The organism is Bradyrhizobium sp. USDA 3311 (assembly GCF_054062495.1).
The window spans coordinates 8,014,268-8,069,759 of sequence record NZ_JBSSFI010000001.1 but is presented as its reverse complement, the minus strand read 5'-3'; the positions used below and the strand labels follow the sequence as shown (position 1 = coordinate 8,069,759).

General features: G+C 64.7%; 56 protein-coding genes (2 of these 56 cut by a window edge). 33 read left to right on the top strand and 23 right to left on the bottom strand.

Annotated elements, in window-relative coordinates:
• The 3 genes in view from ACVWW6_RS38465 to ACVWW6_RS38455 are tightly spaced (at most 23 nt apart) and all read left to right on the top strand, a layout consistent with a single transcriptional unit that may run on beyond the window.
• On the top strand, positions 1-5 hold the 3' portion of the coding sequence (locus ACVWW6_RS38465) for an amylo-alpha-1,6-glucosidase (protein ID WP_456682592.1). Its footprint begins 2,200 nt before the window's first position; the window shows 5 of its 2,205 coding nt (coding positions 2,201-2,205); its start codon lies beyond the left edge, outside the window; it ends in the stop codon at positions 3-5.
• Positions 6-27: 22 nt separating this feature from the next.
• Positions 28-561 (top strand): PRC-barrel domain-containing protein, encoded by a 534-nt coding sequence (locus ACVWW6_RS38460; RefSeq protein ID WP_028174756.1) that lies wholly within the window; start codon positions 28-30, stop codon positions 559-561.
• A gap of 23 nt (positions 562-584) precedes the next feature.
• A complete protein-coding gene (locus ACVWW6_RS38455; RefSeq protein WP_038965827.1) occupies positions 585-1,880 on the top strand; it encodes an MFS transporter in 1,296 nt (431 codons plus the stop codon).
• Positions 1,881-1,943: 63 nt separating this feature from the next.
• On the opposite strand, the gene ACVWW6_RS38450 is transcribed toward ACVWW6_RS38455, so the two are convergent.
• The 4 genes from ACVWW6_RS38450 to fixL form a co-directional block, all read right to left on the bottom strand.
• Positions 1,944-2,642, bottom strand: coding sequence for a helix-turn-helix domain-containing protein (locus tag ACVWW6_RS38450; RefSeq protein WP_028174758.1), 699 nt, complete (start codon positions 2,640-2,642; stop codon positions 1,944-1,946).
• Positions 2,643-2,745: 103 nt separating this feature from the next.
• Positions 2,746-3,162 carry a response regulator gene (locus tag ACVWW6_RS38445; protein WP_011085543.1) on the bottom strand — a complete coding sequence of 139 codons (417 nt, stop codon included), beginning with the start codon at positions 3,160-3,162 and terminating at the stop codon, positions 2,746-2,748.
• Positions 3,163-3,205: 43 nt separating this feature from the next.
• The gene (gene fixJ / locus ACVWW6_RS38440) at positions 3,206-3,823 is read right to left on the bottom strand and encodes a response regulator FixJ (RefSeq protein WP_011085544.1); all 618 of its coding nucleotides are present in this window, start codon (positions 3,821-3,823) and stop codon (positions 3,206-3,208) included.
• Between the two features lie 3 nt (positions 3,824-3,826).
• Entirely contained in the window at positions 3,827-5,344 is a 1,518-nt protein-coding gene (fixL, locus tag ACVWW6_RS38435; protein ID WP_456682591.1) for a sensor protein FixL, read from the bottom strand.
• 207 nt (positions 5,345-5,551) lie between these two features.
• On the opposite strand from fixL, the gene ACVWW6_RS38430 reads away from it, so the two are divergent.
• The 10 genes from ACVWW6_RS38430 (at position 5,552) to ccoS (ending at position 14,961) form a co-directional block, all read left to right on the top strand.
• The gene (locus ACVWW6_RS38430; protein WP_304551437.1) at positions 5,552-6,385 is read left to right on the top strand and encodes a universal stress protein; all 834 of its coding nucleotides are present in this window, start codon (positions 5,552-5,554) and stop codon (positions 6,383-6,385) included.
• A 38-nt stretch (positions 6,386-6,423) separates the two neighbouring features.
• Entirely contained in the window at positions 6,424-6,849 is a 426-nt protein-coding gene (locus tag ACVWW6_RS38425; RefSeq protein ID WP_011085547.1) for a CBS domain-containing protein, read from the top strand.
• Between the two features lie 209 nt (positions 6,850-7,058).
• On the top strand, positions 7,059-8,708 hold the full coding sequence (gene ccoN / locus ACVWW6_RS38420; RefSeq protein WP_092185853.1) for a cytochrome-c oxidase, cbb3-type subunit I: 1,650 nt from the start codon (positions 7,059-7,061) through the stop codon (positions 8,706-8,708).
• A 12-nt stretch (positions 8,709-8,720) separates the two neighbouring features.
• Positions 8,721-9,455 (top strand): cytochrome-c oxidase, cbb3-type subunit II, encoded by a 735-nt coding sequence (gene ccoO / locus ACVWW6_RS38415; RefSeq protein WP_011085549.1) that lies wholly within the window; start codon positions 8,721-8,723, stop codon positions 9,453-9,455.
• A 13-nt stretch (positions 9,456-9,468) separates the two neighbouring features.
• The gene (locus ACVWW6_RS38410) at positions 9,469-9,633 is read left to right on the top strand and encodes a CcoQ/FixQ family Cbb3-type cytochrome c oxidase assembly chaperone (protein ID WP_015687703.1); all 165 of its coding nucleotides are present in this window, start codon (positions 9,469-9,471) and stop codon (positions 9,631-9,633) included.
• A gap of 6 nt (positions 9,634-9,639) precedes the next feature.
• Positions 9,640-10,512 carry a cytochrome-c oxidase, cbb3-type subunit III gene (ccoP, locus tag ACVWW6_RS38405; protein ID WP_028174762.1) on the top strand — a complete coding sequence of 291 codons (873 nt, stop codon included), beginning with the start codon at positions 9,640-9,642 and terminating at the stop codon, positions 10,510-10,512.
• Between the two features lie 111 nt (positions 10,513-10,623).
• Positions 10,624-12,090, top strand: a complete 1,467-nt coding sequence (gene ccoG, locus ACVWW6_RS38400; protein ID WP_011085552.1) for a cytochrome c oxidase accessory protein CcoG — start codon at positions 10,624-10,626, stop codon at positions 12,088-12,090.
• Between the two features lie 15 nt (positions 12,091-12,105).
• The gene (locus ACVWW6_RS38395; RefSeq protein WP_060910999.1) at positions 12,106-12,591 is read left to right on the top strand and encodes a FixH family protein; all 486 of its coding nucleotides are present in this window, start codon (positions 12,106-12,108) and stop codon (positions 12,589-12,591) included.
• Positions 12,592-12,601: 10 nt separating this feature from the next.
• Positions 12,602-14,794 (top strand): cation-translocating P-type ATPase, encoded by a 2,193-nt coding sequence (locus tag ACVWW6_RS38390; RefSeq protein ID WP_456682590.1) that lies wholly within the window; start codon positions 12,602-12,604, stop codon positions 14,792-14,794.
• Positions 14,794-14,961 (top strand): cbb3-type cytochrome oxidase assembly protein CcoS, encoded by a 168-nt coding sequence (gene ccoS / locus ACVWW6_RS38385; RefSeq protein WP_008138466.1) that lies wholly within the window; start codon positions 14,794-14,796, stop codon positions 14,959-14,961. Before ACVWW6_RS38390 ends, ccoS begins: the two co-directional genes overlap by 1 nt.
• Here ccoS and ACVWW6_RS38380 read toward each other — a convergent pair.
• Both ACVWW6_RS38380 and ACVWW6_RS38375 read right to left on the bottom strand, forming a co-directional pair.
• A complete protein-coding gene (locus tag ACVWW6_RS38380; RefSeq protein WP_456682589.1) occupies positions 14,958-16,160 on the bottom strand; it encodes an MFS transporter in 1,203 nt (400 codons plus the stop codon). The two genes, ccoS and ACVWW6_RS38380, sit on opposite strands and share 4 nt — an antisense overlap.
• Positions 16,161-16,325: 165 nt before the next feature.
• On the bottom strand, positions 16,326-16,808 hold the full coding sequence (locus ACVWW6_RS38375) for a cupin domain-containing protein (RefSeq protein WP_456682588.1): 483 nt from the start codon (positions 16,806-16,808) through the stop codon (positions 16,326-16,328).
• 237 nt (positions 16,809-17,045) lie between these two features.
• Here ACVWW6_RS38375 and ACVWW6_RS38370 point away from each other — a divergent pair, with 237 nt between their 5' ends.
• Together ACVWW6_RS38370 and ACVWW6_RS38365 are read left to right on the top strand one after the other, a co-directional pair.
• Entirely contained in the window at positions 17,046-17,330 is a 285-nt protein-coding gene (locus ACVWW6_RS38370; RefSeq protein WP_028174767.1) for a hypothetical protein, read from the top strand.
• An 82-nt stretch (positions 17,331-17,412) separates the two neighbouring features.
• Positions 17,413-18,129 carry a peroxiredoxin-like family protein gene (locus tag ACVWW6_RS38365; protein ID WP_456682587.1) on the top strand — a complete coding sequence of 239 codons (717 nt, stop codon included), beginning with the start codon at positions 17,413-17,415 and terminating at the stop codon, positions 18,127-18,129.
• A gap of 186 nt (positions 18,130-18,315) precedes the next feature.
• On the opposite strand, the gene ACVWW6_RS38360 is transcribed toward ACVWW6_RS38365, so the two are convergent.
• Entirely contained in the window at positions 18,316-19,203 is an 888-nt protein-coding gene (locus ACVWW6_RS38360) for a LysR family transcriptional regulator (protein WP_456682586.1), read from the bottom strand.
• A gap of 198 nt (positions 19,204-19,401) precedes the next feature.
• Between ACVWW6_RS38360 and ACVWW6_RS38355 the strand changes: the two genes are divergently transcribed.
• Together ACVWW6_RS38355 and ACVWW6_RS38350 are read left to right on the top strand one after the other, a co-directional pair.
• Positions 19,402-20,550, top strand: coding sequence for a patatin-like phospholipase family protein (locus ACVWW6_RS38355; RefSeq protein WP_456682585.1), 1,149 nt, complete (start codon positions 19,402-19,404; stop codon positions 20,548-20,550).
• Positions 20,551-20,642: 92 nt separating this feature from the next.
• Entirely contained in the window at positions 20,643-21,593 is a 951-nt protein-coding gene (locus ACVWW6_RS38350) for an oxygenase MpaB family protein (RefSeq protein WP_456682584.1), read from the top strand.
• Positions 21,594-21,819: 226 nt separating this feature from the next.
• Here the strand turns inward: ACVWW6_RS38350 and glgA are convergent, their stop codons facing one another.
• Entirely contained in the window at positions 21,820-23,235 is a 1,416-nt protein-coding gene (glgA, locus tag ACVWW6_RS38345; RefSeq protein ID WP_038965823.1) for a glycogen synthase GlgA, read from the bottom strand.
• Positions 23,236-23,420: 185 nt separating this feature from the next.
• Between glgA and ACVWW6_RS38340 the strand changes: the two genes are divergently transcribed.
• From ACVWW6_RS38340 to ACVWW6_RS38330, 3 genes are all read left to right on the top strand, one after another.
• Positions 23,421-24,617 carry a CaiB/BaiF CoA transferase family protein gene (locus ACVWW6_RS38340; RefSeq protein WP_060911008.1) on the top strand — a complete coding sequence of 399 codons (1,197 nt, stop codon included), beginning with the start codon at positions 23,421-23,423 and terminating at the stop codon, positions 24,615-24,617.
• Positions 24,618-24,765: 148 nt separating this feature from the next.
• On the top strand, positions 24,766-25,833 hold the full coding sequence (locus ACVWW6_RS38335; RefSeq protein WP_271558294.1) for an alcohol dehydrogenase: 1,068 nt from the start codon (positions 24,766-24,768) through the stop codon (positions 25,831-25,833).
• 112 nt (positions 25,834-25,945) lie between these two features.
• Positions 25,946-27,025, top strand: a complete 1,080-nt coding sequence (locus tag ACVWW6_RS38330) for an isocitrate/isopropylmalate dehydrogenase family protein (RefSeq protein ID WP_028174773.1) — start codon at positions 25,946-25,948, stop codon at positions 27,023-27,025.
• A 41-nt stretch (positions 27,026-27,066) separates the two neighbouring features.
• On the opposite strand, the gene ACVWW6_RS38325 is transcribed toward ACVWW6_RS38330, so the two are convergent.
• From ACVWW6_RS38325 to ACVWW6_RS38305, 5 genes are all read right to left on the bottom strand, one after another.
• Entirely contained in the window at positions 27,067-27,351 is a 285-nt protein-coding gene (locus ACVWW6_RS38325) for a hypothetical protein (protein ID WP_271558298.1), read from the bottom strand.
• A gap of 105 nt (positions 27,352-27,456) precedes the next feature.
• Entirely contained in the window at positions 27,457-28,272 is an 816-nt protein-coding gene (locus ACVWW6_RS38320) for an enoyl-CoA hydratase (protein WP_271611660.1), read from the bottom strand.
• A 127-nt stretch (positions 28,273-28,399) separates the two neighbouring features.
• Entirely contained in the window at positions 28,400-29,749 is a 1,350-nt protein-coding gene (locus tag ACVWW6_RS38315) for a L,D-transpeptidase family protein (protein ID WP_456682583.1), read from the bottom strand.
• A 410-nt stretch (positions 29,750-30,159) separates the two neighbouring features.
• Positions 30,160-30,531 (bottom strand): helix-turn-helix domain-containing protein, encoded by a 372-nt coding sequence (locus ACVWW6_RS38310; protein ID WP_014497036.1) that lies wholly within the window; start codon positions 30,529-30,531, stop codon positions 30,160-30,162.
• A 29-nt stretch (positions 30,532-30,560) separates the two neighbouring features.
• A complete protein-coding gene (locus ACVWW6_RS38305; protein ID WP_011085570.1) occupies positions 30,561-31,607 on the bottom strand; it encodes a LysR family transcriptional regulator in 1,047 nt (348 codons plus the stop codon).
• A 482-nt stretch (positions 31,608-32,089) separates the two neighbouring features.
• Between ACVWW6_RS38305 and ACVWW6_RS38300 the strand changes: the two genes are divergently transcribed.
• Together ACVWW6_RS38300 and ACVWW6_RS38295 are read left to right on the top strand one after the other, a co-directional pair.
• Positions 32,090-32,356 (top strand): hypothetical protein, encoded by a 267-nt coding sequence (locus tag ACVWW6_RS38300; RefSeq protein ID WP_011085572.1) that lies wholly within the window; start codon positions 32,090-32,092, stop codon positions 32,354-32,356.
• A gap of 203 nt (positions 32,357-32,559) precedes the next feature.
• Positions 32,560-33,291 carry a cytochrome c biogenesis CcdA family protein gene (locus tag ACVWW6_RS38295; protein ID WP_011085573.1) on the top strand — a complete coding sequence of 244 codons (732 nt, stop codon included), beginning with the start codon at positions 32,560-32,562 and terminating at the stop codon, positions 33,289-33,291.
• A 25-nt stretch (positions 33,292-33,316) separates the two neighbouring features.
• Here ACVWW6_RS38295 and ACVWW6_RS38290 read toward each other — a convergent pair whose 3' ends face one another.
• From ACVWW6_RS38290 to ACVWW6_RS38260, 7 genes are all read right to left on the bottom strand, one after another.
• The gene (locus tag ACVWW6_RS38290; protein WP_456682582.1) at positions 33,317-33,973 is read right to left on the bottom strand and encodes an HAD family hydrolase; all 657 of its coding nucleotides are present in this window, start codon (positions 33,971-33,973) and stop codon (positions 33,317-33,319) included.
• A gap of 148 nt (positions 33,974-34,121) precedes the next feature.
• A complete protein-coding gene (locus tag ACVWW6_RS38285) occupies positions 34,122-35,039 on the bottom strand; it encodes an MBL fold metallo-hydrolase (protein WP_028174779.1) in 918 nt (305 codons plus the stop codon).
• A gap of 104 nt (positions 35,040-35,143) precedes the next feature.
• On the bottom strand, positions 35,144-36,349 hold the full coding sequence (locus tag ACVWW6_RS38280) for an NAD(P)/FAD-dependent oxidoreductase (RefSeq protein WP_456682581.1): 1,206 nt from the start codon (positions 36,347-36,349) through the stop codon (positions 35,144-35,146).
• 121 nt (positions 36,350-36,470) lie between these two features.
• On the bottom strand, positions 36,471-36,761 hold the full coding sequence (locus ACVWW6_RS38275; protein WP_456682580.1) for a hypothetical protein: 291 nt from the start codon (positions 36,759-36,761) through the stop codon (positions 36,471-36,473).
• 97 nt (positions 36,762-36,858) lie between these two features.
• Positions 36,859-37,797: a helix-turn-helix domain-containing protein gene (locus tag ACVWW6_RS38270; RefSeq protein ID WP_038965829.1), complete on the bottom strand. Its 939-nt coding sequence runs from the start codon at positions 37,795-37,797 to the stop codon at positions 36,859-36,861.
• Between the two features lie 315 nt (positions 37,798-38,112).
• The gene (locus tag ACVWW6_RS38265; RefSeq protein WP_049832541.1) at positions 38,113-39,570 is read right to left on the bottom strand and encodes a sensor histidine kinase; all 1,458 of its coding nucleotides are present in this window, start codon (positions 39,568-39,570) and stop codon (positions 38,113-38,115) included.
• Positions 39,571-39,912: 342 nt separating this feature from the next.
• Positions 39,913-40,257: a DUF1236 domain-containing protein gene (locus ACVWW6_RS38260; RefSeq protein WP_011085580.1), complete on the bottom strand. Its 345-nt coding sequence runs from the start codon at positions 40,255-40,257 to the stop codon at positions 39,913-39,915.
• A 138-nt stretch (positions 40,258-40,395) separates the two neighbouring features.
• On the opposite strand from ACVWW6_RS38260, the gene ACVWW6_RS38255 reads away from it, so the two are divergent.
• From ACVWW6_RS38255 to ACVWW6_RS38240, 4 genes are all read left to right on the top strand, one after another.
• Positions 40,396-40,629, top strand: coding sequence for a hypothetical protein (locus tag ACVWW6_RS38255; RefSeq protein ID WP_011085581.1), 234 nt, complete (start codon positions 40,396-40,398; stop codon positions 40,627-40,629).
• A 378-nt stretch (positions 40,630-41,007) separates the two neighbouring features.
• On the top strand, positions 41,008-42,006 hold the full coding sequence (locus ACVWW6_RS38250; protein ID WP_456682579.1) for a TRAP transporter substrate-binding protein: 999 nt from the start codon (positions 41,008-41,010) through the stop codon (positions 42,004-42,006).
• An 83-nt stretch (positions 42,007-42,089) separates the two neighbouring features.
• Positions 42,090-42,605, top strand: a complete 516-nt coding sequence (locus tag ACVWW6_RS38245) for a TRAP transporter small permease (protein ID WP_456682578.1) — start codon at positions 42,090-42,092, stop codon at positions 42,603-42,605.
• Positions 42,602-43,921 carry a TRAP transporter large permease gene (locus ACVWW6_RS38240; RefSeq protein WP_456682577.1) on the top strand — a complete coding sequence of 440 codons (1,320 nt, stop codon included), beginning with the start codon at positions 42,602-42,604 and terminating at the stop codon, positions 43,919-43,921. The genes ACVWW6_RS38245 and ACVWW6_RS38240 overlap by 4 nt, the downstream gene beginning before the upstream one ends.
• A 52-nt stretch (positions 43,922-43,973) precedes the next feature.
• On the opposite strand, the gene ACVWW6_RS38235 is transcribed toward ACVWW6_RS38240, so the two are convergent.
• Positions 43,974-45,248, bottom strand: a complete 1,275-nt coding sequence (locus tag ACVWW6_RS38235; RefSeq protein WP_456682576.1) for a serine hydrolase domain-containing protein — start codon at positions 45,246-45,248, stop codon at positions 43,974-43,976.
• A gap of 162 nt (positions 45,249-45,410) precedes the next feature.
• Between ACVWW6_RS38235 and ACVWW6_RS38230 the strand changes: the two genes are divergently transcribed.
• Positions 45,411-46,328: an intradiol ring-cleavage dioxygenase gene (locus ACVWW6_RS38230; protein ID WP_011085583.1), complete on the top strand. Its 918-nt coding sequence runs from the start codon at positions 45,411-45,413 to the stop codon at positions 46,326-46,328.
• Between the two features lie 15 nt (positions 46,329-46,343).
• On the opposite strand, the gene ACVWW6_RS38225 is transcribed toward ACVWW6_RS38230, so the two are convergent.
• Positions 46,344-48,083: a protein kinase domain-containing protein gene (locus ACVWW6_RS38225; RefSeq protein ID WP_456683227.1), complete on the bottom strand. Its 1,740-nt coding sequence runs from the start codon at positions 48,081-48,083 to the stop codon at positions 46,344-46,346.
• A gap of 61 nt (positions 48,084-48,144) precedes the next feature.
• Positions 48,145-48,984, bottom strand: a complete 840-nt coding sequence (locus ACVWW6_RS38220) for a formate/nitrite transporter family protein (protein ID WP_028174787.1) — start codon at positions 48,982-48,984, stop codon at positions 48,145-48,147.
• Positions 48,985-49,661: 677 nt separating this feature from the next.
• Here ACVWW6_RS38220 and ACVWW6_RS38215 point away from each other — a divergent pair.
• From ACVWW6_RS38215 to ACVWW6_RS38190, 6 genes are all read left to right on the top strand, one after another.
• Positions 49,662-50,981, top strand: coding sequence for a CmpA/NrtA family ABC transporter substrate-binding protein (locus ACVWW6_RS38215; protein WP_456682575.1), 1,320 nt, complete (start codon positions 49,662-49,664; stop codon positions 50,979-50,981).
• 59 nt (positions 50,982-51,040) lie between these two features.
• On the top strand, positions 51,041-51,937 hold the full coding sequence (gene ntrB / locus ACVWW6_RS38210) for a nitrate ABC transporter permease (protein ID WP_456682574.1): 897 nt from the start codon (positions 51,041-51,043) through the stop codon (positions 51,935-51,937).
• Between the two features lie 12 nt (positions 51,938-51,949).
• On the top strand, positions 51,950-52,744 hold the full coding sequence (locus ACVWW6_RS38205) for an ABC transporter ATP-binding protein (protein WP_011085589.1): 795 nt from the start codon (positions 51,950-51,952) through the stop codon (positions 52,742-52,744).
• A 338-nt stretch (positions 52,745-53,082) separates the two neighbouring features.
• Positions 53,083-54,462, top strand: a complete 1,380-nt coding sequence (locus ACVWW6_RS38200) for an MFS transporter (RefSeq protein WP_011085590.1) — start codon at positions 53,083-53,085, stop codon at positions 54,460-54,462.
• Positions 54,463-54,585: 123 nt separating this feature from the next.
• A complete protein-coding gene (locus ACVWW6_RS38195; RefSeq protein WP_011085591.1) occupies positions 54,586-55,014 on the top strand; it encodes a globin family protein in 429 nt (142 codons plus the stop codon).
• A 10-nt stretch (positions 55,015-55,024) separates the two neighbouring features.
• A protein-coding gene (locus tag ACVWW6_RS38190) for an NAD(P)/FAD-dependent oxidoreductase (protein ID WP_456682573.1) crosses the window boundary here: on the top strand, positions 55,025-55,492 show its beginning. The gene runs 750 nt beyond the window's last position; the window shows 468 of its 1,218 coding nt (coding positions 1-468); its start codon is at positions 55,025-55,027; its stop codon lies beyond the right edge, outside the window.

Genomic DNA, 55,492 nt, shown 5'->3' with positions numbered 1-55,492 from the left:
GCTGACGGCGCGCCGCGAGGAGGGTTCATGCGTACCGCCGGATGGTTGGCCTTGAGCGTCGCGATCGTCGCGGGATGGACGGTCGCGGTATCGCGCGCCGCGGAGGAACAGCCCGTGGCGCCAAGTACACCGCGAAGCGAAGCGAACGCGCCGGCGACGGCCCAGCCGCCGGCCTCGGCGGTGCAAGTCACGCCGAAGGATGCCGCGCCGCCGCCGTCGGTGACCATCATCGGCGCGAGCGATGCGCACGGCGTGCTCGGCCGCGACGTGCTCAGCGCCGCGAACGAGGACATGGGCCGCATCGTCGACGTCATCGTCGATCGGAGCGGGCACGTGCGTGCCGCCGTGATCGATTTCGGCGGCTTCCTCGGCGTCGGCAGCCGCAAGATCGTGGTGGACTGGAACGCGATGCGGTTCGGCAAGATCGCCAACAAGAAGGACAGCATCACGCTGGAATTGACCAAGGCGCAGGTTGCGGCCGCGCCGGAATACAAGGAAGACACGCCGATGGTGGTGCTCGGCGCATCCGGGAGCCTGCAACCGCTGCAAGCGATTCAGTGAGGCGCGGGGAGGGATGGCCGCCGGTGCTGTTGTCGAGAAAGCCGAACCAAGCAGCCGAGGATCGCGCTCGCGGCGTTGAACAGGACAACGTTGCAGCGCCGTCGGCCGCAGGTCTTCCGGCACCGTCGCGCCGGAGCCTGCGCGGCCTCGACTGGTTCATCTTCTTCCTCGCCGACGTGCAGACCGGCTTCGGCCCCTTCATCGCGGTTTATCTGACGACGGAAAAATGGACGCAGGGCCAGATCGGCCTCGTGCTGTCGATCGGCGGCATCGTCGCCCTGATCGGGCAGATGCCGGGCGGGGCGATCATCGACGCGGCAAAATCCGAGCGGCTGGTCGCCGCCCTTGCCATCGCGACCATCGGCGGCTGCGCGCTCGCCTATGCCGCCATGCCGATCTTCCCCGTGGTCGTGACCGCCGCGACGCTGCATGCGGCGGCGAGCTGCGTGCTGGGCCCGGCGATCGCCGCGATCAGCCTCGGCCTCGTCGGTCCGCTCGCGATCGGCGAGCGGCTCGGCCGCAACGCGCGGTTTGCCTCCCTCGGCAATGGCGTTGCCGCCGCCGTGATGGGCACGGCCGGCTATCTGCTGTCGAGCCGCTCGGTCTTCCTGGTCACGTTCCTGCTCGCGATCCCCACCCTGATCGCGCTGTCGCGCATCCGCGAGGAGGAGGTCGATATCGCGCGCTGCCACGGCGAGATGCCGCGCGAGGCGCAGGATCGCGGCGACACCAATGTCTGGCATCTGATCCGGCAGCGGCCGCTGATCGTCTTCGCGCTCAGTGTGCTGTTGTTGCAGCTCGCAAACGCCGCGATGATGCCGCTGATGGCGAGCGCGGTGACGGCGCGGTCGAGCCAGTGGGCGACGGTGCTGGTCGCCTTTTGCATCGTCGTCCCGCAGGCGATCGTGGCGCTATTGTCGCCAACCGTCGGGCGCAAGGCGCAAGCGTGGGGCCGCAGGCCGCTGCTGCTGATCGGATTCGGCGCGCTGGTGATCCGCGGCCTGCTGTTCGCGACCGTGCGCGATCCATATCTGCTGGTCGCGGTGCAGGTGTTCGACGGCATCACCGCGGCGGTGTTCGCGGTGATGATTCCGCTGATCGTCGCCGACGTCGCCTTCGGCAGCGGTCACTTCAATCTGGCGCAGGGCATCGTCGGCACTGCGACCGGGATCGGTGCGTCGCTGAGCACGGCGCTCGGCGGCTATGTCAGCGACAAGTTCGGCAACGCCACCGCCTTCATCGGCCTGTCCGGCGTTGCCGCGACAGGGCTCCTTTTGATCCTCCTCGTGATGCCGGAGACCCGGCGCACCACGCTCTGAACCGCAAAAGAAATGGACGGCCGAAACGGGTTCGGCCGGCCAAGTGGGTGGGGAGGAAGACGATCAGGCGTCGAGATTGTGCAGGCGCTGGCGGTTGCGCAGCACGATCTGGCGGGCGCCGGAGAAGCCGAGAATGCCCTGGGTGTGAAGCTGCGACAGCGCGCGCGACACGGTTTCGAGGGTGAGGCCGAGATAGTCGCCGATATCGCGGCGGCACATCGGCAGCGCCATCATGCCGGCAACGGCGAGACGGCGGTCCATTTCGAGCAGGAAGGTCGCGACGCGCTCCATCGCGGTCTTGCGGCCGAGCAGCAGCATGTGATCCTCGGCGTGGCGAAGTTCGCCGGCGGTCATCGCCCAGAGCTTGCGGGCAACCTGCACGTCGATGCCGGCGGCCTTCTCGAGGCTCGAGCGTTTCACGAGGCGCACGCTGGTGTCGATGATGGCTTCGGCGGCAAGACGGTGGCTGGGGCCGGATTCGAGGCCGAACACGTCGCCGGGAAGATGGAAGGCGCCGATCTGGCGGCGGCCGTCGGAGAGAAGCTTGTAGCTGCGCACGGCCCCGGTGACGACCTGGTAGACATATTCGGCCGGCTCGTCCTCGCCATAGATCTCCTCGTCCTTGCGGTAGGAGAATTCGGTGGCGACGAGGCCAACATGGCCCGTGATCGCACCGAACTGGTCGGACACCTGATGGGGCGGGGCAATCTTGCCACCGATTTGGGTGTTGATCACCTGGGTCTTGAGTGTCTGGGTCAGCATCTGCGCCATCTCCGTTGTGATGACGCATTGGTACGCGGTATCGGGAGGTTCGAAAATTTCGAGCGATATCTTAAGGGGGGTGCCTTACGTAGAACCCCGTAGGTCACGCCCGAGGCCGGTCCTGGATGGCGCGGCGGATACGCTTGAGCAGGTTTTCGTCGAGAAGCGGCTTCAAAACCACGTCTTTTACGCCGGCCGCGGCGGCCCGGGTCGAGATGTTTTCGTCCGGATAGCCGGTGATCAGGATCACGGGCGTTTCGCCGTCCGATTTACGCAGGCGGCTGGCGAGCTCGATTCCATTGATGTCGGGCATCTTGTAGTCGATCACGTAGCAGTCGGCCCCGGGCGCGCCGCCGGCATTGAGCAGCGCCGTGCCGCTCCTGAAGGTCCGCACGGCAAAGCCGTCGGTTTCCAGCAGGAACCGCAGGGATCCCAGGACTGCGGCGTCATCATCGACCACAAAGACGGTGGGTTTTGTGGAGGACGGCAGCCGCTCGTGATGTGAACTGACCTCGATCATGCTGCATGGCTAGCACAGCATCCGGCAAGGGCCTTGACTTGGCTCAATCGTTGAGCATGCCGGCGCGCATCGCGAGGCGAACCAGCTCCGAAAGGCTGTTGGCCTGCATCTTGGTCATGACGTTGGCCCGATACACCTCGATGGTGCGCGGGCTGATGTCGTACTCGCGGGCGATCAGCTTGTTGGAAAGGCCGGCGATCAGCCCTTCCATGACCTGGCGCTCCCTGGGGCTCAACGAGGCGACGCGGGCGGCGATATCCTGCGCGACGGCCTCGCTCTTGGCGGCCGGCTCGGCCTGGCGGATCGCCGATTCGATCATGGCGGTGAGGCGGTCGTCCTCGAAAGGCTTTTCCAGAAAGTCGACCGCCCCTAACTTCATCGCCTCGACCGCGAGCGGCACGTCGCCGTGACCGGTCATGATGAGGATCGGAAAGGGGCTTTGCTGCGCCTTCATCCGCTTCAACAGCTCGATGCCGTCAAGGCCCGGCATGCGCACGTCGGAGACGACGCAGCCGAAGGAGAGACCCGGCAGGGCGTCGAGAAAGGCTTGCGCGTCGTCAAACAGCGTGACGCCGAAGCCGGCAGAATCCAGCAGGAAATTCAGCGAATCCCGCATCGCCGCGTCGTCGTCGATGACGTAGATATGTCCCTTGGTCGTCATGCATCAATTCTCGTCGGCTGCCGGGAGGGTGAAGCGGAAGGTCGCCCCGCCCGATGCGTTGCTCTCGGCCCACATGCGCCCGCCGTGAGCTTCGATGATCGAGCGGCTGATGGACAGTCCCACGCCCATGCCGGTGTCCTTGGTGGTGAAGAAAGTCTGAAACAGGTTCGGAATGACGTCGTCCTGGAAACCGCTGCCGGTGTCGGACACTTCGACCTCGATCATGTCGTCGGCGGCGGGGGTGTTGGTGACGACGAGCTCGCGTCGCTGCGACTGAGCCATCGCTTCCAGCGCGTTGCGGAACAGGTTGACCAGGACCTGCTGGATCTGCACCCGGTCGGCGAGAACGAGATCGGCGCCCGGATCGAGACTGAAGCGGAGCTGCACGTTCTGCTCGCGCGCGCCGGCAAGCCCGAGCGCGCCGGCCTCCTCGATCAGCTTGGAGAGACTCTCGACCCGCTTCTCCGATTCGCCGCGGGCAACGAAGTCGCGCAGGCGCCGGATGATCTGGCCGGCGCGCAGCGCCTGCTCGGCGGCGCGGTCCAGGGCGCTTTCGACCTTCGGTGTGATCGGATCACTGCTGCCGGCAAGCAGCCGCCGCGAGCCCTTCATGTAGTTGCTGATCGCCGCCAGCGGCTGGTTGAGCTCGTGCGCGAGCGCGGACGCCATTTCGCCCATGGCGCTCAGCCTGGAGACGTGGACGAGCTCGGATTGCAGTTCCTGGAGACGCGCCTGGGTCTGCTGGTGCTCGGTGAGATCGCGGACGAAACCGGTAAAATAGGGCTCGCCGCCGGACTGCATCTCGCCGATCGACAGGTGCATCGGGAAGGTGGTGCCGTCGCGGCGCTTGCCGGTCACGATGCGCCCGATGCCGATGATGTGGGGATCGCTCGTGGTGCGGTAACGCGAAATGTAGCTGTCATGCCGGGAGCGGTCGGGCTCCGGCATCAGGATGTTGACGTTCTGGCCGATCGCCTCGAGCTCGGACCAGCCGAACAGGCGCTCGGCGGCGGTGCTGAACAGCTGGATGATGCCGTGGCCGTCGATGACGATCATGGCGTCGGGAATTGTGTGGAGGATCGAGCGGAGGTGGTTCTCGCGGGTACGGAGCGCACCCTCGACCTGCTTCTCCTCGTCGATATCGAGAAAGATGCCGCTGAGATGGCGGGCGGTGCCGGCTTCGTCCCGAATGAGTCCGGCCCGGGCGCGAATCCACTGTCCTGCGTTGGAGGTGCCGGCGACCCTGAAGGACACGTCGAAGCCGCCACCGCGTTCGGAGACGCGCTTGATCGCGCTCTCCACGCGCTCGCGGTCGTCGGGCTCGAGGCGTGACAGGAAGAGGTCGTAGCTCGCCGGCTGGTCCTGCCCGATTCCGAGCAGGGTCCGCGCGGTATCCGACCAGTCCAGCGCCCAGGTCTTGAGGTCGAGATCCCAGGTGCCGACGCCGAATCCCTCGATCCTGACCCGGAAATGCTCGCCCCGGCCGTCATCCGGCGGATGCGTTACGCGGGTCGGCGCCAAGGTGTCACTCCCATTCTCGTGCCACGGGCCCAGGTGCCGCAACCACGGCGGTAATTTCGCTCAAGCCCGGGCCGGAGGCAAGTTCGGATGTTTGATTCCATTGGCGTAATGCCGGTGGTCCCGGGTGGGCGACGGTTTGATCTATCTCATCCTGCCTCGCGCCGGCACAGCTAGATTTCATAGCAGTTCATTGCCCGGAGAATTCTAATGACATACGCGACCGTGATGGTCAGCTTGGCGCTCGACCAGTCCAACGAGGCGCGTCTTCAGGTCGCGGGCGAGCTCGCCGAGCGATTCGAGGCCGCCATCGTCGGGGTTGCCGCGGCGCAGTTCGCCCCGCCGCTCTATTTCACCGACGGCGCCGCCGCCCAGGGACTGATCGACGAGGGCGAAGCGTCCGTCAGGCGACGGCTGGCGGCTCTGGAGGCGCAATTCCGCGCGGCCACCAGGAATCGCGGCGGGCATGCCGAGTGGCGCAGCGCCATGGATTTTCCGGCGCGATTCGCCCTGGCGCAGGCGCGCTGCGCCGACATCGTCGTCAGCGGCGGGCAGAGCCCGGCCTTCTCCGACGCTTTCGCGCTCGCAAGCCCCAAGGATCTGGTGATGCAGGCCGGCCGCCCGCTTCTCGTCGTCCCCGATGGGGCCAACTGGCTCGACCTGCGCAGCGTGCTGGTGGCCTGGAAGGATACGCCGGAGGCACGGCGGGCGGTGGCGGACGCGCTGCCGATGCTGCGCAAGGCGAGGGACGTCACCATCGCAGCAATTCCGGAGCGCGACGACGACCGCTCGGCCGTGTTGGCCGGCGTCACCGACGTTGCCGCCTGGCTCGCCCGCCACGGCGTCACCGCGACCGCGCGCGTCTCGGAGGCTGCGGGAGACGAACCCGCCGCCGCGCAACTGGAGCAGGTCGCCGGCGACGTCGGAGCCGGCCTGATCGTGGCGGGCGCCTATGGACATTCGCGGTTTCGCGAGCTGATCCTGGGAGGCGTCACCCAGTATCTGGTCACTCAATCCGCCCGTAGCGTGTTGCTGTCGCACTGACGGCCGTTCGGCCAAAAGCTATTCGAGGAGGACGCGCCGTGTACAGATTTCTTGAGCAGACCGTCGACGGCTACATGACGCGCAACGTCAAGACGGTGCAACGTGACATCGACATGCTCGAGCTCAGCGAGATGTTCGAGCGCGACGATTTCAATTCCTATCCGGTCGAGGACGACGGACAGGTGGTCGGCATCGTCACCAAGTTCGACATCCTGAAATGCTTCGCCTTCACGCCGAGCCAGATGCTGCCGCGCTATCATGACCTGATGAGCCGCAAGATCGGCGACGTCATGACGCCGGAGTTCATCTATGTCAGCCCCGACACGCGGCTGACGCGCGTGCTCCAGATCATGGTGGAGCACCGCATCAGGAGCATCATCGTGCTCGACGGCGCGCAGAAGCTCGTCGGCATCATCGCCCGCGAGGACGTCATCGCGGCGCTCAAGGCGACCGCGCGCGACTGACGGGGCCTCCAGTTCCCGCGATTTCAAACTCTGTGATTTCACGGAAGCGATCGGTCGCCGCGCGCGCGGCGCCGGCCGCAGGCGATTGATATGGCTCTCTGATCCGCGAAAGCCTCACATTAACAGAAATCCACCTATCTTGATTTCAATCAATTCCCCGCGAGGGTGAATGTGGTTTCTGGCGCTGTGTTCTTTCAGAGAGAATCCGCATGAGCCAGCCCTCCATCTCCAAATCCATGACCATCGGTGAAAGCGGCCTGGCTGTCGTGTTCGCAGCCACCGCCTTCCTCTGCGTGATCGCCGCGGCCAAGGCGCTCGACGCGCCCTTCGCCTTCCACGCCGCGCTCAGCGCGGCGGCGAGCGTGGCTGCGGTGTTCTGCATCGTCAACCGCTACTTCGAGCGCCCCGCGGCGCTGCCGCCGGCGGAGATCAACGGCCGTCCCAACTACAACATGGGGCCGATCAAGTTCTCCTCCTTCATGGCGATGTTCTGGGGCATTGCCGGCTTCCTCGTCGGCCTCATCATCGCCTCGCAGCTGGCCTGGCCTGCGCTGAACTTCGATCTGCCCTGGATCAGTTTCGGCCGCCTGCGTCCGCTGCACACCTCTGCCGTGATCTTCGCCTTCGGCGGCAACGTGCTGATCGCGACATCCTTCTACGTCGTGCAGAAGTCCTGCCGCGTGCGCCTTGCCGGCGATCTCGCGCCCTGGTTCGTCGTGGTCGGCTACAACTTCTTCATCCTGGTCGCGGGCACCGGCTATCTGCTCGGCGTCACCCAGTCGAAGGAATATGCCGAGCCGGAATGGTACGCCGACCTGTGGCTGACCATCGTCTGGGTCGTCTATCTGCTCGTCTTCCTCGCCACCATCATCAAGCGCAAGGAACCGCACATCTTCGTCGCGAACTGGTTCTATCTCGCCTTCATCGTGACGATCGCGGTACTGCATCTCGGCAACAACCCCGCGCTTCCCGTCTCGGTGTTCGGCTCGAAGTCCTACGTCGCCTGGGGCGGCATTCAGGATGCGATGTTCCAGTGGTGGTACGGCCATAACGCGGTCGGCTTCTTCCTGACCGCCGGCTTCCTCGCCATCATGTACTACTTCATCCCGAAGCGCGCCGAGCGGCCGATCTATTCCTACCGCCTGTCGATCATCCACTTCTGGGCGCTGATCTTCCTCTACATCTGGGCAGGTCCGCACCATCTGCACTACACGGCGCTGCCCGACTGGACGCAGACGCTCGGCATGACCTTCTCGATCATGCTGTGGATGCCCTCCTGGGGCGGCATGATCAACGGCCTGATGACGCTGTCGGGCGCCTGGGACAAGCTGCGCACCGACCCCGTGCTGCGCATGCTCGTGGTCTCCGTCGCCTTCTACGGCATGTCGACCTTCGAAGGCCCGATGATGTCGATCAAGGTGGTCAACTCGCTCAGCCACTACACCGACTGGACCATCGGCCACGTCCACTCCGGCGCGCTCGGCTGGGTCGGCTTCGTCTCCTTCGGCGCGCTGTACTGCCTGGTGCCGTGGGCCTGGAATCGCAAGGGCCTCTACAGCCTGAAGCTCGTCAACTGGCACTTCTGGGTCGCGACCCTCGGCATCGTTCTCTACATCTCGGCGATGTGGGTGTCCGGCATCCTCCAGGGCCTGATGTGGCGCGCCTACACCTCGCTCGGCTTCCTCGAATATTCCTTCATCGAGACCGTCGAGGCGATGCATCCCTTCTACATCATCCGTGCTGCCGGCGGCGGGCTGTTCCTGATCGGCGCGCTGATCATGGCCTACAATCTCTGGATGACCGTTCGCGTCGGCGAGGCGGAAGTCCAGATGCCCGTCGCTCTTCAGCCGGCGGAATGAGGAGCTAAAGCAATGTCGTTCTGGACACGCCACCAAGTCTTCGAAAAGAACTCGATCATCCTGATCGTCGGCATCCTCTTGGTGATCGCGATCGGCGGCCTCGTCGAGATCACTCCGTTGTTCTACCTCAAGAGCACGATCGAGAAGGTCGACGGAGTGAGGCCCTATACGCCGCTGGAGCTCGCCGGCCGCAACGTCTACGTCCGCGAAGGCTGCTATCTCTGCCATTCGCAGATGATCCGGCCGCTGCGCGACGAGGTCGAGCGCTACGGCCACTTCTCGCTGGCCGCCGAGAGCATGTTCGACCATCCGTTCCAGTGGGGCTCCAAGCGCACCGGTCCGGACCTCGCCCGCGTCGGCGCCAAGTACTCCGACGACTGGCACGTCACCCATCTGACCAACCCGCGCGCGATCGTGCCGCAGTCGGTGATGCCGGGATATCCGTTCCTCAGCGCAACCGAAGTCGATCCGGACACCATCGCCGACCACATGCGTACGCTGAGGACCGTCGGCGTGCCCTACACGGACGACCAGATCGCCAACGCGAGCGCCGATCTGAAGGCCCAGGCCGATCCGGACAATGCCGGCGCCGACGCCTTCAACAAGCGCTACGCCAAGGCCGTGGTGCGCAACTTCGACGGCAAGACCGGAACGCCGACCGAGATGGACGCGCTGATCGCGTATCTGCAGATGCTCGGCACGCTGGTCGACTTCAAGATCTACAACGAGAAAGCCAATCTTCGCTGAGAAGGCATCAACGATGAAAGCCATCCTGACCCTCGACAATCTCGCGTCCGGTCTCGTGACCACGATCTGGACGCCGGTGTTCGTCGCGATCTTTCTCGCGATCATCGCCTACGCATTTTGGCCCCGTAACAAGGCTGCGTTCGACGAAGCAGCACACCTGCCGTTGCGGGAGGAGTGAGAGACCATGACCGATCATAGCGAATTCGATTCTGTCTCCGGCAAGACGACGACCGGACATGAGTGGGACGGCATCAAGGAGCTCAACACGCCGCTGCCGCGCTGGTGGGTGATCTGCTTCTACCTCACCATCGTCTGGGCGATCGGCTACTGGATCGTGTATCCGGCCTGGCCGCTGATCTCCAGCAATACCACGGGCCTGTTCGGCTACTCCTCGCGCGCCGACGTCGCGGTCGAGCTCGCCAATCTCGAGAAGATCAGGGGCGACAAGATGGCGGCGCTCGGCGCGGCCTCGCTCGCCGACATCGAGAAGGACCCGGCCCTGCTGGCGCTTGCGCGCGCCAAGGGCAAGACCGTGTTCGGCGACAATTGCGCGCCGTGCCACGGCTCCGGCGGCGCCGGCGCCAAGGGCTTCCCGAACCTGAACGACGACGACTGGCTGTGGGGCGGCACGCTCGACCAGATCATGCAGACCATCCAGTTCGGCGCGCGTTCCGGCCACGCCAAGACGCACGAGGGCCAGATGCTCGCCTTCGGCAAGGACGGCGTGCTGAAGGGTGACGAGATCGTCACGGTCGCCAATTACGTGCGGTCGCTGTCGGGGCTGCCGACCCGCAAGGGTTACGACGCCGCCAAGGGCGAGAAGATCTTCGTCGAGAATTGCGTCGCCTGCCACGGCGACGGCGGCAAGGGCAACCAGGAAATGGGCGCACCGAACCTGACCGACAAGATCTGGCTCTATGGCTCGGACGAGGCTGCCCTGATCGAGACCATCAGCCAGGGCCGCGCCGGCGTCATGCCGGCCTGGGAAGGGCGGCTGGATCCCTCCACCATCAAGGCGATGGCGGTCTACGTCCACTCGCTGGGCGGTGGAAAATAGCAGATCCGCGGCAAACGGGGGCGAACAAAAGTGCCCCCGTTTGAGCTGGATCAACTGACGCGGCGACGTCGGGTCTAGGTTTAATCGCACCTCCTCGAAAAGTTTCAGGCGATGAACAAGACCGTGAACCCGAAAGACCTCACATCGGAAGATGACGTCGGGCCGCTCTACGCAGCCCGTAAGAAGGTCTATCCCCAGAGCGTCTCCGGCACGTTCCGCCGGATCAAATGGGGCCTGATGGCGTTCTGCCTCGGCGTTTACTACTTCCTGCCGTTCGTGCGCTGGAATCGCGGCCTTGGCGCGCCCAGCCAGGCGGTGCTGATCGATCTTCCCAACAGCCGCTTCTATTTCTTCTTCATCGAGCTGTGGCCGCAGGAGGTCTACTACTTCACCGGCCTGCTGATCGTCGCCGCGGTGGCGCTGTTTTTGATGAACTCCATCGGCGGCCGGATCTGGTGCGGCTATCTCTGTCCGCAGACCGTCTGGACCGACCTGTTCTACGCCGTCGAACGCCTGATCGAAGGCGACCGCCGCGAGCGGATGAAGAAGGACAAATCGTCCGATCCGATGAAGCTCGAGCGCATCTCCGAGATCGTGCTCAAGCATTCGATCTGGCTGCTGATCGCCTGGTGGACCGGCGGCGCCTGGGTGCTCTATTTCAACGACGCGCCGACCCTGGTGAAGGAACTCGTGACCTTCCAGGGGCCGATGATCGCCTATATCTGGATCGGCATCCTCACCGCGACGACCTATCTGCTGGCCGGCTACATGCGCGAGCAGGTCTGCACCTATATGTGCCCGTGGCCGCGGATCCAGGCAGCGCTCACCGACGAATGGGCGCTCAACGTCACCTACCGCTACGACCGCGGCGAGAAGCGCACCTCGGTGAAGAAGGCGGCCGAGCTGCGCGCGCTCGGCCAGCAGGTCGGCGATTGCGTCGATTGCTACCAGTGCGTCGCGGTGTGCCCGACCGGCATCGACATCCGCAACGGACCGCAGATGGAATGCATCCAGTGCGGCCTCTGCATCGACGCCTGCGACAACGTGATGACCAAGATCGGCCGGCCGAAGCGGCTGATCGGCTATGACAACGACATCAACATCCATCGCCGCCAGGAAGGCAAGGCGCCGATCTATCGGATCGTCCGGGCGCGCACCGTGGTCTACAGCGCGATCATCGCGGCCATCGGCGGCTTCATGATCTATACGCTGGCGACGCGCAGCCTGCTCGACGTCAACGTGCTGCACGACCGCAATCCGGTCGCGGTCAAGCTCAGCGACGGCTCGATCCGCAACGCCTACACGGTTCGGCTGCTCAACAAGAGCGGCTACGACCGCGTCATCGCGATCGACGCGAACGGTCCGGCCAATTTGACGGTTCACGTCATCGGCGTCGATTCGGTGACGCCGGACCGGCCGATGATCGTGATCCCCCGCGACTCCACCAGCGAGCTGCGCCTGCTGGTCACCGCGCCGGCGGAGACCAATCCCGAGAAGTCGATCCCGGTTCGCTTCCACGTCACCGATATCGGGCTCGGCGAGGTCGCGTCCGCCACCGATAATTTCGTCGCGCCCTAGGATCAGGAGACAGCCATGGCCTCCAAGCCGCTGACCGGAACAAAAGTCTTCCTGATGCTGGTCGCCTTCTTCGGCGTCGTGATCGGCGTCAACGTGACCATGATGAAGCTCGCGATCGCGACGCTGCCCGGCACCGACGTCGACAGCCCCTATGCCGCGGGTCTCACCTATGATCGCGAGATCTCGGCGGCGCAGGACCAGGCCGCGCGCAAATGGAAGGTCAACGCCCATATCGAGCGCGGGACCGATGGCGGCGCCGTGCTTCAGGTCGAGGCACGCGATGCCAGCGGCCAGCCGGTGTCCGGATTGAAGTTCGGCGGCCGGCTCGAGCGACCGACCGACAAGCGCGCCGATCTTTCGGTCGAGCTCTCGGAGGCAGGCATCGGCATCTATCGCGGCAGTGCCGCCTCCGTCGCGCCGGGCCAGTGGGACCTGGTGATCGAGGGCGAGGCGCGGGGGACGCGCGTATTCCTGTCGCGCAACCGCGTGATCCTGAACTGAGGACGTCGTCATGCACGTCACGCGGGATTTCTCGCACTACGTCCGGACCGCGGGCGAGGGTATCAAGCACATCGATCTCGCGGTCGAGGGGGTTCACTGCGCCGGCTGCATGGCCAAGATCGAGCGCGGATTGTCCGCCATCCCCGACGTCACGCTGGCGCGCGTGAATCTCACCGACCGCCGCGTCGCGCTGGAATGGAAAGCGGGCACGCTCGACCCGGGCCGTTTCATCGACCGGCTCGAAGAGCTCGGCTACAAGGCCTATCCGTTCGAGACCGAGAGCGCCGAAGTGGCCGAGGTCGCCGAATCGCGCTTCCTGCTGCGCTGCCTCGGCGTTGCGGCGTTCGCCACCATGAACGTGATGATGCTGTCGATCCCGGTATGGTCGGGCAACGTCTCGGACATGCTGCCCGAGCAGCGCGACTTCTTCCACTGGCTGTCGGCGCTGATCGCGCTGCCGGCGGCGGCCTATGCCGGCCAGCCGTTCTTCCGCTCGGCTTGGCGCGCGCTGTCGGCCAAGACGACCAACATGGACGTCCCGATCTCGATCGGCGTGATCCTCGCGCTCGGCATGTCCGTGGTCGAAACCATCCACCATGCCGAGCACGCCTATTTCGACGCGGCGATCATGCTGCTGACATTCCTGCTGGTCGGCCGCTTCCTTGACCAGAACATGCGGCGGCGGACGCGCGCGGTCGCCGGCAATCTCGCCGCGCTGAAGGCGGAGACGGCGGCCAAGTTCGTCGGGCCCGACGAGATTTCACAGGTGCCCGTCGCTGCGATCAGTCCTGGCGACATCGTGCTGCTGCGGCCCGGCGAGCGCTGTGCGGTCGACGGCACAGTGATCGAGGGGCGTTCCGAGATCGACCAGAGCCTGATCACCGGCGAGACGCTCTATGTCACGGCCGAGCAGGGCACGCCGGTCTATGCCGGCTCCATGAATATCTCCGGCACGTTGCGGGTGCGCGTTTCTGCGGCCTCCGAAGCGACGCTGCTCGCCGAGATCGCGCGGCTGCTCGACAACGCGCTCCAGGCACGCTCGCGCTACATGCGGCTCGCCGACCGCGCCTCGCGGCTCTACGCGCCGGTGGTGCATGCGACCGCGCTCATCACCATTTTGGGCTGGGTCATCGCGGGTGCGTCCTGGCATGATGCGATCGTGACCGGCGTTGCCGTGCTGATCATCACCTGTCCCTGCGCGCTTGGGCTCGCGATTCCGACGGTGCAGACGGTGGCCTCGGGCGCGATGTTCAAGTCCGGCGTGCTGCTCAACTCGGGCGATGCGATCGAGCGGCTGGCGGAAGCCGACCACGTCATCTTCGACAAGACCGGCACGCTGACGCTGCCCGACCTCGAAGTGATGAACGCGGCTGACATTCCCGCCGATATCTTCGAACTCGCCGGCCGCCTCGCGCTGTCGAGCCATCATCCGGTTGCCGCCGCGGTGGCGCAGGCCGCCGGCGCCAGGTCGCCGATCGTCGGCGCGGTCGAGGAGGCCGGGCAGGGCGTGCGCGCAGTCGTCGACGGCGCCGAGATCCGCCTTGGCCGTCCGTCCTTCTGCGGCGCCGAGGCGCTGGTCGGCGACGGGACGAGGCTCGATCCCGAAGCCTCCATCGTGGCTTTCAGCAAGGGAGCCGAAAAATTCATCCTTTGGGTGCGTCAGGGCCTGCGTCCGGACGCTCAGGCCGTGATCGCGGCGCTGAAGGCGCGCAACATCGGCATCGAGATCCTCTCCGGCGACCGCGAGCCGGCGGTGAAGGCCGCGGCCCATGCGCTCGCCATTCCGGAATGGCGTGCCGGCGTCACGCCGGCCGACAAGATCGCGCGGATCGAGGAATTGAAGCGGCGCGGAGCAAGAGTGCTGATGGTCGGCGACGGCGTGAACGACGCGCCCTCGCTGGCGGCCGCCCACGTCTCGATGTCGCCGATCTCGGCGGCGCATCTCAGCCAGGCCACCGCCGATCTCGTCTTCCTCGGCCGGCCGCTGGCTCCTGTCGTCGCCGCGATCGATTCCGCGCGCAAGGCGCTGCACCTGATGCGGCAGAACCTCTGGCTTGCCATCGGCTATAACGTCCTCGCGGTGCCGGTTGCGATCAGCGGCGTCGTGACGCCCCTGATTGCCGCTGCCGCCATGAGCGGATCGTCGATCCTGGTCATGCTGAATTCGCTGCGCGCCCGCAGCGACTCGCGGGAGATCGTGTGATGGAAATCCTGGTCATCCTGGTTCCGCTGGCGTTGATGCTCGGAGGCGCCGGTCTCGTCGCCTTCCTCTGGTCGCTCAGGAGCGGCCAGTACGACGATCTCGACGGAGCGGCGTGGCGCGCGATCGCCGACGACGAGCCGCCGCAGGAAGCGCCGGTCAAGCGCTAGCGCTTCAGGGCGAATGTGAGCATGGCCGCGGCCGCGAGGGCCACGCCGACACCGGCGACGCAGGCGTGCCAGCCGAAACTGTCGAACAGTCGCCCGAGCACGGCCGTGCCGATCAGCCCGCCGCAGAAGTAGCAGGCAAGATAGGTTCCGCTGGCGACGCCGCGGTTGTCGGTGGCGGCCTGTCCGACGAAGCCGGTCGCGGCGGCCTGCGCGAAGAATGTTCCGACACCGACCAGAACCATGCCGATGAGCACTTCGCCCAGATGCGGTGCCAGCATCAGCGGCAGGCCCAGTCCGGCGACGGCGAGCGAGCCCCATATTGTCGGCCGCGTCCCGAGCCGCGAGGCCACCCTGCCGGCGAGCAACGTCGTGACGACCGACGGCAGGAAGACGAAATAGACGAGACCCAGATCCATCATGCCGAGCGACAGCGGCGGCCGGACCAGCACGAAATTGACGAATGTGAAGGTGCCGATGAAGGCGAACAGGATGCAGAAGCCGATGCCGTAGGTGGCGCGCAGCCGCGGATTGCGCCAATGCGCGATCATGGCGACAAGCGGCGGGCCCGCCGGCGTCATGGCATGCATCGGCTGCACGCGCCTGATGGTGAAATAGACCAGCGCCGCGCCGGCGAAGTTGAGCGCCGCGAAGAAATAGAAATTCCAGGCGAGACCGAGGCCGTCGGCGACCGCCGCCGAGATCAGCCGGCCGACGAGGTTGCTGGCGACATTGCCGGTGATGTAGGCGGCAAACGCGCCGCCGGCGTCCATCGCGCTGCATTGCTCGCCGAGATAGGCGAGGGTGAGCGCGAAGGCAGATGCCATGCACAGGCCCTGCGCGATCCGCAAGGCGGTGAAGACGCCAAGATTTGGCGCGATCGCCAGCAGGCTCGTAGGCACCGCCAGCAGCGTGAGGCTGAGCAGGATGCCGGTCCGCCGGTTGATATGCGGGCTGAAGAAGCCGACGACGAGGCTAGCAATCGCCATGCCGAAGGTGCTGGCGTTGACGGCAAAGCCCATCGCCGCCGGCGTGACGCCGTAATGGCGCGCCAGCGAGGGCAGGATCGCCTGCGTCGCGAAGAGATCGACGACGGTCAGGAAGGCGGTGAGGCCGATGACGAGCGAACGAAGCGCAAGGCCCGGGGAATGCGCGTTCATCGTCATCGCGGCCGGTTTGATCGACGCGGAAAGATCGGTCATGGCACGGCTCTCCGTTGATCTGTCATTCCGGGCTGGTGCGGACGGGACCGCAAAGTGCGGCTCGGTGCACCAGACCCGGAATCTCGAGGTTCCCAGGTGCGCAAATTGCGCACCGTAGTTCGATGCTACGCATCGCCCCGGAACGGCGGCCTGTTCAAGCGCGCGTCACATGTGGTGGTCATTAGGGTCCCTGCGGACGTCGCCGACATAGAGAATGACGGTTTCCTTGCCGAGGTTCTTCCACCAGTGCGAGGTGCCTGATACCTCGGGGCGGATGTCGCCGGCCTTGTGCACGATCGGATCGACGCAGTTGGACGCGTACTCGACGATCTCGCCCTGCTGCACGAAGATCAGGGCAGGACGGTCGTCGTGGCTGTGCCAGGGCACGATGCCGCCGGGCTCGATGGTGAGCTTGCGGAAGCGCAGCTCGCGGCCCTCGATATGCGCCGGCTGCTTGCCGAGGTCGATGGCGCCGAGCGTGACGTCGGTGACGCCGACCGGCTTATAGTCGACCATCTGGCGCGCGTTCGGCTTGATCTTGTCGACAGGACATTCGCCCGCGAGCGCCGGCTGCGCCGCAAATGTCAGTGCACCGAGAACGGCTGCGCCCGACCAGACCAGGCGCGACAACATGTGCTGCTTGAACATGGGAACTCTCCTCTGTTGGCCGCAACCTCGCTGGTCGCCGGCTATGGCAGGAGCTTCGTCGAGATCGCGTCGAGGTTGAAATACCGGCTTGCTTTCGATGTGATAGCCTTGCGCTATGTTGATGCGCGGCGGCTATCGAACCGATTGGGCATCGGCATTTCCGCTTCCGGAGTATCCGGCGTCCGATGGCAGGGCGCCCGATTGGCGGGCGTTCACGTCAATCCGGAGGAGCATCTCATGACGAAAGTGTCCAAGACTCTGATTTTTACCGCCGCCTTCGCGGTGATCGCCACCTCGGCCTTCTCGGAAGCGGCCTGGGATTTGAAGGCGGGCATGGCCTATGTCTATGGCGGGCCCGGCAAGATGTCGGCGATGGCCATGGCCCCGGCCGAGAAGAACCACGACGTGATGATGAAGCACGCCAAGAAGGTGCCCGACAACACCGTCTTCTTCATGGACAACGGCACGCTGTACTCCGCGTCCGGCCGGCTCGACCCCACCGGCAATTTCTACGTGAACTGAACCGGCCCTCGCGTAACGGCCGCCCCTTGCGGGCGGCCGAACCAGGAACCCAATATTCGCCCTTCGAACGCCGGAGCGGAAGATGACCTCTCTCTCACCAGCTGACGCCGAGCAGCTCAAGCTTGCCTTCCACCGCTGCCGCGAGATGGAGGGAACCCTGAACGAGCAGCTCCTCGCGTATGCCGACGCAAGCCGCCAGGTGTTTCCGGCCTATGGCGAGGCGGTCGATCGCCTGGTGGCGCGATTGAACGGGAACGGCGGCGGCGAGACCGCGCCGCGTCCGGGCGATCCGATGCCGCTATTCATGCTGCCGGACGAGACGGGGCGTCTCGTGACGTTGCCCGCGCTGCTGGCGCAAGGCCCCGTCGCGGTGATGTTCTTCCGCGGCCACTGGTGCCCCTATTGCCGGCTCAATGTGCGCGCCGTGGTGCAGGCGCAGGACCGTGTCAAGGCGATGGGCGCGCAGGTCGTTGCGATCATGCCGGAGACGCAGGAATACACGCGGCAGATCAAGGCCGATTCCGGTGCGCCATTTCCGATCCTGACCGATCTCGACAACGGCTATGCGCTGTCGCTCAATCTCGCGATCTGGCTCGGCGCCGAGATCCAGCGCCTGTTGTCCTATCAGGACATGGCGAAATTCCACGGCAATGACGGCTGGATGCTGCCGATCCCGGCGGTGTTCGTGGTCGGTCGCGACGGCATCGTCAGGGCCCGCTTCGTCGATCCCGATTTCCGCAAGCGCATGGAGATCGACGATCTGCTCGAGGCGCTGGAGAGCGCGGGCCGGGAGAACTGAGGCTCGCGTTTTCTTCCCCGCTCCCCTTGTGGGAGAGGGTGGCTCGCCGCATAGCGGCGAGACGGGCGAGGGGTCTCTCTCCTCCAACGCTGAGCTGAGTTTAAGGAGACATACCCCTCATCCGGCGCTTCGCGCCACCTTCTCCCACAAGGGGAGAAGGAAGAAGAGCAGCGATCGTTCTCGCGGCTACCCCGCAATCGCCCGCCAGTCCGCACAGCGCAGCATGCGCATCACGGCGTTGGCCACCGCCGTGCGCTGGCGGCCGGCGACGCCATAGAGGCTGACGGTGCGGCGGGCATCGAGGCCGGCAACCGCAGCGCGTTTCAGGCTCTCCGGCACGGGCGAGGTGTGGGGCATCATGGCGATGCCGATATCGGCCTCCACCAGCTCGATCAGATCGCGTTCGCTCGAAATCTCGTGGCCGTGATCGACATCGATGCCGTGCTCGCGCAGGCTCGCTGCGATGCGCTTGGAATGCTCGCAATAGCTGCGGCCGAGCAATTGTTCCGCGCGCAGGTCGTCCGGCTCGATCGTGTCGTGCTCGGCAAGCCGGTGCTCCCTGCTGACGATGAGATCGAACGCCTCGGTGAACAGCGGCCAGACGTCGAGCCGTTCCCAGGCCTCGTCGATCTCGGCGGCGATGCCGAGCTCGGCCTCGCCCTTCTTCAGGAATTCTGCGACCTCGCGGCTCGTCCCGCGCAGGAAGCGGAATTCGAGCCGGTTGAACTGCCGCCTGATCTCGTTGAGGTGCGGGATGAGCAGCGCCAGGTCGACCGAATGCGTCAGCGCAACGCGGAGCGCGCCGACCTCACCACTCTTGAACGAGGAGGCGAGCGAGCGCGCACCGGCGGCGGCGTCATAGCACTGCTTCAGCAGCGGATGCATGCGCTGGCCGAGCTCGGTCAGTTGCGCCGCCGGCCGTTCGCGGCGAAACAGGTCGCCGCCCAGCTCGGCCTCGAGCTGCTTGATCGCGCGCGTCAGCGAGGGCTGCGTGACGTTGCACTCCTCGGCGGCGCGCGTGAAATTCAAAAGCTGCGCCACCGCGAGGAAATAGCGGACCTGGTGCATTTCCATGGATCGGCTCCCGGCAGGATCGGCCGGAAATCTAACCGATCGGGACAGGGAATGATATCCTGGCCGCCATAGCGCGTGCGTATGGTTTCGGAAGCCAAGCGGCATTTCCAAAAGACCCGGCAATCGCGAAAAATGGCAAGACGTAACAATAGCCTTACGCCTGACGAATGATAACCATAGGCCCGACAGGAGCGAGACATGAACGGCATGCGGGACAACGGGCAACGAAAGAGCATGGACCTGCCGGGTCAGGTCGTCCTCGTGCTGCAGGGCGGCGGCGCGCTCGGCTCCTACCAGGCCGGCGTCTACCAGGCGCTGCACGAGGCCGGCATCGAGCCGGACTGGATCATCGGCACCTCGATCGGCGCCATCAATGCGAGCCTCATCGCGGGCAATGCGCCGGAGCATCGGCTGGCGCGCCTGAAGGAATTCTGGAAGCGGATGGAGCAGAATCCGGTCTGGAACTGGCGCACTGCGTTTCCCGACTTCAACGAGAAGCTCGCCTATTGGTCGACCGTGACCCACGGCATTCCCGGCTTCTTCCGGCCCAACCCGCTGGCGCATGCCGGGGATACCTACCCGCTGGGCGCCGATCACGCCGGTTTCTATTCGACCGCGCCGCTGGAGAAGACGCTGAGCGAGCTGGTCGATTTCGACCTCGCCAATCGCTGCGCGCCGCGCCTGACGGTCGGAGCGGCCCATGTCGGCACCAGCGAAATGCGCTATTTCGACAGCCGCGACGGCGAGCTGACGGTGAAACATGTCATGGCCTCCGGCGCATTGCCGCCGGCCTTCCCGGCGGTGCGCATCGATGGCGAACTCTATTGGGACGGGGGCATTCTCTCGAACACACCGACGGAAGCGGTGTTCGACGACAATCCGCGCAGGGATTCGCTGATCTTCTCCGTGCATCTGTGGAATCCGGTCGGCGCCGAGCCAACCACGATGGCGGAGGTGCTGAACCGGCACAAGGATGTGATGTATTCCAGCCGGATCGCGAGCCAGATCGTCCGCCAGCAGCAGGCCCATCGCCTGCGCCACGTCATCAACCAGCTCGCCGCGCGTCTGCCCGAGAACGAGCGCAGCGATCCCGCGGTGAGGGAGCTGATGAGCTACGGCTGTCCGACCCGCATGCATGTCGTGCGGCTGCTGGCGCCGCAGCTCGACCGCGAGACCCATACCAAGGACATCGACTTCAGCCCGTCGGGCATTACGCGGCGCTGGCATGCCGGCTATGCCCACACGAGGTCCGTGCTCGCACGAAAGCCGTGGACCGGCGAATTCGATCCGCTCGCCGGCGTGGTGCTGCACGAGCATATGGACGAGATGCCGATTGCGGCGGAGTAGGGGCCTTGTCCGTGATCTGTTTTGGGCCGTGACGATATCACGAGGGCGCTGTCTGGGCTATTATCGCGGCGTCTTCGTCGCGAGGATCGCAATTGGTCGTTGAGAAAGATCTGGAGGCGGCGCTCGATCAGGTCCGCGTCGATGCGGCGGGGCCGGTCCCCGGCGTGTTCGGTCCGTCCTCGGTCACCTGGCGGATCGACCGGGAGGCCGTCATCTTTCTCGGCGCCGGCCGTGCGCTGCTGCTGCAATTGGCTCACCCCTGGGTCGCTGCCGCCATCGCCGAGCACTCCCGGACGTTGGCCGATCCGATCGGCCGCTTTCACCGCACCTTCGACATCGTCTTCGCCATGGTGTTCGGCTCGCTCGACCGTGCCTTGCTGTCGTCGCGGCAACTGCACCGGCGTCACAGCATGATCGTCGGAGAGATGCCCGGGACGGTGGGCCCATTCGCTGCCGGCTCGCGCTACTGCGCCAACGACATCCCGTCATTGCGCTGGGTTCATGCGACGCTGGTCGAGACGGGGCTGATGGCGCATGATCTGGTTCTGCCGCAGCTCTCCGTGGAGGAGCGCGAGCGCTACTGGACCGAGGGCCGGCTGTTCGGCGCCTTGTTTGGATTGACCGGGGATGATTTGCCGGCGGACTGGTCCGGCTTTGCCGCCTACACCGCGGCGATGGTGCAGTCGGAGACATTGACCGTCAGCCCGGCCGCGCGCGAGATCGCGACACAAATCTTCACCGGCGCCCGTCCTTGGTTGCGCCCGCCGCGCTGGTATCGCGCGCTTACGGCAAGCCTGCTGCCGGAGCGATTGCGTGCAGGCTTCGGGTTCGAACTGGACGAGCGCGATATCAGATCCGCCGACAACGCGATGAAATGGATCAGGCGCGTCTATCCGAAATTGCCGGACAGGCTGCGCTATGTCGGTCCCTACCAGGAAGCGCAGGCGCGGCTGCGAGGAGAGTTGCAGCCGGACTGGATAACCCGTTGCCTCAACCGCGCCTGGATCGGACGGCCGCAGATGGACGTGCGCGGCAAGGGGTGAAGGCCTCGGTCCTCACCCCGTCATCCTGAGGTGCGAGTGGCGCGATGCGAGAGCATCGCGCCGGGAGCCTCGAAGGATGCACGGCCCCACTGCAGCCGGGCCGTCGCCCTTCGAGGCTCGCCGAAGAGGCGAGGACCTCCAGCGACAACGGCTCCGCCGTTGCGCGGGGGGGACGGGGGGAGATAGGCGCTCGCAATGACGGAGTATGTGGAAGCGCCGTCGCGCCTCACACCGCTGCCAGCTTCCGGTACAGCGCGCTATAGCTGTCGGCCGAGATGCTCCAGGAGAACGACCGTCCCATGGCGCTGCGGCGCATGGAGTCGAGCTGGTCCTGCGCCATGAAGGCTTCGAAGGCCCGGCGGACGCCGCCGAGGAAGGATTCGTGCGAGGGTCTCGAGAACAGGAAGCCGGTCTCGCCGTCGGTGATGGTCTCGGCCAAGCCGCCGGTCTGGTGCCCGATCGGCAGCGAGCCGAAGCGCTGGGCGTACATCTGGCTGAGGCCGCACGGCTCGAAGCGCGACGGCATCAGGGTGAAGTCGCTGCCGGCGAAGATGCGCCGCGCCTGAGCGTCGTTGAAGCCGATCGCAACGCCGATCGCATCGGGGCGGCGGCGATGTGCGTCGATCAGCGCCTGCTCGAGCGCCGGCTCGCCGGAGCCGGTGACCACGATCTGGCCGCCGGCATCGATGATCTCGTCGGCCGCGGACAGCACGAGGTCGATGCCCTTCTGGTGCACGAGCCGCGCGACGATGCCGAACATCGGGCCGCGCGACACCGCCAGCCCGAACTGCTTGCGCACATAGTCCGCATTGGCCTTCTTGCCGACCCAGTCGCCGGCGCCGAATTGCTGGGCGAGCTGGGCGCAGGAGCGCGGGTCCCAGCTCTCGTCGATGCCGTTGAGGATGCCGGTGAGCTCGGCGGCGTCCGAGCGCAGCCGGAGCAGACCCTCCAGGCCGCAGCCGAACTCGGCCGTGGTGATCTCGCGCGCATAGGTGCCGCTGACGGTGGTGAGATGCGAGGCGTAGACGAGGCCAGCCTTGAGGAAGGAGACCTGGTCGTAGAATTCGAGGCCGTCGATGTGGAAGGCGCTTTCCGGTGCGCCGATCCGCCGCAGCGAGTCCTTCGGGAAGAGGCCCTGATAGGCGAGGTTGTGAATGGTCAGGATCGACGGCAGCTTGGCACCGCGCCAGGCGAGATAGGCGGGCACGAGCGAGGCCTGCCAGTCGTTGGCATGGATCAGGTCTGCTGCCCAATTCTTGTCCAGCTTGCCCATGGCCAGCTCAGCGGCTGCCGAGGCAAAGCGCGCGAAGCGGATGTCGTTGTCCGGCCAGTCGCGTCCAGACTCGTCGCCATAGGGATTGCCGGGCCGGTCGTAGAGTTGCGAGCATAACAGCACATAGACCGGCAGGCCGTCCTTGGTCGCGGCCCGGCCGAGCGAGCAGGCCGGCAGATCCGCAAACGACGGGCAGCGGCCAACGATCTGAATATGCGTGAGTTGCTCGATGATGTCGCGATAGCCGGGCAACATGATCCGGATATCGGCGAAGGGGCGAAGGGCTCTGGGCAGGGCAGCGGAAACGGCTCCAAGTCCGCCGACGCGGACGAAGTCGTCCATTTCTGTCGTAACGAACAAGACCCTCAAGAACAGTTGCCCCTTGCCGATCCGGTTTGCTGCTATGCAAGAACGGGTCCAGTTGCCCCGCAATTCCCAAGCACGCCTGCGAAACGCCTCCGCTCGGTAAAGACTTTCCTACTCAGCCGCCGCCCTCTAGGGTCGGCGCAGAGAACATTCATTGTTCCTAGGATACGCCGGGAGACGCGGCACGCATGCAGCTAGCAGATAAGCATGAGAGCACGACGACAAAGGCCTTCGCCGGACTCAGGGTGCTGGATTTTTCGACCACCATCGCCGGTCCCCATTGCACGCGGATGCTCGCCGATATGGGCGCCGAGGTCATCAAGATCGAGACCGACGGCGGCGAGACAATGCGGACCCGGCCGCCGCTGCGCAAGGGGTGCAGCACCGTATTCGGCCAGCTCAATGTCGGCAAGAAGAGCGTCGTGCTCGACCTCAAGTCCGAGGACGGCAGGGAGGCGATCCTCCGGCTGGCCGCGACCGCCGACATCCTGGTCGAGAACTTCCGGCCCGGCGTGATGCACCGGCTGCGGCTCGACTACGACAGAATGCGCCCGGTCAATCCCAGGCTGATTTATTGCTCGATCTCGGGCTACGGCCAGAGCGGCCCCTCGGCCGAGCTGCCGGCCTATGCGCCGGTGATCCACGCGGCCTCCGGCTATGACATGGCGCATCTCGCCTACCAGCCCGGCCGTAACCGCCCCGACTATTGCGGCATCTACCATGCCGACGTCGTCACCGGCACCTACGGTTTTGGGGCGATTGCGTCGGCGCTCTATCAGCGCACGGTGACCGGGCTTGGCCAGCACATCGACGTCTCCATGCTGGAGTCGATGCTGACGCTGACTCTGATCGAGTTGCAGAGCTCGCAGTTCGCGGTGAAGCCGCCACCGCGCCCGATGTTCGGGCCGACCGAGACGGCCAATGGCTACGTCATGATCACGGTCGCGAGCGAAAAGACGTTTCAGTGCTTGATGGGCGTGATCGGCCGCCCCGACTGGATCTCCGATCCGCGCTTCTCTGCCTACGCTGCGCGCCGCGAGAACTGGGCCGACTTGATGGACGGCGTCGAGGCCTGGTCGCGGCAGCTCTCGACGGAGGCATGCCTCGTCGCACTTGGCGCGGCCGGCGTGCCGGCCTCGGCCTATCGCACCGTCTCCGAGGCGCTGGCCGATCCGCAGCTCGCGCACCGGCAGGCGCTCTCGTCGGTGGAGGATGGCGGCGGATCGTTCCAGGTTCTCAATCTGCCGTTCCGGATGTCCGGCGCCGACACGACGCCGGCCAGGGCGATGGCCGCGCTCGGCGAGCACACGGATGCGTTGCGCGACGAGATTGGCCTCGCCGATGACGCGTCAATTCCGTCAGGCAAAACGGCCGCGCAAGGGTGACGGAAGGCTCGGTGCGGCGAGCAATGCGGCCTTGCGCGCGGCCGGCTTGCCACCGTCGGCCGGCGTAAACTAGACAGGTGCGCGTTTGTCTCGCCTCGCCGGCCGTGGCATGGTGGCGCGACAACAAGAAGCATGCGGGAGGACGCCGATGAAGAGTTTCAAGGTCGCCGATTTCAAGGCGCCGCTGCAGGAGTTCGACGAGCCCACGCCGCAGCCGTCGGGCACGCAGGTGCTGATCAAGGTGAAGGCCGCCGGCGTCTGCCACAGCGACCTCCATATCTGGGAAGGCGGTTACGATCTCGGCCATGGCCGCAAGCCGCTGTCGCTGAAGGACCGCGGCATCAATCTGCCGCTGACCATGGGCCACGAGACGGTCGGTGAAATCCTGGCTTTCGGTCCTGACGTGAAGCCGACCGACCAGGGTGATCTCAGGCTCGGCGATGTCGGCCTGGTCTATCCCTGGATCGGCTGCGGCAAGTGCGCGACCTGCCTTGGCGGCGACGAGAACATGTGCCTGACGCCGCGCTCGCTCGGCGTCTATTGCGACGGCGGCTATTCCGATCACATGCTGGTGCCGCATCCGCGCTATCTGCTGAACCTCAAAGGGCTCGATCCCGCGACCACCGCGCCCTATGCCTGCTCGGGCGTCACCACCTACAGTGCGCTGAAGAAGGTCGAGCAGCATTTCGACACGCCGATCGTGATGTTCGGCGCCGGCGGCCTCGGCCTGATGGCGCTGTCGCTGTTGAAAGCGATGGGCGGCAAGGGCGCGATCATGGTCGACATCGACGCCAGGAAGCGCGAGGCGGCGGAGAAGGCCGGCGCGCTTGCGACCGTCGATCCCAAGGCGCCGGACGCGCTGGAGCAGCTTGCCAAGAAAGCGGGCGGGCCGATCCGCGCCGTCATCGACCTCGTCGGCAATGCCGCGACGACACAGCTCGGCTTCGACTGCCTGACCAAGGGCGGCAAGCTCGTCATCGTCGGCCTGTTCGGCGGCGGTGCGACCTGGGCGCTGCCGCTGATTCCGATCAAGGCGGTGACCATCCAGGGCAGCTATGTCGGCAATCTGCGCGAGACGCAGGAACTGCTCGACCTCGTGCGAACGAAGAACGTGCCGCCGATCCCGGTGACGCGTCAGCCGCTCGCCAAGGCCAACGACGCGCTGGTGCAATTGCAGCAGGGCGCCGTGGTCGGGCGCACGGTGCTGACGCCGTAGTTTCTCTTTACGTCATTCCGGGGCGATGCAAAGCATCGAACCCGGAATCTCGAGATTCCGGGTTCGGTCCTGCGGACCGCCCGGAATGACGCCCGAAAATGCAGGAACCCCCATGTCCGCAAACAACGCCTTCCACATCGCCGTGCTCGCCGGTGACGGCATCGGCCCTGAAGTCATGGCTCCGGCGATCGAGGTGCTGCGCAAGATCGAACAGAAATCGGATTTGCGCTTCCGCTTCACCGAGGCGCCGGCCGGTGCCAACAATTATCTCGCCACCGGCAAGTCGATGCCCGAGAGCACGATCAAGCTGTGCGAGGAGGCGGATGCGATCCTGCTCGGGGCCTGCGGCCTGCCGTCGGTGCGCTACCCCGACAACACCGAGATCGCGCCGCAGATCGAGCTGCGCTTCATCTTCGATCTCTATGCCGGCGTGCGGCCGGCGCGGCTCATTCCGGGCGTGCCGAGCCCGATCGTCGGCGCCGACACGCGCGGTATCGACCTCGTCGTGATCCGCGAATCCACCGAGGGCCTGTTCGCCTCGATGGGCAAGGGCGTCGTCACCCATGAGGATGCGCGCGAGACCATGGTGATCACGCGCCGGACCTCCGAGCGCCTGTTCGAGTTCTCGTTTCGCCTCGCCGCACGCCGCAAGGCGCGCGGCAAGCCGGGGATGCTGACCTGCGTCGACAAGGCGAACGTGTTCAAGGCCTTTGCCTTCTTCCGCGGCATCTTCGACGAGATTGCCAAGAAGCATCCGGAGGTGAGGACCGACCGGCTCTATGTCGATGCCTGCTCGGCGATGCTGGTGAAGCGTCCCTGGGATTTCGACGTGATGGTGATGGAGAACATGTTCGGCGACATCGTCTCCGACATCACCGCGAGCCTGATCGGCGGTCTCGGCATGGCGCCGTCGGCCGACATCGGCGACAAATACGCCGTGTTCCAGCCTTGCCACGGCACCGCGCCCGATATCATGGGGCAGGGCAAGGCCAATCCGACCGGCATGATCCTGTCGGCCGCGATGATGCTGGACTGGATCGCGGACAAGCACGGCGTCGAGAGCGCGGCAGAAGCCGGCGAGACGATCGAACGTGCGGTGGACCAGGTCTATGCCGGCGGCATCAAGCCGATGGAGTTCGGCGGCAGCAACGGCACGGCCGACATCACGAAGGCGGTCCTGGGGGCGCTGTAGTCAGATGCCAAGAGAAAGGAGCCTCGCGGCCCCTTCGTCGTTCACCAGCGGTGCCAGTGGCGGTGACCCCAGCCCCATGGGCGCGGGCCGCCATAGTACCGGCGCGGGCCACCGTAATAGCCATAGGCGCCGTAATAGTTCGGACGCCACCAGCAGCGGCCCCACTGATTACAGACCATTCGGACCTGATCGACGTCAGCGGCCGGACCGCTTGCGACGCGATCGGCTTGGGGAATGCCGTTCGGCATCGCCGCGAGCGCTTGTCCTGACGCCAGTGCAGCGCTGCCGAGCGCGGCCAGACCAAGCACAGCAAACTTGAGTTTCATCGCAATCTCCCTCGTTGGTGGCGGAAGAACTTGCGACGGATCAGTTGGTTGCTATCGCGGTGCAGGAGGCAGAGGAATTTAATCTTCCTGAATGCCGGTTCAGCTTCACCGCCCCGAAAATTGCGGCTTGCGCTTCTCCATGAAGGCCTGCCGGCCCTCGCGAAAATCGGCGGAGTCCATGCAGGCATGGCCGATCGCCTTGATCGCCTCCATGTCGCGACCGCTTTCGTCCTTCAGCACCTGTGCGATGGTGATCTTGGCGGCCTTGATCGCGAGCGGGGCGTTCTGCGAGATCGTCGCGGCGATCGCCATGGTCTCGCCCCAGAGCTGATCGTCCGGGACCACGCGCTCGACGAGGCCAATGCGCAGCGCTTCCGCGGAATCGATCCGCATGCCCGTGTACATCAGCAGCCGCGCCCAGGACGGGCCGACCAACGACACCAGGTGCCGCAATCCGTCGTAGCCATAGGCGATGCCGAGCCTTGCCGCGGGAATGCCGAACTGGCTGCCATGCGCAGCGATGCGGATGTCGGCGAGCATCGCGACCTGCATGCCGCCGCCGAGACAAAAGCCCTGGATGCAGGCGATCGTCGGCTTGGGATAGTCGGCGAGCAGCGCGCGCTGGGCGGCGCTGCGCCTGGCGTATTCCTCGGACGCCGCCGCGTTGTGGCGCGTCTTCTCGAACTGGCTGATGTCGGCGCCGGATACGAACGCCTTGCCGCCGGCGCCGCGCAGGATCACGACGCGCACCGCGTCGTCGTCGCGCAAGGCCGTCAGTGCCTCGCCAAATCCTTCCCACATCTCCAGCGACATCGCATTGCGCTTGTCGGGATTGTTGAAGGTGATCACGCCGACGCCATCAGTGGCGTGCTTGAGGATCTTGCCGTCGGCGTAGGAAGTTTCATTGGAAATGTCGGGCATCGCGCGCTCGCTTGTCGTAGGCCGGGCGCAATGTGCTGCCGGGCCGAGGTCCGGGTCAACCGCGGCGAGGCGAGGGGCTCTGCATCCGCCTGTGCCGCGATTGCATGGCGCGGCTACCGCGCCGATCCTAGCGCGTCATGTGCGCGGTCAGCGGATGGCTGCCGGCATTGCTGAAGAAGGCCGCCTCTTCCGCGGTCGCCTCCAGCAACTGCTCGTCCTGGTTATAGACGTCGTTGCGGAACTGGACGGTCTGGTCCTTGGTCATCCACGCCGTGAGATAGATCCAGGCCACCGGGACCTTCTTCGCCATGGCGACGTCGAGGTGCTGGCCGGTCGCGATTTCAGCGTCGATCGCGGCGCGGCTCCACTTCGGCTGGTCCTTGAGCAGCCAGGCGGCGAGATCGCGCACGTTGTCGACGCGCGAGCAGCCGTGGGAATCGAAACGGTAGTCGTCGCTGAACAGATTGCGCTGGTTGGTGTCGTGCATGTAAACCGAGTAGGCGTTCGGCATGTCGATCTTCACCGCGCCGAGCGCGTTGAAGGTGCCGTTCTGCTGGCGCACGGTGAAGTTCGGCGTATGCGTGCCGGACCAGTCGACCGAATGCGGATCGATCGGATTGTCGTGGGCGTCGAGCACCTCCATGTGCATACGCGACAGGTAGGTCGGGTCCTTGCGCATATGCGCGGAGATTTCGGTCTTGGCGATCGATGACGGCACCGTCCAGGTCGGATTGAGAACGACGCTGGTGATCTGGGCCGTCAGTGTCGGCGAGGGCTTTTCGGTCTTGCCGACGATGACGCGATAGCGCCGCACCACGACGTCGTTCTCGACCGCTTCGGCAAAGGCCGCGGGGATGTTGACCACGACATAGCGCTGGCCGAAGCCGAAATTCATGTTCTCGAGCCGCTGGAGCGAAGCCTCCAGCTGCCGGATGCGCTTCTGCACGGAAACGTTCATCGCCGCGAGCGTGCGCGGCGTCACCATGCCGGTCGGCGCCAGCCCGTGGCGGGCCTGGAAACGCTTCACCGCGTCCGCGATATCCTGGTCGAAGGCGCCGCTTGCCTTGTCGGCGGAAAGGTCGCCGGAGACGATCAGCCGCTTGCGCAGCAGGTCGTCATTGGCGCCCTGGACGCCGAGTGCGAATTTGGCGTCCGCCGGGATCGTCGGCCAGCCGCCGCGCACCGCGAGATCGGAATAGCTGAGCGCCGCGTCCTTGATGCGCTGGGCTGAGCCCTCGTCATAGGTCGGCTCGTGCGTCATCGCGAGCGCCGCGGCCGAGCGGCTTTCCGGCGTCGAGGCCGAGGTCGACGCGGCGGTTTTCGGCGCGGCCGCGTGGGCCGGATTGGCGGCGGCCGGCACGGTGCCGCCCGACGCCGCCGGGCTGGAGCCGGCCTGGCCCGTGGTCTCGGTCTGCGCGAGCGCGGAAGCGCTGGCGAAGAGGCCCATGGCAATCATCACGGCATGGCGCTTCGACATCTGTCTTGTTCTTCCCCTGAGGACGAGGCCCGGACGAGCGCTCGCATTGGCAATTTCCCGGTCGCCGCGCCGCGGGCGCCGATTGGTAAGATCGGCGGGAAGCTAGGGCATCAATATTGAGGTCCCATTAAGCACGGCAGTCGAAAACTCCGCGCGTCCAGTGCGGAGTCTCTCGATTGGGTCGCGGCAGGGTGGAGATGGGTTCGCGAAAACCGCGGGCGGGGGCAGGGAAAAGATGAAGAAAAAGATCAAGAAAAAGACCAAAAAAAAGGGCGGTCAGGCCGCCCCGAATGCCGCGCGCGGACGGCGCGCAGGCCAAATCTGATCCAGCAGGTCTCGTTCAATCCGGCCGCGCCCCCGTGACGCGGTGGATTGAACGTCGGCCTTGAAGGCCAGACCGCCGAGATGGATCAGGCTTCGTTCGCCGCGATCGATTCCATCAGCGAGACGAGCTGACGCTGCACCGTCTGGTCCTTGATCTTGCTGTAAGCGCGCAGCAGGCGGAGGCTGAAGGCCGAATCGAGGAACAGCAGGCTCTCGACTTCGCGCGCCTTGTTGTCGCCGTCGTAGAAGAAGGTCACGGGCACGTCGAGGGCGGTGGCGATCTGCTGAAGCCGAGCCGCGCCGACGCGATTGACGCCCTTCTCGTATTTCTGAACCTGCTGGAAGCTGACGCCGAGCTTCTCGCCGAGCTCGGCCTGCGAGATCTTCATCTCGACGCGCCGCAGACGGATCCGTTTGCCAAGCTCGATGTCGGGCTTGCCGGCACTGCGTTGCTTCATTCTCTTCGCCGCTGTTTTCATGTTCGTTCTCACCGTTCTTCGGTTGAAAATCCCCCGAAGAGCTGGGTCAGGGGTTCGCCCATATACGAGTCCTTGAATTCATGCGGGTGCACGAACTCTTCCTTAAACCACGGGAAGCGAGCCGGATTGAAAGCCTCGATCAGCCAGTCAATCATGTGCCGTACCCGCGGAATTCGGCCGCTACCGGGATGGTAGGACAACCAGATATCCAGCGGTCGGTTCAGCTCGACCTCCAGTGGAATCAACTTCCCGCCAAGCGCGACGGCGTAGCTCGGGAATACGCCGATTCCGGCGCCATTCGCGACAGCCCAGTAGTTGGCGCTTGAGACGTTGGTCTTCATGACCAGAAGGTCACGTTCAGGAACGCCCGGGAAGAAGCTCTCGAAAGTTTCCTTGGCGGCGAGCTGGTCGGCGAATTGCAGCACCAGGCGGTGCTTGATCAATTCCATTGCCGAGCGCGGAGCGCCATGTTTCTCGATGTATTTCTCGGACGCCCAGAACATCAGATGCATGCGGCCGAGCCGCACCAGCTTGACGTCGAGCGCGGAAGGACGCGACAGGTGGATGGCGACGTCAGCCTCGTGGCGGGAGACGTCTGCGGATCGCATCGCGCAATGCAGGTCGACCAGAATCTTCGGATAGGCCTGCTGGAATTCGACCAGGCGCGGGGCGAGCCAGAACGTCCCGAGGCCCTCGGTCACGGCGACGCGGACCTCGCCGGACAGGACATTGGCCGTCGAATCGCTGGTGCGCAGCACGTCGAATGCAGCCGCCTCCATTCGTTCGACGGCGGAGACCACCATCGTGCCCTCGTCAGTCAGGTGGGTGCCGTGCACGTCGCGGGTGAAAAGGGTAGTGCCGGTCTGACGCTCGAAATCGTCGATGCGTCGGCGGACGGCGTTGATCGACAGCGACAGACGTTCGGCCGCCGAGCGGAAACTTCCGGATCGGACGACTTCCAGGAAAATCCGGGCGGCATCCCAATCCGAGAGGCCGCTGAGATTTGCTTTTTGGCGTTCCTCTAATGGAACGCCCCTTTCCGCCAAGGAGTGCATACAAGTCCCTTCGGGTTGTTAAACTGGCAGAATCTGGCGCAAACCACAACCACGACGGGTTGGGGAATGGCGAGTTTTGAACGCCATCCTTACTACCTCGAAGGTGGTATCTGAGTGCGGCCAAGGGCTGGGAATCGGGCAAACTTTCGCCCGAATGAGGGGTGTCGCGTGAGTTCCGTTGCGAGCCGTGAAATGGCTGCGGGATTGTCGGCGCTGTCCGCAATGGATCTGCTTGCGAGAGAGGCGTTCCCGCCTTCCAGGACGGATCGATCACAGCGCATCGTGCGTTCTACCCTTTGTCGTTTCGATGATGGCCAATTAAGCAGCGGGGCGATGTTCGCCGGAACCGCAGTTTCAACGCAGAAACACACTGAAATCATGTTCAGAGGCGCAGCGGCCTCGTGCTATCGTTGGCTCTCCATGGGGGCCAGAGGGGTCGTCACCAACACGTCTCGCAGGCCGAATTAACGGAAAGAACGCCGGTGTCGCATTCAGACGAACAGTTGCAGTCGGTGCTGGAAACGCTCGAGGAGTGCCGCAGGGTTCTCAACGAGATCAATAGCCGTGAGTCGGCCGAGCTGCTGTCCATTGTCATCCTGGACGTGCGGATGAAACTCAAAGGAATTGACAGTGCCGATCTCAAGGCATTGTGCGACGAAATGCTGCGGAGCGCTGCAAGCGAACCGCCACCCCCCTCCAAGCAGACGCAGGACCAGCCCCGGCGTCCGCTGCTCCGCGTGGTGAAGTAGCCGCGCCGCCGGATCTCGCTTTTTGGCGAGGTTTGTGCGCGTCCCGATGCCGCATCTGTGATTGCGGACGGCATCGGGAGGAGCCCTGGTTTTGTGCGCCTCTGTTGCGCATTTTCCGGCATCGGCTACACCAGAGCCGGTGCTCCGGGCCGCGCGCATTCCCCGCGCGCCGCGCCGGCGCCTGAGATGGCTCCGACTGCATCATGCAAAATGTTTCGATCCCGGCGGCGCTGATTGCCGGCCTCGTCAGCTTCCTCTCCCCATGCGTCCTGCCGCTGGTCCCGCCCTACCTGATCTATCTCACGGGCGCGACGATCGAGCATGTCGAGAGCGACGAGCCGTCATCGGCCTCCAAGCGCGCGATCATGATGTCGGCGCTTCTGTTCGTGCTCGGCTTCTCCACCGTGTTCGTGGCGCTCGGCGCCAGCGCCTCGCTGGTCGGCGGGCTGATCCGGGCCTGGTCGGCGGAGCTGTCGATCCTCGCCGGCGTCGTCATCATCGTGATGGGTCTGCACTTCCTCGGCCTGACGCGCATCGGCCTGTTGATGCGCGAGGGCCGGCTGCCGATCCCGAAACCCGTCGGCCTGTGGGGCGCCTACATCATGGGCCTCGCCTTCGCCTTCGGCTGGACGCCCTGCATCGGCCCGATCCTCGCCGCGATCCTCTCGATCGCCGCGGCCGAAGCCACGGTGACCAAGGGCGCAGGGCTCCTCGCGGTCTATTCCGCGGGCCTCGGCATTCCCTTCCTGATCGCCGCGCTGATGATCGAGCAGTTCTCCGCGCTGTTCGCGCGCATGAAGGGCCATCTCGTCAATGTCGAGCGCGCCATGGGCGTGTTGATGGTGATCACCGGCATCGGCTTTCTCACCGGCGCGGTCTCGAATGTGAGCATCTGGCTGCTGGAGACGTTTCCGGCGTTGCAGACGTTCGGGTAGGGCGTGTCGAATGGGAGTGCTGCAATCATTCCATGCTCAGCAAAGCCGGAAGGTCGCTCATGCGATGAAAGAGGTCGTCGCAGACAGCTGCTAACTCTTGCTCAATTTCCGGATCACCTCCGGTAAAGCCGAGGACCCTCATTCCTGCGGCCTTTGCTGCGTAAATCCCGGACAATGAGTCCTCAACAACGATGCAACGTGAGGGGTGAGCGCCCAACGTCTGCGCAGCATGCAGAAACAGGCCGGGGTCCGGCTTCCACGAACCAACCTCGTACGCACTGAATATGCGTCCTTCGAAGTGCCCCAGCAAGCTCGTCAATCCGAGTGCATGCGTGAGTTTCGACATGGGTCCGTTAGACGCCACGCAAACCGGAGCGGTGATTGCAGCCAACGCTGCATGGATTCCCTCGACAGGCCTCAGTTCGGCATCAAAAGCCAGCGCGGTTGCTTGCCGAACGTCGGCGACGAAAGTGTCTCGGACACTGCGGCCTAACCGGCGCTCGATTTCGCGCACGCAGTCCGTCATCTTCACCCCTCGGAACGAACGTATCGCGTCTTCCATGCCGATCGACACGCCTTCCTCAGATGCTGTCCGGACCAGCACGGTCAGGGCAATGATCTCACTATCGACCAGGACACCGTCCGAATCGAAGATAATGAGTTCGGGACTTGCACAGGTCATCCTTGCGATGCTCCAAGCACATAGTTCATCGGTACTTCTCGCTATATCCGGGTCGGTGGACGGGGGCCATACCGGGCTGATTGAATTCAGGGCGCGTACTCACGAACGTCATGAGCACGCGCCCCGTTCGGCCTAACTCAACAGGCGGTCAGTAGTCCCAGAAGGCCGGCACAAAACGGAAGGCGTCGCCGTCGATCGCCACCCGGCCGATGGACGGGAACGGCAGGTGAGTGGCCACCAGCATCTCGCCGGTCTCGGCAAGCTCTCGCAAGAGACGGACACGAACGCGCGCGGCCTCCTCGGGATCGTGCTCGAAGCCGTTGTGCCAGTCGGGCTGTTCGAACCCGACCGCAAACACGGCGTCGCCGGCGAATGTCAGCGCATCGCCGCCGGACGCTACGCGCACCACGCTGTGTCCGGGGGTGTGACCGCCGGTGCGACGGGCGATGACGCCGGGCGCAATCTCGTGGGTCTCATCGAACTGCCGCAACTGACTGCCGTACTCGCTCACGAACCGCTTGGCGGTCGCGCGAAGCGCGTCCGGGAATCCCTGCGGCATGGCGGTCTGCGAGAAATCGGGCGACTCCCAGAATTTGACCTCGGCGGCGGCCACGTGGATCCGCAGGTCCTTGCGCAATCGCTTTTTCACCCCGTCGACGAGCAGCCCGCCGATGTGGTCCATGTGCAGATGGGTCAGCACCAGATCGGTCACGGACGACAGATCGATGCCGGCAGCCTCCAGTCGCTTGATCAACTGTCCGGCCCGCGGCAGGTGCAAGTTTGGGTCGGACCCCAGTCCAGCGTCGATCAGGATGGTCTTGCCGCCGCTGCGTACCATGACCGCATTCAGCGCCCAGTCGAAGGCATCCTGTGGCAGGAACATGTCGTGCAGCCAGGCCGCACGTTCGGCCGGGGCGGCGTTGTGCGCCAACATCGTGGTTGGCAGCGGCAGCACGCCGTCGCTGACCACCAGCACGTCGATCTCGCCGACCTTCAGCGCGTAGCGCGACGGAACGAGCTCTTCAGGTCCGGATGACACGGGGTACGAGGTGTTGTGCAGATTCATGTCTGTCTCCTGTTTCATGGGATGGTGGTTGGTCCTGGTTCTGGCTGGTCTTGGTTGAGCGGACCGCGTAGCCAGGAGAGCGCGGCCGTCATCGCCTCGTGTGGTCAGAGACTGGTCACGCGCTCCGGATCGGCCGACGCGAGCGCCGCGGCGCGCTCGGCCTTCGGCGGATAGATCCAGACGGTGTTGATCTCCTGCTTGGTCTTCTTGGCGACGTCGCCGACCAGCTCGACCTTGCGCTCCCAGCCGCGCGTGAACACCGCGCCGGCTTCGCCGAGATCGAGGCAGGTGACGTAGGCCTTCTGGTGATACGGCCTGGTCGGAACGCCCAGCAGCTCGGCGGCGGCGTTGTTGCCGGCAAAGGCTCCCATGCGCGTGGCGTGCTGGCACGACATCAGCGCGTAATTGCCCTCGTCGTCGCATGCGGCGCGCGCAGCATCGCCGGTGGCGAAGACGCCGGCGACGACAGGCACGCGCAGATCGCGGTCCACCAGCAGGCGGCCGAAACTGTCGCGCTCGGCTGGAATCTGCGCGGTCAATGGCGCGGCGCGGATGCCGGCCGCCCAGACCACCGTCTCGGTTTCGATATGTTCGCCGGTCGATAGCGTCACGCCGGATTTGTCGAGCGAGACGACGCCGGCCCCGAGCCGCATCTCGACGCCGAGCTTGCGCAACGCATCCTCGATGAGCGGGCGGGGGTTTTCGCCCATGTCGGGCGCGATCGCGCTGTTGCGCTCGACGATGATGACGCGCGTCCTGGAGTCCTTGCCGAAGATGTTGCGCAGGCGCGCGGGCAGCTCGGTTGCCGCCTCGATGCCGGTGAAGCCGCCGCCGGCAACGACGACCGTGTCGCGTCCGTTCACGGCCGGCCGGTCGGCCAGACCGTGCAGATGCTTGTCGAGTGCGATCGCGTCATCGAGCGAGTCGACGCTGAAGCCGTGCTCGGCAAGGCCGGGAATGTTGGGGCGGAACAGCCGGCTGCCGGTGGCGATCACGAGGCGGTCGTAGGACAGTGTCGTGCGCGTGCCCCTGGGAGTGGCGATCTGCACCATCCGCGCCTTGGTGTCGATCGTCTCGGCGCTGCCCTGGATGTAGTCGACGTCGATCGCCCTGAGGACATCGAGCAGTGGTGCCGTCAGGGTTTCCGGCTTGGGCTCGTAGAGCCGCGGGCGGACCACCAGCGTCGGCTCCGGTGCGATCAGCGCGATTTCCAGATCGTCAGGCGAAACGCCCTGGATGTCGCGCAGGCGGGCCGAGGAGAGGGCGGCGTACATGCCGGCGAAGCCGGCGCCAATGATGAGCAGTCGCATGTGGTTGACTCCTGGGTTTGGTTCGTTCGGGACGCGCGCGCATCGTCGCTGCCGCCTTGTGTGGGCAGAGCCTGTGCGATCGGCGATGACGCGACGAGGTGAAACGGAGGCCGCGGGATCGTTACGGCGCGGCGCAGTTCGGCAGTGAGGACAGTAGCCCAGGGCCATCACATGCCGCAGGGCAGCTTCTCGGGCCCGATGTCCAGCCGCGCAGAGCTGCCGGCACCATCGGTTTTCTGGGCCAACCCTGATTGATCAGGATTGACGTCGCGGGATTGGCGTTTTGCGTCGCTTGTAAGGTCGCTTCTTCGGCTGTCGGCTGGGTGAAGCGTACGGTCAGCGAGAGCCCATACAGCAGCGCCGACGTGATGGCTTTCCGTCGCGGTGCGATTGCAAGGTGTTTCCAGTCCATCGTTGGTCTCCGTCCGCGTCGTGCGATGCCAAGATGTTTAGCGAACCAGATATCCGACTGCCCCAGAGCGATTGCCGTCCCTGTCGAGAGATTGCTGCTAACGCATGCGCCTGCGCCAATCGCTCGGCGTTTCACCCGTCAGCTTCTTGAAGGCCGCGGCGAAGGCGGTCTGCGAGGAATAGCCAAGCGCTGCGGCAACCGAGACGACCGATTCGTCGCTCTCCCGCAGCATGTTCATGGCCTGCTCGAGCCTGTGCTGGCGCAGCCAGGCATGCGGCGAGAGCCCGGTGCTCTCCTTGAAGGCACGGCAGAAGTGAAAGCGCGAGAGGCCGGCATCGGAAGCCAGCGCATCGAGCGAGATGTCCGCATCGCTGTCCGAGCGCAACCGTTCGATCGCACGGAGCAGGACCTTCGGCGACAGCCCGCCCATGGTCTGTTGAAAATTGGTTGGCGAACCGGTGTGGGCAACCAGCAGGCGGGTGGCCAGAAGATCCGTCAGTTGATGACGGAACAACGTATCCAGGGCTCCGTTGCCCCCCAGCGCATCCGCTGCACTCAAGAGCAGTCTGGACGTGATGGGATCGGGATGCGCCGTCCGCTCCAGCAGGTCGGCCGGTTTTGCGGTCCCGGCTTCGTCGGCAACGCGCTTCAGTGTTGCATTCGGAAGATAGAGCTGGACCACATCGACAGGCTTCGGAATATCCCATCGGGAGCTCGATCCTTCCGGAATGATGATCACCACTCCAGGACGAAACGTGCCGATCGCAACCGATTTTCCCGACCGCCGCTCCATACGCTGCATCATGCCGTTGTACGCCATGATCACATGGTGGCTCATGGGCTCGACGACGTCGTGCAATGGATCATGTTTCCAGTGGGCGATGCCGGCGCCGGAGGAATCCAATGCCATGCGAGCCGGTTCGGTCCTGAGCACCCGCGCCATCTCTGCGTCGGCGGCCCGCCGTTCGGAGGTCGAGCCATCGTCCGGCTGTGCGCCGGGTGCGGACGGCACGCCGTTGTGCGAGGGATTGCGCATGAGTGTGCTGCTCTCGATCATTGCGTGGCTCCTCCTGATCGCATCGAGCTTCGGATCAGGTGCCCGTATTTGTACGGGTCGGCGCACGTTCTAGGCGGCGCAAACTCCCAGCGTCTTTCCTGAAGCGGCCATGCTTTGTCCGATCCTGCTCCGGGCAGGCGCGCGTTTTCGAAAATGCACGACGGGCGGCGCTGAGTTGCCTGGGTCTTGAACGGAGGTTTTGTGAAAGACGTTTTATGACAAAAGGTGCGAGGCCTTCACATGGCTATCGCTCTAACCCGCAAATCCGGCATTGGGGATGACCATCCCGTTGATTCACCGCGCCTCGTCCAGCGCGCAGGTCACCGTGCAGACGACGCCGCGCGGCAGGAAATCGACGGTTGCCTCGCCGCCGAGCTGGTCGCGGGCGCTGCGCTCGATCAGGCGCGAGCCGAAGCCGCGCCGCACCGGCGCCGTCACCGGCGGTCCGCCGATCTCGCTCCAGATCAGCCGCAGGCGCGGCTTCGGTGTGTCCGCGATGACTTCCCAGTCCAGCGTCACCCGGCCGGTCTCATTGGACAGCGCGCCATATTTCGCGGCGTTGGTGGCGATCTCGTGCACGATCATCGACAGCACCACGGCAAGTCGCGGCGACAGCGGCACCGCGGGGCCGTCCATCCGGATGCGCTCGGGCGCATTGAGCAGGAACGGCTGGAGCGCGCGCGTGATCACCTCCTTCAGTTCCGAGCCGGCCCATTTCTCCTGGCTGAGCAGATTGTGCGCCTCGGCGAGCGCGCCGAGGCGGCCCTCGAACTTGGCCCGCTCCTCGCGGCTCGCGCTGCGGAAGGTCTGCACCGCGATCGCCTGCATCAGGGCCAGCGTGTTCTTGACGCGGTGGTTGAGCTCCTCGATCAGCAGATCGTGCAGCATCTCGCCGCGTGCGATCGTCGTCGCCATGCGGACCGCAAAGGTGAGGCCGGTGAGCAGCAGGATGCCGCCGATCAGGCTGGTGACGGCGATGTTGCGCCAGAGCGGGGCGATCAGTGAACTCTCGGCGACGCCGGCAGCCACGGTCCAGCCGGTCAGCCCCGAACGGGTGTAGGCGGCGGCGAGCGCGACGCCGTCGAGCGACACGGTCGGAAGCGCCGCCTCGTCGCTGCGGAACATCTCGGCGTAGAGCGACGGCGAAGCCCGTTTGCCGAATGTCTCGCTGGGGTTCGGCGCGCGCGCGAACACGGTGCCCTTGGCATCGAGCAGGCTTACCGTCCATTGCCGGTCCGGGCGCTGCTTCTCCACCAGATCCTGAAAGATGCTGATCGGCGGGCTGAAGCAGAGGTCGTAGATCACCTCGCCGTTGCGAAACACCGGCACTTCGACGGTGAGAACCTGCCGCCCGTTGAGCGCGCCGGTGAACAGGTCGGAATATTGCGGCGCTCTGGTCGCAAACACCTTCTCGACGATCTCCAGATTGCCGCGCGGCGGCAGGCTCGCGGTGTCCTCCGTCGCCGAGGAGAACAGCAGCCGGCCCTTGCGGTCGGAGATCAGCACCAGGCCGCCCTTGCCATACTGGTCGAGGAAGCCGAGCGCGATGCGGCGAAAGTTCGGGAAGTCGTCGTTGCGCAGCGAGTTCGTCAGTGCGAGCACCTGCAAGCCGCCGGTCATCCGCTGCACCTCGGAATCCAGCACCAGGCGCATGCTGCGCACGTTCTCCAGCACGCGGCGCGTCGCGTCGCTGCGGTCCTGCTTGTAGTTGTAGACGGCAATGCCAACGGCGAAGACGATCAGCGGCAACATCGTCCCCGTGACCAGGAGAGCGAGCCGGACCGGAAGGGTGAACCTGGACAAACGTGGGCGTCCCGATTCCAGCGCGACGGCGCCGGATTATGATTTTATCAGACCATACGGTCAGGACGTGCGCCGCGCCATGATTTTTGCATTCAGCGAGCAGACCAGACGGAATCTTTGCAGCGCGGTCGCAGGTGTCTGCCGGTCAGCTCATGCCGATTGCGGCCAGCAACAGGCAGATGGCGTAGATGGCCGCCAGGCTGACACCGGCGATCCGGGCCTCTCGATGCGATGTCATCGTCAACTCCGGGAGGAGGCCGTCCTTGATGCGGCCCCCTCCATCACGTCTTGTCAGTCGATTTCCTGGACGACCGTCCGGGAGCCCGGATCCACCAACATCACGCGCTCGCCGGAATAGACGTAGCGGTACTTGGTGAGCGCGGGCCCCCAGTCGGCAGGAACCGCCTCGAGCTCGACATCGCTCGGCACCGTCGCGCCGACGATGATCTTCTCCTTCGTCGTCACGGGGCGAACGCGATGTTCGGTGATGTAGGATTTGATCCTAGTTCGGTATTCCGGCTCGATCTGAACGGCGGCCGCGTGCCCGGTTCCGGTGGTCGTCACCACGGTGGACTGCGCGAACGCGCCAGTCGAGATCATCACCGCCGCGGCGGAAAGCAGAAACAGCTTCTTCATCTTGTTCTCCTCGTTGGAATAAGTGCGGCGTCAACATCCCACTGCGGACGGCGTTCCTCTTGCTTAGGAACAAATTGCCATTTGTTCCCGTTCAAGAATCGGCCGGGCGGAAACGTCCGGCGATTGGAGGAGGATAAAATGAAGCTGAAGATCGCAACCGCAGCATTGATGGTTGCTGCATTGTCCCTGCCGGCGTTCGCGGCCGACGAGTTCTACGTCGTCCAGGACGTCAAGACGAAGAAGTGCACCGTTGTCGACAAGAAGCCCACGGACACGTCGATGACCGTCGTCAGTCCGTCGGGCACGATCTACAAGTCGCGCACCGAAGCCGAGAGCGGCATGAAGACCGTCAAGGTCTGCACGTCAAACTGAGGAGGACGACAAAGGCCCGTGTTTGTCTTGTGGGCCGTGCCGGCTGTCTTGGTGATCGGTGGCGGCATCTACCTGATCGGTCACATGCACTAGGCTGGAAGGCGAGCGGACCTCTGCGTGCAGCGCACAGGTCCGCAAGTCTTCCGTCTTTTACGCGAGTGGGTGGCCACCCATACGGCCTGCCGCGCGCCAGCAGGGAGCACGAGTTGCAGTGCAACAGGTCGCGCAGAAGTGGCCCTGCGACGAAGAGTACCTCCAGCGCATCCGAATCGGCTTCCGTCCCGCCGCAGTTTTTCATACCCTCTCCGAACGCCGGCCGTAGACCGGCTGCGCTCACGCCCCGGTTACAGGAGCGGAGCATCAAAGGGAGCGGAGACGATGAAGCGAAGATCATTTCTCGCTGGTATCGGTGCGACCACTGCGGCAGCTACGATTGGCATGCCGTCGATCCTCAGGGCGCAAGCGCCGATCACGCTGAACGGCGCGGTCCAGTTCAACGACGACCACGCCTTCAACCGGGCGCTGATCCGGTTCGAGGAGCTGGTCAAGAAGTACTATGGCAAGCCGGTCAACTTCACCCTGCACAGGAACTCCTCGCTCGGCCTCGAGAAACAGTATTTCGAGTACATGTCGCAGGGCAAAGCGGTCGATTACGGCATCGTCTCGCCGGCTCACATGTCGACCTTCGCCAAGGCGGCTCCGTTCATCGATGCGCCCTTCGTGTTCAAGGGCATCGAGCACATGAACAAGGTCGTCGAAGCCAATATCCTGGCGCCGATCGCCGACGAAGTCGCGGCGAAAGCCGAGGTCGTTCTGATCGGTTATTCCGGCGGTGGCATCCGCAACATCTTCGCTAACAAGCCGCTCAAGAATCTCGCCGATCTCAAGGGCCTCAAGGTTCGCGTGCAGGGCGCGCCGATCTGGTCGAAGACCTTTGCGGCAGTCGGCATGAGCCCGACGGTGATCGCCTATAACGAAATCTACAACGCGATCCAGAACGGTGTGATATCGGCCGGCGAAAACGAAGCCGCCGGTGTCGAGGCGATGAAGTTCTACGAAGTGGCGCCGCATCTCAACCTGACCCAGCACGCCGTGTCGATCCGGCCGATCTGCTTCTCGGTGAAGACGCTGAAGACGTTGCCGAAGGATTTGCAGGACGCGATCATGAAGGCCGGCAAGGAGGCCGGCGACTACGGCCGTCAGCTCGAGTCGAGCGAAGAGGTCGTCAAGCTCGACACGCTCGAGAAGGCGGGCAAGCTCAAGCGCGTTCCCTTCGAGGAGCGGGACGCCATGAAGAAACTCGCCGACCCCGTGATGGCCACCTACGCCAAGGAAATCGGCGCAGAGGGCATTTTCGAGAAGATCAACGTCGCCTGAGGTCGTTGCGTCCGCCGACAACATTCCGGGCAGGCCCCGCTTCCTGCCCGGACGCGGTGGATGAGCTGCCGTACGGAGCCCCAATGTCTGAAATGCCCGTCCCGTCCACACCATCGCTGTGGCGTCGCGTAACGGCGGCGTATGCGAAATTGCTGGAATTCCTGCTCGCCGCCTGCGTCGGCATCCTGATCATGCCGGTTACGCTGCAAATCATCTCACGCTACACGCCCCTCATTCCGTCCTATATCTGGACCGAGGAAATGGCGCGATTCCTGTTTATCTGGACGATCATGATCGGGGCCATGGTCGGTATCCGGGAAGCGCAGCATTTCGAGGTCGACGTGTGGCCTGATCTGTCGCGGCGATCGGAGGCTGCGGTGCGGGTCGTCGCGCGGCTCGGCGTGCTGGCGCTGGCGCTTGTGTTCGTAACGGCCGGCATCGAGTTCACCCGCTTTGCCTGGAACAGAACCTCGGAACTGGCCGATCTGCCGCTTTGGCTGATTCACGTCGCCTGGCCCGTTGCCGGCGTCACGTGGATCGTCTTTGCGGGTGAACAGATCATCGATGAAATGCGCGTTCTGCTTGGGGCCCGGCGATGAGCGGCAATGTACTCTCTGCCGGACAGGCTGCGATGGTGCTGTTTGGGGTTTTCATCGGCCTGCTCGTCGTGCGCGTGCCGGTCGCTTTCGCGCTCGGTCTTGCCTGCGTGCCGATCCTGCTGATCGAGCCGCATCTGTCGCTGATGACGCTCGGGCAGGAGACCTTCAATGCCTACAATTCATTCATCCTGCTCGCGGTTCCGTTCTTCCTGCTGACGGCGAATCTGATGAGCATCGGCGGCATCACCGACCGGCTGGTGGCGCTGTCGCGCTCGATGGTCGGGCACTGGCCGGGATCGCTGGCGCAGATCAACGTGGTGCTGTCGGTGTTCTTTGCGGGCATCTCGGGCTCCTCCACCGCCGATGCGGCGAGCCAGTCCAAGATCTTCATCGATGCGCAGACCAAGGAGGGCTACGATCTGTCGTTTTCCATCGCCATTACGGCGGTGTCGGCGGTTCTGGCGGTCATCATCCCGCCGTCGATCCTCATGATCGTGTGGGGCGGGCTGATCTCGACCTCGATTGCGGCGATGTATCTGGCCGGCATCGTGCCGGGCCTGCTGATCGCGGGCGCGCAGATGGCGACGGTGCACATCTATGCGGTGCGCCGTGGCTACCCGACCTATCCGAAGTCGACCTGGGTCGAGATGCGATGCGCCATTTGGCAGTCGCTGCCGGCCCTGATGACCCCGTCCATCATCGTTGGCGGCATTCTGCTCGGATGGTTCACCGCGACCGAGTCCGCCTGCGTCGCGGTGCTGTATTCTGTCGCGCTCTCGGCGTTCTTCTACCGCGAGACAGGTCCACGCGAGTTGTACAAGGCCTTGCTCGACACCGGGCGTCTTGCCGGCGTAGCGCTGTTCTGCGTCGGCACCGCAAGCGCGTTTGGCTGGCTGCTCGCCTACTACAAGATTCCGCAAGCGCTGCTGGCCAACGTCTCGACATGGGGCATGGGCACCGTCACGGCCGGCTTCTTCATCGCCTTCTGCTTTCTGGTGGTGGGCTGCTTCCTCGACGCCATCCCGGCCATCATCATCGTCGGCACCGTGCTGGAGCCGCTCGCCAAGTCCGTAGACCTCCACCCGGTCCAGTTCGCGATCATTTCCATCGTATCGCTCGCCTTCGGCCTGGTGACGCCACCCTATGGCTTATGTCTGATGATCGCCTGTTCGATCGCCGGCGTGCGGCTGCGTTTTGCACTGAAGGACACGGTGATCATGCTGATTCCGATGCTGCTCGTGCTGGCGGCGGTCATCGTTTGGCCCAGCGTGTCGCTGTTCCTGCCGCGCCTGATCGTGCCGGAGATGCTCAAATGAGCGTCTGATATTGAGATTCCGCGGCCGACGGCCGCGGAATCGATTCGATCGGCTACAGATTGCTCTCGGTGATCGCGGCATACACCATGCTGCGCAGCTCGCGCCGGAGCGGGTAGGCGCTCGACGGCAGCACCTGCGTCATGAAGATGGTGATCAATTCCTCGGCCGGGTCGATCCAGAACGAGGTCGTCGCCGCGCCGCCCCAATTGTATTCGCCGGGGCTGCCGGCGATCAGCGTCTCGGCCGGGCGCATCGTCACGGCAAAGCCGAGGCCGAAGCCGATGCCGTTATAGGTGGCTTCGGAGAACAGCGAGCGCGATACCTCGGGGAGGAAGCGGCCGCCCGGAATGTGGTTGGTTGCCATCAGTGCCAGCGTCTTCGGCCCGATCAGCCTGACGCCGCCGAGCTCGCCGCCGTTGAGCAGCGCGCGGCAGAAGGTGAGATAGTCCGCGGCCGTCGAGCACAGGCCGCCGCCGCCGGATATGAAGGAGGGCGGGGACAGGAACGAGCTCGTCGCCGGATCGTCCTGGAGCGTCAGGCCCTCGCGGCGCTGGCCGGCATGGAAGGTCATGCCGCCGCCCGGGTCCGCCGAATAGCAGGCAGCGAAGCGATGGGCCTTCGAGGCCGGCACGTGGAAATCGGTGTCGGTCATGCCGAGCGGATCGAGAATGCGTGCTTTGAGGAACTGCTCGAACGGCATGCCGGAAATCTTGCCGACGAGGTAGCCGAGCACGTCGGTCGCGACCGAGTAGTTCCAGGCCTCGCCCGGCGAGAACTCCAGCGGGATCTTCGCGAGCGCCTCGATCATGGTCTGGAGCGTGCCCGACTTCTCGACCTCGCCGATCTTCTCGGCGCGATAGGCGGCATCGACATTGGAGCGCTGCTGGAAGCCGTAAGTCAGCCCGGAGGTGTGGCGCAAGAGGTCGACGATCAGCATCGGCCGGGACGGCGGCCGGGTCAGGAAGGCCGGCGCGGTGCCGGCGACGAACACGCCGAGATCCTTCCATTCCGGAATGTATTTCGCGACGGGCTCGTCGATCGCGACGAGGCCTTCCTCGACCAGCATCATGAAAGCGACGCTGGTGAGCGGCTTGGTCATGGAATAGATGCGGTAGATGGTGTCGTCCTTGACCGGCACCTTGCGCGCGACATCGGCCAGGCCCTGGACCGAGCTGTGCGCGATCTTGCCGCGGCGGTAAACCAGAAGCTGGGTGCCCGGGAAGCGGCCGGCGTCGATGTACCGGTTCTTCAGGTGCGCATCGACGCGGTCGAGCGCGGCCTTGGACATGCCGACTGATTCGGGCGAGGCGGGGGTGGGGGCGAGCATCAGTTCCTCCGGGGCAGTTTCTCGACAAGGTGATAGCCAAATGGCAGCCCCATTCCAAGCCGGTTGCGCTTAACGCGGGCCGGCCGGGTGGTGTAGTGTCCGGCCTGGAACGCTTCCAGGGAGCCCGCCCGGGCCAACGAGAAAAATGCAAGGCAACGCACCATGACCCAGTTCAACGAGACCGAACTCACCGCAGCCGTGGTCGAAAGCTTCGACAAGACGCCGAACCCGCGGGCGAAATTCCTGCTCCAGGAACTGGTGAAGTCGCTGCACGATTACGTGAGCAAGACCGGTCTTACCTTCGAGGAATGGGAATACGCTATCGATTTCCTGACCCGCACCGGTCATAAATGCACCGACACCCGCCAGGAGTTCATCCTGCTCTCCGACGTGCTCGGCGTCTCCATGCTGGTGGACGCGGTCAACCACAGGGATCGCGAGGGCGCCACCCAGACCACGGTGCTCGGCCCGTTCTATGTCGGCGAGCACAAAGTGACCGCGCACGGCACCGACATCTCGCCGAACAATCAAACCGGCGAGCGGATGTTCGTGCAGAGCCGCGTCACCGACCTCAAGGGCAAGCCGCTGGCGGGCGTTCCCGTCGACGTCTGGCATGCCGACGACGACGGGTTCTACGATTCACAGAAGCCGAACTATGACGAGGTCGGCGCCTCGGCGCGGGCGCGTTTCATCACGGACAGCGACGGCCGCTTCTTCTTCCGCACCATTTTGCCGTGCAGCTACCCGATCCCGACCGATGGCCCCGTCGGCGAGATGATCGTGCAGACCAACCGCCATCCGATGCGCCCGGCGCATGTGCACTTCCTCGTCAACGCGAAGGGCTATGAGCCGCTGATCACGCATGTCTTCATGGACGGCGACAAATATCTCGATTCCGACGTGGTGTTCGGCGTCAAGGATGATCTCGTCGCCAAGGTCGAGCCGCGCAACGACCTCGAGATGCCCGACGGCACCAAGGCGAGCGGGCAGTGGCATCTGATGACCTACGAATTCCACCTCAAGCCCGGCGGCGGCATGGCGCCGAAGCCGCTGGGGGTGAAGGCGGCGGAGCCGGCCTGAACCGACCTTGTCCGGCTATCGCAGCCGAAGCACCGCGAGCAGCGTGATGACCGCGCAGGCCAGGATCGCCGTGGTCAGCTTCCAGAACAGCAGCGGGTTGCGCTCCAGAAGCGGCGTGGTCCGCGTGGCGAGATAGGCCGGATTGGGATTCCTGAGTTCGAAGACGAATTCGGAGAGGTCCTCGTGGCGCTTGTAGGGATCGGGATGCAGCGCCTTCCTGAGCGCGCCGTCGATCCAGCCCGGGATGCCCCGCTCGGCATCGATGGCCGGGCGATATCTCAACTTCCACGCGTCCGATCGTCCCCGGATTTTGGCGAGCTGGGTGCCGTAGGGGAGATGTCCGGTGAGCATATGGTAGCAAATGGCGGCCAGCGAAAACATGTCGGACCGCGGCGATCCCCCCTCGCCGAGGAAATATTCCGGGGCCGTGTACTGGACCGTGCCGAGAATTTCCTCGTCCGCCGACTTCGGCGCCGCCTCGGCGACGCCGGCGACCCTGACCGATCCGAAGTCGATGATCTTCGCAGTGCCGGTCTTGTCGATCAGGACATTGTCGGGCCTGAGGTCCTGGTGCAGCATCTCCATGCGATGGAAGGCGCGAAGCCCCGTGGCGATCTGCTCGACGATCCCTCGGACCGTCTCCAGATCGGGACGCGGGTTGTCCAGCATCCACTGCCTCAGGGTCTGCCCCTCGATGAACTCGGTCGCAACATAGAGGTAGCTGCGCCGCCGCGACTGTGACAGCGGCTTGAGCACGTGCGGACTGTCGATGCGGCGTGCGATCCACTCCTCCATCAGGAAGCGCTTGAGATAGGCCGCATTGTCGCGCAGGTCGATCGACGGCAGCTTGAGCGCGACCGGCTCCTCGGTCTCCGCATCGACGGCAAGGTAGATGTGACTGCGGCTGCTGCCGTGTATCTCCCGGACGATCCTGTAACCGTCGAACATCGCCCGTGGCTCGGGCAGCGCAGGAAGCGGCAGTTCGAAGGTCTGATTGAAGATGCCGGCCGAGTCGCGCTGCGGCACTGCGTCAACGCGGAGGATCTGGACGGTGATGTTGTCGTCGCTGCCGCGCCGGTACGCTTCGTCGACGATCGCCTTCGCGGCCCCGTCGAGCTCGGCTGTATGCTCGCTGAGCGCGCTCGTGATGAAACGCTGGTCGACGAATTCGTAGGCGCCGTCGGTTGCGAGGATGAAGGTGTCGCCCGCCTCGATCTCGACCGTCTGGTAGTCGATCTCGAGCTGCGGGTTGATGCCGAGCGCGCGGCCGAGATAGGTCTGCTCCGACGACACGATGATGCGGTGATCGTCGGTCAGCTGCTCGAGCGCCTTGCCGGCGACGCGGTAGATGCAGCAGTCGCCGACATGGAAGATGTGCGCGGTGGTCGCCTTGATGACCATGGCGCTGAGGGTGCAGACATAGCCCTTGTCGCGGTCATAGGCATATTGGCTCTTGCGCGTCTGCGCGTGCAGCCAGGAATTGGTTGCGTCCAGCACGCGGCGGGCGGAGGTCTTCACCGTCCAGGATTCCGACGTGCAGTAATAGTCCATCAGGAAGCTCTTGACCGCCGACTCGCTTGCGATCTGGCTCACCGTGCTGCTGGAGATGCCGTCGGCGAGAACCGCCGCGATGCCCTTCAGGCTGAGCAGCGGCTCCTCCGGAATCAGGATGCCGTGAAAATCCTGGTTGACGGGCTTGCGACCCCTGTCGGAGTACTGGCCGATCGAAATCAGGAGTCCGCGGGTCATGGTCATCACCGGCAAAGGAGAGCCTCACCCTGCTCGGGCGAGGCTCCCCTGTCGAGACGTTGTCTGATCAGGCTGCGACGCGGGACGGCGTGGTCTTGCCGGCCTGGCGCTTCGGCTGGGTCATGACATGCGTGGCGTAGAGCGTCATGCCGGTGAAGGCGAGGCCGCCCACGAGATTGCCGAGCACGGTCGGGATCTCGTTCCAGATCAGATAGTCCATGATCGAGAACTTCGCGTGCAGCATCAGGCCCGACGGGAACAGGAACATGTTCACGACGGAGTGCTCGAACACCATGTAGAAGAACACCAGGATCGGCATCCACATCGCGATGACCTTGCCGGGCACCGAAGTCGAGATCATGGCGCCGACGACGCCGGTCGAGACCATCCAGTTGCAGAGCATGCCGCGCAGGAACAATGTCGCCATGCCGGCCGCGCCATGCGCGGCATAGCCGAGCGTTCGACCCTCGCCGATATTGCCGATGGCCGTGCCGATCTTGTCGGGGTCCTGCGTGAAGCCGAAGGTCGTGACGAAGGCCATCATGAAGGCCACCGTGAAAGCGCCGGCAAAATTGCCGACGAAGACGAGGCCCCAGTTGCGCAGCACGCCGCCAAAGGTGACGCCCGGGCGCTTGTCGATGAGGGCGAGCGGCGAGAGCACGAACACGCCGGTCAGCAGGTCGAAGCCGAGCAGGTACAGCATGACGAAGCCGACCGGGAACAGCAGCGCCCCGACCAGCGGCTGGCCGGTGTTCACGTTGATGGTGACGGCAAACCAGGCCGCCAGCGCGAGGATGGCGCCGGCCATATAGGCCCGGATGATGGTATCCCGGGTGGACATGAAGATCTTGGACTCGCCCGCATCCACCATCTTGGTGACGAATTCCGAAGGCGCGAGATACGACATCAATGGTTCCTTTTGCTTCGTAAGTGAGATCGACACGCCCCCAAAGAGAGCGCGGCTGAACATCTTGGACCGTGCGGACGGTTCTGCCGCGCACGAGGGCTATGGAGGTCTGGAAGCCTTGGGAATCGCGTCACGAGGACTGAGCCGAGAAGGGCCGCGAAGCAGTTGAGCTTCCGGTTTGCAGCCGCCAGAGGCTGCAACAATGCGGCAAGCCGCAGTCTTCGTTGACGCCAATGGAAATGCAAGTCGCGTGCCGCTTGGGCGCGATAGAAAAGGTAAGCGATTTCAAATAGATGATACGCGCCTAGATCCGGCTTTTGCCGGCTCTGCGGCCTTTTGCTTAGGCGGCTGCATAAGATTTGTGCGGCGCACAAGAAATGAGCAGTCCGCAAATTTCGCGTGCGCAGCAAGGCTGCGACAGACTGGCGCGGTGCATCTAACGTATTGAATTTTTAGATGTTTATGAGGTGCGGCGCTTGGCATGAAGCTTGAATAGTTCCAAGCCGACGCCATTGAAGCCGTCCCGCGAGACTTCTCATCCGATTTGCTGACGCCACCCGAACGGGGGTCTCCCCGTCGTGCGTTCGCATGCGCCTTTTTCTGGCGTCACGGACGGACGGGCTGCTCGTGCGCACTGACGCAATCATTCGCAACGACGCAAAAGGACGACACCGCCTATGACCAAGCGCATTCGCCGGCCTTCGGATACTGGCCTCAGCCGCCGTCAATTGTTGAAGGCCACCGGCAGCACCGCTGCCCTTCTTGCCGCCGCCAAGCTCAATTTCCCCGCCGGTGCGTTCGCGCAGGACGCCGGCCCCGAGGTCAAGGGCGCCAAGCTCGGCTTCATCGCGCTGAGCGATGCCGGTCCGCTCTTCGTCGCCAAGGACAAGGGCCTGTTCGCCAAATACGGCATGCCCGATGTCGACGTGCAGAAGCAGGCCTCCTGGGGCACCACGCGCGACAACCTCGTGCTCGGCTCGGAAGGCAACGGCATCGACGGCGCGCATATCCTCACCCCGATGCCGTACCTGATCTCGGCCGGCAAGGTGACGCAGAACAACCAGCCGACGCCGATGTACATCCTGGCGCGGCTCAATCTCGATGCGCAGTGCATCTCCGTCGCCAAGGAATATGCCGACCTCAAGGTCGGCGCCGATGCGTCAGTGTTGAAGGCGGCGTTCGAGAAGAAGAAGGCCGAAGGCAAGTCCGCCAAGGTCGCGATGACCTTCCCCGGCGGCACGCACGATCTCTGGGTCCGCTACTGGCTCGCGGCCGGCGGGATCGATCCTGACAAGGACGTCGAGACCATCACTGTGCCGCCGCCGCAGATGGTGGCCAACATGAAGGTCGGCACCATGGACGCCTTCTGCGTCGGCGAGCCCTGGCCCGGGCAGCTGGTCCACCAGGGCATCGGCTACACCGCCGTCAACACCGGCGAGATCTGGAGCAAGCATCCGGAAAAGTCGCTCGGCATGCGCGCGGCCTGGGTCGACAAGAATCCGAGGGCGGCCAAGGCGATCCTGATGGCGGTGATGGAGGCCCAGCAATGGGCCGACAAGATGGAGAACAAGGAAGAGCTCGCCACCATCATGGGCAAGCGGCAGTGGATCAACTGCCCGGTCGAGGACATCGCCGATCGCGCCAAGGGCAAGTTCGACTACGGCAACGCCGGCAAGGTGGTCGAGAACTCGCCGCACATCATGAAGTACTGGCGCGATCATGCCTCCTATCCGTTCCAGAGCCATGATCTCTGGTTCATGACCGAGGACATCCGCTGGGGCAAATACGAAGCCGGCTTCGACAGCAAGGCGCTGATCGCCAAGGTCAACCGCGAGGACCTCTGGAAGGACGCGGCCAAGACGCTTGGTGTCGCAAGCTCCGACATCCCGGCCTCCACCTCGCGCGGCAAGGAGACCTTCTTCGACGGCAAGGTATTCGATCCCGAAAATCCGGCGGCCTATCTGAAGTCGCTCGCGATCAAGCGCGTCGAAGTCTGATGGAGCCCTGCGGCCGCCGCGAGGCGGCCGCATCGTCCCGGAGCCGGAGAGAGATAGCGATGAACATGCCTGCCACGAAGATTGAGGTTGAGACCGCGACACCCGCGGGAAGCGCCGCGCCCGTCGTCGCGATGACGCCGAAGCGGCCGCCGCGGAGCGAGGCTTACGCGCGCATGGTGCGCGAGACCGCTGTGCGCGTCATCCCGCCGCTCGTCGTGATCGCGCTGCTGACGCTGGTCTGGGAGCTGGTCTGCCGCCGCGCCGGCTCGGCACTGCCGCCGCCGTCGCGGGTATTCAAGGACACCAAGGAGCTGATCCTCGATCCGTTCTTCGACCATGGCGGCATCGACAAGGGTCTGTTCTGGCATCTCTCCGCCAGCCTTCAGCGCGTCGCCTTCGGCTATTCGCTTTCCGCGATCGCCGGCATCGCGCTCGGCGTGCTGGTCGGCCAGTCGGTCTGGGCGATGCGCGGGCTCGATCCGCTGTTCCAGGTCTTGCGCACCATCCCGCCGCTCGCCTGGCTGCCGCTCTCGCTCGCGGCGTTCCGTGACGGCCAGCCCTCGGCGATCTTCGTCATCTTCATCACCTCGATCTGGCCGATCATCATCAACACCGCGGTCGGCATCCGCAACATCCCGCAGGACTACCGCAACGTCGCGGCCGTCGTGCAGCTCAATCCGCTGGAGTTCTTCGGCAAGATCATGATCCCGGCGGCCGCACCCTACATCTTCACCGGCCTGCGCATCGGCATCGGTCTGTCGTGGCTCGCCATCGTCGCCGCCGAAATGCTGATCGGCGGCGTCGGCATCGGCTTCTTCATCTGGGACGCCTGGAACTCCTCGCACATCAGCGAGATCATCCTGGCGCTGATCTATGTCGGCATCGTCGGCTTCGTGCTCGATCGTCTGATCGCCGGCCTCGGCAAGATCGTCACCCGCGGCACCGCGACGAACTGAGGAGGGGGACACATGACCGCCTATCTGAAGCTCGACCACATCGACAAGATTTTTACCCGCGGCGCCGCCACCACGGAGGTCCTGAAGGACATCAACCTGACCATCGAAAAGGGGCAGTACGTCTCGATCATCGGCCATTCCGGCTGTGGCAAGTCGACCCTGCTCAACATCATCGCAGGGCTGACCAACGCCTCGACCGGCGGCGTGCTGCTCGAGAACCGCGAGGTCAACTCGCCGGGACCCGACCGCGCCGTGGTGTTCCAGAACCACAGCCTGCTGCCCTGGCTCACGGTCTACGAGAACGTCAGGCTCGGCGTCGACAAGGTCTTCGCCAAGACCAAGACGCGGGCCGAACGCGACGCCTGGGTGATGCACAATCTCAATCTCGTGCAGATGGCGCACGCCAAGGACAAGCGTCCTTCCGAAATCTCCGGCGGCATGAAGCAGCGCGTCGGCATCGCGCGGGCGCTGGCGATGGAACCGAAGGTGCTGCTGCTCGATGAGCCGTTCGGCGCACTCGACGCGCTCACCCGCGCGCATCTGCAGGACTCGGTGATGGCGCTGCACCAGAAGCTCGGCAACACCATCCTGATGATCACCCACGATGTCGACGAGGCCGTGCTCCTGTCCGACCGTATCGTGATGATGACGAACGGGCCGAGCGCGCGCATCGGTGAGGTGCTGGAGGTGCCGCTGGCACGTCCCCGCAAGCGGCTCGAGCTCGCCACCAGCACCACCTATCTGAAGTGCCGGCAGCGCGTGCTCGAATTCCTCTATGAGCGTCATCGCTTCGTCGAGGCCGCGTAAACGCGGCGTTAACGCGTGATGTGTCTCGCCTAATTTTGAGACATCAAGCTCAATCCTTGTGCGGCGCACAGGGATTGAGCGAATCGCAAAATTTGCGTGCGAAATAGCCCTGCAAAAATTTCGGGCAATTCGAACAAGCCACTGAATTCCCTGTATTTCCCGAACGCGCGCAATTGGCACGGAAATTGAAACGTGTTTGTGCGACGCCAACGACGACGTCCCTCAACATCATCAATCAGCATCGTGAACTCGCCACCGGGGTGAAGCCTCGGAGCGCGCCTCCGTGGCCGGAGGCAGAGCCTGCAACGACGCAGCGGTGAGCCTAGAAGGGATACTCAATGACGAAGAATCCGACCTGGATTTCAGACTGGCGCCCCGAGGATGAGGCGTTCTGGAATGCGACTGGCAAGACTATCGCGCGACGCAACCTGATCTGGTCGATCGTGGCCGAGCATATCGGCTTCTCGGTCTGGCTGATCTGGAGCATCGTCACCACCAAGCTGCCGCAGGCAGGCTTCCATTACACCACCGACCAGCTGTTCCAGCTCGTCGCAGTGCCGGGCCTGATCGGCGCGTTGATGCGCTTTCCCTATACATTCGCGGTGACGACGTTCGGCGGTCGCAACTGGACCATTTTCAGCGCGGCCATCCTGTTCATTCCGACGTTGTCGCTCGCCTGGTTCGTCAGCCAGCCCGACACGCCGTTCTGGCTGATGCTGCTGATCGCCTCGACTGCCGGTCTCGGCGGCGGCAATTTCGCCTCCAGCATGACAAACATCTCCTTCTTCTTTCCGGACAGGATGAAGGGATGGGCGCTGGGCCTCAACGCGGCCGGCGGTAATATCGGCGTCTCCAGCGTGCAGCTCCTGACCCCGATCCTGATGACGCTCGCCGTCATCAACCTGTTCCAGGCAACCCCCGTCGACGGCGTGTTCCTTCAGAACGCCGGCCTGATGTGGGTGCTGCCGATCGCGATCGCGGTGTTCGGCGCGGTGTTCTTCATGAACAACCTAACCACGGCCAAATCGTCGATCAGCAATCAGCTGGCGGTGGTCAAGCGCAAGCATACCTGGATCATGGCGTACCTCTATATCGGCACGTTCGGATCCTTCATCGGCTACTCCGCGGCGTTTCCGCTGCTGATCAAGACGCAGTTTCCGTCGGTGACGATCGCGATCGCGTTCCTCGGGCCTCTCGTTGGTTCGCTGTCGCGCCCGTTCGGCGGCTGGCTGGCCGACAGGATCGGCGGCTCGGTCATCACCTTCTGGAACTTCATCGTGATGGCGGGCGCCACCGTCGGCGTGCTCTATTTCGTCGGGCAGAAGGATTTCATCGGCTTCCTGTCGATGTTCCTGATCCTGTTCGTGACGACGGGCATCGGCAACGGCTCGACCTACCGCATGATCCCCTCGATCTTCCGCGAGCAGAACCTGTTCAAGGTGCGCGGCAAGGGCGATGCGGCGCGCGCAGCCGCCCTGAAGACGGCGAGCATCGAGAGCGGTGCGGCGGTTGGCTTCATCGGCGCGGTCGGCGCGGTCGGCGGCTATCTGATCCCGAGCGGTTTCGGCAAGTCGATCGCCATGACCGGTGGGCCGCAGCTTGCGCTCGCGATCTATCTCGCCTTCTACGCCTCCTGCCTCGGCCTGACCTGGTGGTTCTACCTGCGTCGCAGCCCGCAGCGTGAAGGCGCGCCAAGCCTCGCCGAAGCTCGCGTTTAGAGACTTGGTACGAATCTCGCTTCTCCCCGTACGCGGGGAGAAGACTCTCTGATGACGTTTGACCCATGAACCTTGTTCGCAACGACGCGGACAAAGGCAGACCGAAACAGACAGGAGAACATCATGACGCCCGAACAGATTACCCTCATCCAGCAGAGCTTCGCCAAGGTCGCGCCGATTTCGGAGACCGCCGCGGTGCTGTTCTACGATCGCCTGTTCGAGGTGGCGCCGTCCGTACGCGCGATGTTTCCCGAGGACATGACCGAGCAGCGCAAGAAGCTGATGGGCATGCTCGCCGCCGTCGTCGGCGGCCTGTCGAACCTGGACTCGATTCTTCCCGCGGCGTCGGCGCTCGCCAAGCGCCACGTCGCCTACGGCGCCAAGGCCGAGCACTATCCCGTGGTCGGCGCGACCTTGCTGTGGACCCTGGAGAAGGGTCTCGGCGAGGCCTGGACGCCCGAACTCGCCACGGCCTGGACCGACGCCTACGGCGTGCTGTCCGGCTACATGATTTCCGAGGCCTATGGCGCTCAGGCGCAGGCCGCCGAATAGGAGATGCCTTGTGAGTGAACCGCTGGTCATCGTCGGTAACGGTATGGCGGCCGCGCGTCTGGTCGACGAGCTCGCCAAGACTTCGCTTGGCCGCTACGCGGTTGCCGTTATCGGCGATGAACCGAGGCTCGCTTACAACCGCGTGCTGCTCTCCTCCGTGCTGGCCGGCGAGACCGGCTCGCACGAGATCGAGCTGCGGCCGGCCGACTGGTGGCGCCATCGCGGCGTCACCGTGCGCTACGGCTACCGCGTCACCGAGATCGACACCGGCCGCCGCGAGCTCAAGATCGAGGGTGAGGAGAGCATGGAATATTCCAAGCTCGTGCTCGCCACGGGATCGACGCCGCTGCGGCTCAACGTGCCGGGCGCCGATCTCGCCGGCGTGCACACGTTCCGCGACACGCGCGACGTCGACCTGCTGCTGACGCTTGCGGCGGCGAAGAAGCGGGTCGTCGTGGTCGGCGGCGGTCTGCTCGGG

What these genes read in the sequence shown, in the direction of transcription:
- ACVWW6_RS38215 (WP_456682575.1), top strand. Translation starts at nt 49,662, where the DNA reads ATGACCAAGCGCATTCGCCGGCCTTCGGATACTGGCCTCAGCCGCCGT.
- ACVWW6_RS38410 (WP_015687703.1), top strand. Translation starts at nt 9,469, where the DNA reads ATGAAAGCCATCCTGACCCTCGACAATCTCGCGTCCGGTCTCGTGACC.
- ACVWW6_RS38330 (WP_028174773.1), top strand. Translation starts at nt 25,946, where the DNA reads ATGTCCGCAAACAACGCCTTCCACATCGCCGTGCTCGCCGGTGACGGC.
- ccoO (WP_011085549.1), top strand. Translation starts at nt 8,721, where the DNA reads ATGTCGTTCTGGACACGCCACCAAGTCTTCGAAAAGAACTCGATCATC.
- ACVWW6_RS38265 (WP_049832541.1), bottom strand. Translation starts at nt 39,570, where the DNA reads ATGTTGCCGCTGATCGTCTTCGCCGTTGGCATTGCCGTCTACAACTAC.
- ACVWW6_RS38315 (WP_456682583.1), bottom strand. Translation starts at nt 29,749, where the DNA reads ATGTCGAAGCGCCATGCCGTGATGATTGCCATGGGCCTCTTCGCCAGC.
- ACVWW6_RS38290 (WP_456682582.1), bottom strand. Translation starts at nt 33,973, where the DNA reads ATGACCTGTGCAAGTCCCGAACTCATTATCTTCGATTCGGACGGTGTC.
- ACVWW6_RS38360 (WP_456682586.1), bottom strand. Translation starts at nt 19,203, where the DNA reads ATGGAAATGCACCAGGTCCGCTATTTCCTCGCGGTGGCGCAGCTTTTG.
- ACVWW6_RS38230 (WP_011085583.1), top strand. Translation starts at nt 45,411, where the DNA reads ATGACCCAGTTCAACGAGACCGAACTCACCGCAGCCGTGGTCGAAAGC.
- ACVWW6_RS38270 (WP_038965829.1), bottom strand. Translation starts at nt 37,797, where the DNA reads ATGCGCAATCCCTCGCACAACGGCGTGCCGTCCGCACCCGGCGCACAG.
- fixJ (WP_011085544.1), bottom strand. Translation starts at nt 3,823, where the DNA reads ATGACGACCAAGGGACATATCTACGTCATCGACGACGACGCGGCGATG.
- ACVWW6_RS38305 (WP_011085570.1), bottom strand. Translation starts at nt 31,607, where the DNA reads ATGCACTCCTTGGCGGAAAGGGGCGTTCCATTAGAGGAACGCCAAAAA.
- ACVWW6_RS38395 (WP_060910999.1), top strand. Translation starts at nt 12,106, where the DNA reads ATGGCCTCCAAGCCGCTGACCGGAACAAAAGTCTTCCTGATGCTGGTC.
- ccoP (WP_028174762.1), top strand. Translation starts at nt 9,640, where the DNA reads ATGACCGATCATAGCGAATTCGATTCTGTCTCCGGCAAGACGACGACC.
- ACVWW6_RS38365 (WP_456682587.1), top strand. Translation starts at nt 17,413, where the DNA reads ATGACCTCTCTCTCACCAGCTGACGCCGAGCAGCTCAAGCTTGCCTTC.
- ACVWW6_RS38195 (WP_011085591.1), top strand. Translation starts at nt 54,586, where the DNA reads ATGACGCCCGAACAGATTACCCTCATCCAGCAGAGCTTCGCCAAGGTC.
- ACVWW6_RS38340 (WP_060911008.1), top strand. Translation starts at nt 23,421, where the DNA reads ATGCAGCTAGCAGATAAGCATGAGAGCACGACGACAAAGGCCTTCGCC.
- ACVWW6_RS38355 (WP_456682585.1), top strand. Translation starts at nt 19,402, where the DNA reads ATGAACGGCATGCGGGACAACGGGCAACGAAAGAGCATGGACCTGCCG.
- ACVWW6_RS38280 (WP_456682581.1), bottom strand. Translation starts at nt 36,349, where the DNA reads ATGCGACTGCTCATCATTGGCGCCGGCTTCGCCGGCATGTACGCCGCC.
- ACVWW6_RS38320 (WP_271611660.1), bottom strand. Translation starts at nt 28,272, where the DNA reads ATGCCCGACATTTCCAATGAAACTTCCTACGCCGACGGCAAGATCCTC.
- ccoG (WP_011085552.1), top strand. Translation starts at nt 10,624, where the DNA reads ATGAACAAGACCGTGAACCCGAAAGACCTCACATCGGAAGATGACGTC.
- ACVWW6_RS38325 (WP_271558298.1), bottom strand. Translation starts at nt 27,351, where the DNA reads ATGAAACTCAAGTTTGCTGTGCTTGGTCTGGCCGCGCTCGGCAGCGCT.
- ACVWW6_RS38460 (WP_028174756.1), top strand. Translation starts at nt 28, where the DNA reads ATGCGTACCGCCGGATGGTTGGCCTTGAGCGTCGCGATCGTCGCGGGA.
- ACVWW6_RS38375 (WP_456682588.1), bottom strand. Translation starts at nt 16,808, where the DNA reads ATGTTCAAGCAGCACATGTTGTCGCGCCTGGTCTGGTCGGGCGCAGCC.
- ACVWW6_RS38390 (WP_456682590.1), top strand. Translation starts at nt 12,602, where the DNA reads ATGCACGTCACGCGGGATTTCTCGCACTACGTCCGGACCGCGGGCGAG.
- ccoN (WP_092185853.1), top strand. Translation starts at nt 7,059, where the DNA reads ATGAGCCAGCCCTCCATCTCCAAATCCATGACCATCGGTGAAAGCGGC.
- ACVWW6_RS38250 (WP_456682579.1), top strand. Translation starts at nt 41,008, where the DNA reads ATGAAGCGAAGATCATTTCTCGCTGGTATCGGTGCGACCACTGCGGCA.
- ACVWW6_RS38445 (WP_011085543.1), bottom strand. Translation starts at nt 3,162, where the DNA reads ATGATCGAGGTCAGTTCACATCACGAGCGGCTGCCGTCCTCCACAAAA.
- ACVWW6_RS38260 (WP_011085580.1), bottom strand. Translation starts at nt 40,257, where the DNA reads ATGAAGAAGCTGTTTCTGCTTTCCGCCGCGGCGGTGATGATCTCGACT.
- ACVWW6_RS38430 (WP_304551437.1), top strand. Translation starts at nt 5,552, where the DNA reads ATGACATACGCGACCGTGATGGTCAGCTTGGCGCTCGACCAGTCCAAC.
- ntrB (WP_456682574.1), top strand. Translation starts at nt 51,041, where the DNA reads ATGAACATGCCTGCCACGAAGATTGAGGTTGAGACCGCGACACCCGCG.
- ACVWW6_RS38370 (WP_028174767.1), top strand. Translation starts at nt 17,046, where the DNA reads ATGACGAAAGTGTCCAAGACTCTGATTTTTACCGCCGCCTTCGCGGTG.
- ACVWW6_RS38380 (WP_456682589.1), bottom strand. Translation starts at nt 16,160, where the DNA reads ATGACCGATCTTTCCGCGTCGATCAAACCGGCCGCGATGACGATGAAC.
- ACVWW6_RS38200 (WP_011085590.1), top strand. Translation starts at nt 53,083, where the DNA reads ATGACGAAGAATCCGACCTGGATTTCAGACTGGCGCCCCGAGGATGAG.
- ACVWW6_RS38310 (WP_014497036.1), bottom strand. Translation starts at nt 30,531, where the DNA reads ATGAAGCAACGCAGTGCCGGCAAGCCCGACATCGAGCTTGGCAAACGG.
- ACVWW6_RS38240 (WP_456682577.1), top strand. Translation starts at nt 42,602, where the DNA reads ATGAGCGGCAATGTACTCTCTGCCGGACAGGCTGCGATGGTGCTGTTT.
- ACVWW6_RS38335 (WP_271558294.1), top strand. Translation starts at nt 24,766, where the DNA reads ATGAAGAGTTTCAAGGTCGCCGATTTCAAGGCGCCGCTGCAGGAGTTC.
- ACVWW6_RS38205 (WP_011085589.1), top strand. Translation starts at nt 51,950, where the DNA reads ATGACCGCCTATCTGAAGCTCGACCACATCGACAAGATTTTTACCCGC.
- ccoS (WP_008138466.1), top strand. Translation starts at nt 14,794, where the DNA reads ATGGAAATCCTGGTCATCCTGGTTCCGCTGGCGTTGATGCTCGGAGGC.
- ACVWW6_RS38255 (WP_011085581.1), top strand. Translation starts at nt 40,396, where the DNA reads ATGAAGCTGAAGATCGCAACCGCAGCATTGATGGTTGCTGCATTGTCC.
- ACVWW6_RS38220 (WP_028174787.1), bottom strand. Translation starts at nt 48,984, where the DNA reads ATGTCGTATCTCGCGCCTTCGGAATTCGTCACCAAGATGGTGGATGCG.
- ACVWW6_RS38450 (WP_028174758.1), bottom strand. Translation starts at nt 2,642, where the DNA reads ATGCTGACCCAGACACTCAAGACCCAGGTGATCAACACCCAAATCGGT.
- ACVWW6_RS38245 (WP_456682578.1), top strand. Translation starts at nt 42,090, where the DNA reads ATGTCTGAAATGCCCGTCCCGTCCACACCATCGCTGTGGCGTCGCGTA.
- ACVWW6_RS38235 (WP_456682576.1), bottom strand. Translation starts at nt 45,248, where the DNA reads ATGCTCGCCCCCACCCCCGCCTCGCCCGAATCAGTCGGCATGTCCAAG.
- ACVWW6_RS38285 (WP_028174779.1), bottom strand. Translation starts at nt 35,039, where the DNA reads ATGAATCTGCACAACACCTCGTACCCCGTGTCATCCGGACCTGAAGAG.
- ACVWW6_RS38225 (WP_456683227.1), bottom strand. Translation starts at nt 48,083, where the DNA reads ATGACCATGACCCGCGGACTCCTGATTTCGATCGGCCAGTACTCCGAC.
- ACVWW6_RS38295 (WP_011085573.1), top strand. Translation starts at nt 32,560, where the DNA reads ATGCAAAATGTTTCGATCCCGGCGGCGCTGATTGCCGGCCTCGTCAGC.
- ACVWW6_RS38275 (WP_456682580.1), bottom strand. Translation starts at nt 36,761, where the DNA reads ATGGACTGGAAACACCTTGCAATCGCACCGCGACGGAAAGCCATCACG.